This window comes from Pseudomonas sp. FW305-20, from assembly GCF_058788075.1.
Genome location: NZ_JBYTAJ010000023.1, coordinates 57,672 through 103,807, shown reverse-complemented (window position 1 = coordinate 103,807; position 46,136 = coordinate 57,672). Strand labels below are relative to the sequence as shown.

At 60.8% G+C, this 46,136-nt stretch carries 36 protein-coding genes and 2 pseudogenes; 27 read left to right on the top strand and 11 right to left on the bottom strand.

Features of this window, described 5'->3' with window-relative positions; genetic code table 11:
• The 4 genes from AC3WP4_RS19685 to putP all read right to left on the bottom strand — a co-directional run.
• A partial coding sequence (locus AC3WP4_RS19685; RefSeq protein WP_492606848.1) for a DUF6531 domain-containing protein occupies positions 1–2,643 on the bottom strand: 2,643 nt, incomplete at its 3' end.
• The gene (locus tag AC3WP4_RS19680; RefSeq protein ID WP_102615652.1) at positions 2,643–3,380 is read right to left on the bottom strand and encodes a DUF4123 domain-containing protein; all 738 of its coding nucleotides are present in this window, start codon (positions 3,378–3,380) and stop codon (positions 2,643–2,645) included. The genes AC3WP4_RS19685 and AC3WP4_RS19680, both read right to left, overlap by 1 nt.
• Positions 3,370–5,388 (bottom strand): type VI secretion system Vgr family protein, encoded by a 2,019-nt coding sequence (locus AC3WP4_RS19675; protein ID WP_102615653.1) that lies wholly within the window; start codon positions 5,386–5,388, stop codon positions 3,370–3,372. Before AC3WP4_RS19675 ends, AC3WP4_RS19680 begins: the two co-directional genes overlap by 11 nt.
• 366 nt (positions 5,389–5,754) lie before the next feature.
• Entirely contained in the window at positions 5,755–7,239 is a 1,485-nt protein-coding gene (gene putP / locus AC3WP4_RS19670; RefSeq protein ID WP_074873014.1) for a sodium/proline symporter PutP, read from the bottom strand.
• Positions 7,240–7,705: 466 nt separating this feature from the next.
• On the opposite strand from putP, the gene putA reads away from it, so the two are divergent.
• Positions 7,706–11,659, top strand: a complete 3,954-nt coding sequence (gene putA, locus AC3WP4_RS19665) for a trifunctional transcriptional regulator/proline dehydrogenase/L-glutamate gamma-semialdehyde dehydrogenase (protein ID WP_102615654.1) — start codon at positions 7,706–7,708, stop codon at positions 11,657–11,659.
• A 259-nt stretch (positions 11,660–11,918) separates the two neighbouring features.
• Positions 11,919–13,721: an acyl-CoA dehydrogenase gene (locus AC3WP4_RS19660; protein ID WP_102615655.1), complete on the top strand. Its 1,803-nt coding sequence runs from the start codon at positions 11,919–11,921 to the stop codon at positions 13,719–13,721.
• Between the two features lie 119 nt (positions 13,722–13,840).
• Here AC3WP4_RS19660 and AC3WP4_RS19655 read toward each other — a convergent pair whose 3' ends face one another.
• The 4 genes and pseudogenes from AC3WP4_RS19655 to AC3WP4_RS19640 all read right to left on the bottom strand — a co-directional run bounded on the left by AC3WP4_RS19655 (position 13,841) and on the right by AC3WP4_RS19640 (position 16,408).
• Positions 13,841–14,572, bottom strand: coding sequence for a methyl-accepting chemotaxis protein (locus AC3WP4_RS19655; RefSeq protein ID WP_404942673.1), 732 nt, complete (start codon positions 14,570–14,572; stop codon positions 13,841–13,843).
• Positions 14,573–14,707: 135 nt separating this feature from the next.
• Positions 14,708–15,733: pseudogene (locus AC3WP4_RS19650) on the bottom strand (HAMP domain-containing protein); the annotation flags it as partial.
• A gap of 145 nt (positions 15,734–15,878) precedes the next feature.
• Entirely contained in the window at positions 15,879–16,181 is a 303-nt protein-coding gene (locus AC3WP4_RS19645; RefSeq protein WP_074873001.1) for a cell division protein ZapA, read from the bottom strand.
• The gene (locus AC3WP4_RS19640; RefSeq protein WP_074872998.1) at positions 16,178–16,408 is read right to left on the bottom strand and encodes a hypothetical protein; all 231 of its coding nucleotides are present in this window, start codon (positions 16,406–16,408) and stop codon (positions 16,178–16,180) included. Before AC3WP4_RS19640 ends, AC3WP4_RS19645 begins: the two co-directional genes overlap by 4 nt.
• Before the next feature lie 275 nt (positions 16,409–16,683).
• Here AC3WP4_RS19640 and AC3WP4_RS19635 point away from each other — a divergent pair, with 275 nt between their 5' ends.
• From AC3WP4_RS19635 to selO, 4 genes are all read left to right on the top strand, one after another.
• Positions 16,684–18,309, top strand: a complete 1,626-nt coding sequence (locus AC3WP4_RS19635) for a methyl-accepting chemotaxis protein (RefSeq protein ID WP_102615657.1) — start codon at positions 16,684–16,686, stop codon at positions 18,307–18,309.
• Between the two features lie 257 nt (positions 18,310–18,566).
• Entirely contained in the window at positions 18,567–20,309 is a 1,743-nt protein-coding gene (locus AC3WP4_RS19630) for a potassium/proton antiporter (RefSeq protein WP_074872993.1), read from the top strand.
• Between the two features lie 34 nt (positions 20,310–20,343).
• The gene (mscK, locus tag AC3WP4_RS19625) at positions 20,344–23,694 is read left to right on the top strand and encodes a mechanosensitive channel MscK (protein ID WP_102615658.1); all 3,351 of its coding nucleotides are present in this window, start codon (positions 20,344–20,346) and stop codon (positions 23,692–23,694) included.
• Between the two features lie 48 nt (positions 23,695–23,742).
• On the top strand, positions 23,743–25,206 hold the full coding sequence (gene selO, locus AC3WP4_RS19620; protein ID WP_102615659.1) for a protein adenylyltransferase SelO: 1,464 nt from the start codon (positions 23,743–23,745) through the stop codon (positions 25,204–25,206).
• Positions 25,207–25,212: 6 nt separating this feature from the next.
• Here the strand turns inward: selO and AC3WP4_RS19615 are convergent.
• Positions 25,213–25,377, bottom strand: a pseudogene (locus AC3WP4_RS19615) (helix-turn-helix domain-containing protein); the annotation flags it as partial.
• Between the two features lie 176 nt (positions 25,378–25,553).
• Between AC3WP4_RS19615 and trxC the strand changes: the two are divergent.
• Positions 25,554–25,988: a thioredoxin TrxC gene (gene trxC / locus AC3WP4_RS19610; RefSeq protein ID WP_046045645.1), complete on the top strand. Its 435-nt coding sequence runs from the start codon at positions 25,554–25,556 to the stop codon at positions 25,986–25,988.
• Between the two features lie 69 nt (positions 25,989–26,057).
• On the opposite strand, the gene AC3WP4_RS19605 is transcribed toward trxC, so the two are convergent.
• On the bottom strand, positions 26,058–26,828 hold the full coding sequence (locus tag AC3WP4_RS19605; RefSeq protein ID WP_074872981.1) for a ParA family protein: 771 nt from the start codon (positions 26,826–26,828) through the stop codon (positions 26,058–26,060).
• A 355-nt stretch (positions 26,829–27,183) separates the two neighbouring features.
• Between AC3WP4_RS19605 and AC3WP4_RS19600 the strand changes: the two genes are divergently transcribed.
• The 20 genes from AC3WP4_RS19600 (at position 27,184) to AC3WP4_RS19505 (ending at position 45,565) form a co-directional block, all read left to right on the top strand.
• Positions 27,184–27,909, top strand: a complete 726-nt coding sequence (locus tag AC3WP4_RS19600; RefSeq protein WP_102615660.1) for a beta-ketoacyl synthase chain length factor — start codon at positions 27,184–27,186, stop codon at positions 27,907–27,909.
• A complete protein-coding gene (locus tag AC3WP4_RS19595; protein WP_102615661.1) occupies positions 27,885–28,694 on the top strand; it encodes a lysophospholipid acyltransferase family protein in 810 nt (269 codons plus the stop codon). Before AC3WP4_RS19600 ends, AC3WP4_RS19595 begins: the two co-directional genes overlap by 25 nt.
• Positions 28,675–28,935 (top strand): phosphopantetheine-binding protein, encoded by a 261-nt coding sequence (locus tag AC3WP4_RS19590; protein ID WP_008149626.1) that lies wholly within the window; start codon positions 28,675–28,677, stop codon positions 28,933–28,935. The genes AC3WP4_RS19595 and AC3WP4_RS19590 overlap by 20 nt, the downstream gene beginning before the upstream one ends.
• 9 nt (positions 28,936–28,944) lie before the next feature.
• Entirely contained in the window at positions 28,945–29,199 is a 255-nt protein-coding gene (locus AC3WP4_RS19585; protein ID WP_028622164.1) for an acyl carrier protein, read from the top strand.
• The gene (locus AC3WP4_RS19580; protein WP_074872973.1) at positions 29,196–29,741 is read left to right on the top strand and encodes a COG4648 family protein; all 546 of its coding nucleotides are present in this window, start codon (positions 29,196–29,198) and stop codon (positions 29,739–29,741) included. Before AC3WP4_RS19585 ends, AC3WP4_RS19580 begins: the two co-directional genes overlap by 4 nt.
• Complete coding sequence (locus tag AC3WP4_RS19575; RefSeq protein ID WP_102615662.1) at positions 29,738–31,420, top strand: acyl-CoA synthetase family protein; 1,683 nt, start codon at positions 29,738–29,740, stop codon at positions 31,418–31,420. Before AC3WP4_RS19580 ends, AC3WP4_RS19575 begins: the two co-directional genes overlap by 4 nt.
• A gap of 131 nt (positions 31,421–31,551) precedes the next feature.
• A complete protein-coding gene (locus AC3WP4_RS19570) occupies positions 31,552–32,286 on the top strand; it encodes a glycosyltransferase family 2 protein (RefSeq protein ID WP_102615663.1) in 735 nt (244 codons plus the stop codon).
• A complete protein-coding gene (locus AC3WP4_RS19565) occupies positions 32,283–33,230 on the top strand; it encodes a lysophospholipid acyltransferase family protein (RefSeq protein ID WP_102615664.1) in 948 nt (315 codons plus the stop codon). The genes AC3WP4_RS19570 and AC3WP4_RS19565 overlap by 4 nt, the downstream gene beginning before the upstream one ends.
• Positions 33,211–34,755 (top strand): HAL/PAL/TAL family ammonia-lyase, encoded by a 1,545-nt coding sequence (locus AC3WP4_RS19560; protein WP_076028922.1) that lies wholly within the window; start codon positions 33,211–33,213, stop codon positions 34,753–34,755. Before AC3WP4_RS19565 ends, AC3WP4_RS19560 begins: the two co-directional genes overlap by 20 nt.
• Positions 34,748–35,173, top strand: a complete 426-nt coding sequence (locus AC3WP4_RS19555) for an acyl-CoA thioesterase (RefSeq protein WP_074872960.1) — start codon at positions 34,748–34,750, stop codon at positions 35,171–35,173. Before AC3WP4_RS19560 ends, AC3WP4_RS19555 begins: the two co-directional genes overlap by 8 nt.
• Positions 35,170–35,922: an outer membrane lipoprotein carrier protein LolA gene (locus tag AC3WP4_RS19550; protein ID WP_235864988.1), complete on the top strand. Its 753-nt coding sequence runs from the start codon at positions 35,170–35,172 to the stop codon at positions 35,920–35,922. The genes AC3WP4_RS19555 and AC3WP4_RS19550 overlap by 4 nt, the downstream gene beginning before the upstream one ends.
• The gene (locus AC3WP4_RS19545) at positions 35,906–38,245 is read left to right on the top strand and encodes an MMPL family transporter (protein WP_102615665.1); all 2,340 of its coding nucleotides are present in this window, start codon (positions 35,906–35,908) and stop codon (positions 38,243–38,245) included. The genes AC3WP4_RS19550 and AC3WP4_RS19545 overlap by 17 nt, the downstream gene beginning before the upstream one ends.
• Positions 38,245–39,402, top strand: a complete 1,158-nt coding sequence (locus tag AC3WP4_RS19540; RefSeq protein ID WP_173860475.1) for a cation:proton antiporter — start codon at positions 38,245–38,247, stop codon at positions 39,400–39,402. Before AC3WP4_RS19545 ends, AC3WP4_RS19540 begins: the two co-directional genes overlap by 1 nt.
• Complete coding sequence (locus AC3WP4_RS19535) at positions 39,389–40,636, top strand: NAD(P)/FAD-dependent oxidoreductase (protein ID WP_102615667.1); 1,248 nt, start codon at positions 39,389–39,391, stop codon at positions 40,634–40,636. The genes AC3WP4_RS19540 and AC3WP4_RS19535 overlap by 14 nt, the downstream gene beginning before the upstream one ends.
• Positions 40,633–41,358, top strand: coding sequence for a class I SAM-dependent methyltransferase (locus AC3WP4_RS19530; RefSeq protein ID WP_102615668.1), 726 nt, complete (start codon positions 40,633–40,635; stop codon positions 41,356–41,358). Before AC3WP4_RS19535 ends, AC3WP4_RS19530 begins: the two co-directional genes overlap by 4 nt.
• On the top strand, positions 41,358–41,963 hold the full coding sequence (locus AC3WP4_RS19525; protein WP_102642461.1) for a hypothetical protein: 606 nt from the start codon (positions 41,358–41,360) through the stop codon (positions 41,961–41,963). The genes AC3WP4_RS19530 and AC3WP4_RS19525 overlap by 1 nt, the downstream gene beginning before the upstream one ends.
• A complete protein-coding gene (locus AC3WP4_RS19520) occupies positions 41,960–43,156 on the top strand; it encodes a beta-ketoacyl-[acyl-carrier-protein] synthase family protein (RefSeq protein ID WP_102615669.1) in 1,197 nt (398 codons plus the stop codon). The genes AC3WP4_RS19525 and AC3WP4_RS19520 overlap by 4 nt, the downstream gene beginning before the upstream one ends.
• Complete coding sequence (locus tag AC3WP4_RS19515) at positions 43,153–43,614, top strand: hotdog family protein (RefSeq protein WP_102615670.1); 462 nt, start codon at positions 43,153–43,155, stop codon at positions 43,612–43,614. The genes AC3WP4_RS19520 and AC3WP4_RS19515 overlap by 4 nt, the downstream gene beginning before the upstream one ends.
• Complete coding sequence (gene fabG, locus AC3WP4_RS19510; RefSeq protein WP_074872936.1) at positions 43,611–44,339, top strand: 3-oxoacyl-ACP reductase FabG; 729 nt, start codon at positions 43,611–43,613, stop codon at positions 44,337–44,339. Before AC3WP4_RS19515 ends, fabG begins: the two co-directional genes overlap by 4 nt.
• Entirely contained in the window at positions 44,339–45,565 is a 1,227-nt protein-coding gene (locus AC3WP4_RS19505) for a beta-ketoacyl-ACP synthase (RefSeq protein WP_102615671.1), read from the top strand. Before fabG ends, AC3WP4_RS19505 begins: the two co-directional genes overlap by 1 nt.
• Before the next feature lie 274 nt (positions 45,566–45,839).
• Here AC3WP4_RS19505 and AC3WP4_RS19500 read toward each other — a convergent pair whose 3' ends face one another.
• On the bottom strand, positions 45,840–46,097 hold the full coding sequence (locus tag AC3WP4_RS19500; protein WP_102615672.1) for a DUF6124 family protein: 258 nt from the start codon (positions 46,095–46,097) through the stop codon (positions 45,840–45,842).
• Positions 46,098–46,136: the final 39 nt, after the last annotated feature.

The following is a 46,136-nucleotide window of genomic DNA, read 5'->3' as shown; positions in this document are numbered from 1 at the left end:
GCGACCCAGTTCATCGCGTTCGGCGGTGACCTTGCCGTAGGCGTTGTAGCTGAACGCGCGGCTGGCGCCGGTAGGCAATATGGTCTGGAGCAGTCGGCCGACGGCATCCCACTGGTAGCGGGTGACGGCGCCATGTTCGTCCTGACGGGTAAGCTGCCGCCCCAGCGCATCGTAGGAAAAGCGCCGCCGACCGCCGTCCGGCAAGGTCTCTTCGAGCAGTTGGCCCAGGGCGTTCCAGACGAACACGTGCCGGCTGGTGTCCGGGTAGCGGATCGACAGCAGTTGCCCTTTGTCGTCGTAGTAATAGTGGCTGACCTGGCCGTCGGGGTCGCTCGCTTCGGTGATGTCGCCCTGGGCGTTGCGCTGGTATGTCCACACCGCTTGACCGCGGTACCGCGCCTGCAGGAAACCGTTGCGGTATTCGTAGGCCGTCGGCTCGTCTTCCGGCGGAATCAGCGCGATCAGCCGTCCGACTTCGTCGTAACGGTATTCGGTGACGGCGCCGAGCGGGTCCTGCTCGGCCAGCAGCCGACCGTGGTCGTCGTAGGCCTTGAGGTGTTCGCCGCCGTCCAGCCCGACCTTGCGCACCAGCCGCGCCCGGTCGTCGTGTTCGTAAACCTCTTCGCTGCCGTCGGCGTTTTTAACCCGCACACGGCCGTGGTCGTCCCAGACGTAACGCGCGTCCATCTGCGCAAACGACGCCCAATGCCGGACACATCGGGCCGCCTTACCGGACCTTTCCCACTCCCAGAAGAAACTCGCGCCACCGGCCAACTGCCGCTGCAGGATGACGTGCTGATCGTCGTAGTCGTAGCGCTCGCTTTCGCCAGCGGCATTGGTGGCTTCGATCAAGCGATGGCGAGCGTCGTAGCGGTAGGCAACCAGTGTTTGTTCGGTACGCCAGGCGTCTTCCAGGGTGTCGGCGGGCTGAAAACGCTGATAGTCGACGGCGAGCAAATGGCTGCGGTCATAGCGCAACAAAAGAGAGCGCCCGGCGCCGTTGTCGAGGCGTTTGATCCTGTCAGAAATGTCCCGTTGCACCGTCAGCCGATTGCCGTAGGCATCGCTGATCGCCGTCAGACGCCCGGCACGGAAATGGAAAAACCGCGATTTTTCCCCCGCCTGGGCGAGGATCAGTTCTTCCGGCTCGTCACCCAGATAAATCGCCGCCCGCGACAGACTGTTGTGAATCGCCGGGCGTTCACTGGTTGGCAGCGGGAAGGTGGTGCGGCGGTTTTCGTGGTCGATCCAGATAACGCTGTCGCCGTCGATTTCCAGTCGATGCGACAGCGAATGACTCCAGCCAAACCCCAGCCCGCAATCGATCTCCACTGCACTGGTGCGATAGAGCCGGGTGAACTCGAACGGCAAAATCCCGTCCAGCGCACCGTCGGTCAGGGTCAGCAGTTCTTCGCCGGTGACCATCGACACCGGGCATTTGTTGGTCGCGGTTTTATCGACGGAATCGACGCTGTCGCCGTTGGGGTTTTTCGCTTGATCCGGGGCGTCGTCGTGGTGTTCGTCTTTTTTCAGCGTGGTGTTCTTGCGGCCATTCCAGCGCAGTTGCATTCGACCTTGTTTGAGCCCCGCCGCCACACCCCGTGCGGCAACTGTTTTATAGCGATCAACGTAAGCCATGAAGTTGCTGATGATCGTGACCATCGACTTCACGAAGCCCATCGCGGCCTCATAAATCTGCGCGCTGTACTTCTTTAATCGCACCGCGAGCCAGGCAACTCCCACCCCGACCACGCTCAGCACCAGGCCAATCAACAAATCGATAACCAAGCCAACCACGACCTTGGAAATGGCTTCCGCCGAGGACCCGGCAAGTTGCGAAGGTGGCAATGCTTCAAGCCATAGCACTGCGGTACGCATCAACAAACACAGCGCCGCCTCGTCGCTGGCCAGCAACATGGCTTTTTCCATCAGGTCGGGGGCGGTTACGGCCAGACCGGCAAGTTGCCCAGCACTTTCGCCAAGCTTCTCGGCAAAAGCGTTGGGGTCTTTCAGGATGTCGGTAAGTTCACCGATGCCATCCCAAACAGCCTCGACCGCCGCCCAGCTCCCCGCGAGCATTCCATTGCCCACCGCCGCCAGTGAAGCTGATGCCGATTGCTGCGACCATTGCGGCTTAAACCCTTCCCACTCTTTGCGCAGCCAGACTTCCAGCTCTTGGGTCAGGCCGTCGTAAGAGGAGAAAAGCTCATCAATTTGTTTCGCAGTGACTTCGCTCCGAACATGAACGCGATAGAACTTGCCGGGAGTGCCTTCGAACTGCCCTTTACCGTTTTTATCGAGTGTTACAGGCGTCGACTTGCCGCCATCAGAAGCAATCACATCGACCTGAATATTCCCCAGCGGAATGTCGTAAACCGACTCGAACTTGCTCTCGATCTCCAGAATCCCGCTCTTGGGGCACTGCGCAAGACTGGAGAAAAAATCATCATCACGACTGCTCACCGCGGTGGTGGTATTACCCAGTTTTATGAGCCGCTCCATGTCCATCAGCGAGGGCATGTCCGTAGCTCGGCTGACTTTGTCCGCATTCCTGCTTAAGAAGCCACCAAGTTGTTGGCGATACAGACTCAAGGTGTCTTTAAAACCGTCGAGTTCCTGCTCGATCCGTACGATCTGATCCATCAGTTCAGCTCCGCCATCAGGTAGTCCACCAAGGCTGTTTTGGGTGCTTGAGGCAGGTCGGGCGTTTCAAGAAAGATCGCGACTTTGTGGCGCAAAACGCTTTCGGAGAACGCCTCGTAAAGGTCAGGGCGTTCCTCGCTCAGCCACTTCACCAAGTTGTTGATGCGGGTTGTTGCGGACTCTTCGGCGAGCTGTTTGAGCAATGATTCGGAAACTTCCCACCATGGAAAAACACGAGAAGCTTTCAGCGCATGACCACCAATTTCGAGCGGCTGGCCATTGATCAAACAGCGCCCGATCACAGGCATTAACTGCGTAGCGTTAACCTCGGCTGACCTAAGAATCGGCAGCAAATAACGCCCGTCCCAGAAACGGAAAAACACCGCATGACCGTTGGGCAAAAGGACTTGAGTGAGGCTGCAAAGATGCTCGACCAACACCTCCTGAGGGGCAGAAGAAACCACCAGCCAACCCCAATCGCGAAACTCGGTGTTGGCGACCCACTGCAGAAACTCACTACCCGCAGCGACGATTCCGACATAGGGCATTACCGGTTCCCACTCGGCGTAAGCGGTGCCGGCCCAGATCGGACTGGGTGCTTGAGCGGAGATCGAACGCTGCCAGGCTTTGAACGGTTCAGCGGCGCTCGCGCTGCTGAAAACCGCGAACAACTGCTCGGAAGGTTTGAGCGGTTGGCGATCCAACCAGGCGTGGGGTGACAAGGCATCAGGCTGCACAGACACCCTCCTTGCAACGCTCACATTCCTCACAGAACGGCGCGTCGCTTTTCAGGCTCAGAATCTGTGCGGCACTCAGCAGCGCGGCCGGTGCGGCGGCGAGTTTCAACGGCGTATCCGGCAAGGCAGGCGCAGCCGCCATGGCCGGCATCAGTGCACCACCCACCTGAATCGGCACGCTGCTGAAGATCCCGCCGGGACCGATGTTGATCCACTGCCCGCCTGCCTGAATCGTCGCGCTGGCGCCGCCGTCGATCACCACTTGCTGACCAGCGCTGACATGGAATTGCTGGCTGGCACTCAACGCCTGGCTGGTCACCCGAATGTGTCGGTCACCGACCACCACCAGGTGATCGTCCAGCTTCACTTCGGTCTGGCGCTGGCCATGGGTGATGCGTTGCTCGTCGGCCTTCAGCTCATGGCGAGCGGTGCCGGTGACGACGATGCTGCGGGCGTTATCGACCTGCACCTGTTGATCATTGAGTACGTGCTGAGTCCAGTTTCGCTGGGCGCGCAGGTAGATTTCCTCGGCGCCTTTGCGATCTTCGATGCGCAATTCGTTGTAACCGCCACCACCGGGACTGCTCTGGCTGCGGAAAATGCTGCGGGTTTTGTCGGCGGGCAGATCAAGCGGCACCGGGGTTGCGGCGTTGGGCAGGCAACCCATCACCAGCGGTTTGTCGGCATCGGCGTCGACGAACCCCACCAGCACTTCCATGCCGACTCGCGGGATCATCACGCTGCCATAACGGTCGTGCGCCCAGCCGGTGGCGACGCGCAGCCAGCAACTGGAGTGTTCATCGAGCTGACCGTCGCGGTCCCAGGCGAGCTGAACCTTGACCCGACCGAACTCGTCGCAATGGATTTCACTGTCGGTCGGGCCGGTGACCACGGCAGATTGATAGCCGAGCATGCGCGGCTTTTCCGGCCCGAGTGGAGGGCGAAACCAAACGTCCCACGGTGTGGCCAGGAAGGTATTGCGATAGCCCTGGAAATCATCCGGGCCGTCGCTGGTAACCGACTCTTCCAGCACTTGTGGTTGACGGCCATGGTGTTCAATTTCAGTGATCAACCACAGGTCATTCCATGCCTGATGCGGGTGTTCGGCCAGGTGTAGGAAATGCCCGCTGACCAAAGCCGATTCGTCGCCACGACCTTCGGCCTGACGGAAGTCGGCGTTGTGCCGTTCGAGTGCTCGTTGGGCCAGATGCTTGCCGTGTTCGCGGTCGGTGAATTGGCCAGGAAAGTGGTAATCCTCGAGCACCGGTCGCAGCTCACTGTCGAGGCGGCTTTCAAGTTGCAGGCGAGGTTTTTTGAAGTCGTAGTCGCGACGGGTGACGGCTGTCGTCCGGGTTTCCAGTCGCACGTTGAAACGTTTGATGGCCGGCGCATCCGCCGCCATGCCGCTGCCCGGCAGGTAGAGCGTCGGCTCGGGCAGCCGAGGGAAAACCGTCTGGTCATCGCCAAACACCAGCAGGTGCCCGTCGAGACTGTGCTGAAAGTGGTAATGAATGCCGATCTCGGCACACAGCCGCTGGATGAAAGCCAGATCGCTTTCCGCGTATTGCACGCAGTACTCACGCTCGGGGTAATCGCTGCCGAGTCGAAACTCGAAAGCATCGCGCTGGATGCCGTGGTCCTTGAAGATTTGCGCGATGATCGTCGGCACGCTTTTGTGCTGGAAAATCCGCTGATTGATGCGCTGGCCGAGGTAGGCCAGGCGCGGCACGAGGCTGATTTGGTAGCCCGTGAGGCGTTGGCCGGAATCGCTTTGGCCAACGCGAAAAATCTGACCATGAATGCCGGAACCCTGAGCATCAAAACTCAGGAATGCCTGCCGATGCAGGAGGCTTTCGAGTTCGATGTCGGGCCGTTCGCTGACCAGTTCCAGATCAAAACGGTAGGGCTGACTGATGGCTTCCGTGCCCGTGAACTCAAGGACCTTGAGCTCAGTCTGGACGCCGTCGATCGTCAACGTGAAACGCGGTTGATTGGCAGGAGCGAACATCCGATGTGTCTCTGCAGAATGAAGGCGGGCGATTCTGCATGAGCGACAAGGGGTATTGATGGAGGGGCGGGGAAATCAGATTTGCCCTACTAGTTCTGAAGACGTCCCCTTCAGAAAACAGTTGTTTTGGCTACAGACATTCCCTTCAAGACCACCACCCTCCCCTGTAGGAGTGAGCCTGCTCGCGATAGCGGTTAATCATTCAACATTGATATCGGCTTACCCGGCGCTATCGCGAGCAGACTCACTCCCACAGGGGTATGCGCAAGGATTCGAGATTTGCGTAGGCAAAAAAAAGGCCCGCATCCATAAGGAAACGGGCCGTTTTCATGTTCGGCGAAAGGTCAGAGCATCAGCTCATCCCCATCACTTGTTCAGGCGGAAATCTGCCTCGGCAGCGGCGAAGCGCTGAAGCATGCCTTTGGTAGGCTCGCCCAGTTTGCTGACGATGTAGATCGCCAGGCTGGCGAAGATGAAACCAGGGATGATTTCGTACAGGCCCAGCAGTTCGAAGTGTTTCCACACGATCACGGTGATCGCGCCGACCAGGATGCCGGCCAGTGCGCCGTTGCGGGTCATGTCTTTCCAGATCACGGAGATCAGGACAACCGGACCGAAAGCAGCACCGAAACCAGCCCAGGCGTAGCTGACCAGACCCAGCACACGGTTTTCCGGGTTAGCGGCCAATGCGATAGCGATCAAGGCAACCAGCAACACCATGGCACGACCAACCCAGACCAACTCGACCTGGGAAGCGGTTTTACGCAGGAAGGTTTTGTAGAAGTCTTCGGTCAGTGCGCTCGAGCACACCAGCAATTGGCAGCTCAGGGTGCTCATCACCGCAGCCAGAATGGCCGACAGCAGTACACCGGCAACCCATGGGTTGAACAGGATCTTGGCCAGTTCGATGAACACACGTTCGTGGTTTTCGCTCACTGGCATGGCCACGGCAGGGTTTGCCGAGAAGTAGGCAATACCGAAAAAGCCTACAGCCACGGTGCCGCCCAGGCACAGGATCATCCAGGTCATGGAGATGCGGCGAGCGTTAGCGATCGATTTGACCGAATCCGCCGCCATGAATCGCGCCAGGATGTGCGGCTGACCGAAGTAGCCCAGGCCCCAGCCCATCAACGAGATGATGCCGATGAAGGTGGTGTTTTTCAGCATGTCGAAGTTGCTTGGATCTTGCGCTTCGATGGCCAGGAACGTGGTGTCGATGCCGCCAGTGGCCAGCAGCACGATGATCGGCGTCAGCAACAGGGCGAAGATCATCAGGGTGGCTTGTACGGTGTCAGTCCAGCTCACTGCCAGGAAACCGCCAACGAAGGTGTAGGCAATAGTCGCCGCAGCACCGGCCCACAGCGCAGTCTCGTAGGACATGCCGAAGGTGCTTTCGAACAGACGGGCACCGGCCACGATGCCGGACGCGCAGTAGATAGTGAAGAACACCAGGATCACGACCGCAGAGATGATCCGCAGCAGGCCGCTTTTGTCTTCGAAACGGCTGGAGAAGTAATCCGGCAGGGTCAGCGCATCGCCGTTGTGCTCGGTCTGCACGCGCAGGCGGCCGGCGACGAACAGCCAGTTCAGGTAAGCACCGATGATCAGACCGATGGCGATCCAGCTTTCGGAAAGACCGGACATGTAGATAGCGCCCGGCAGGCCCATCAACAACCAGCCGCTCATGTCGGAGGCGCCGGCGGACAATGCAGTCACGACGCTGCCCAGGCTGCGACCGCCCAGAATGTAGTCAGAAAGGTTGTTGGTGGAGCGATAGGCCATGAAGCCGATCAGCACCATTGCTGCGATGTAGATCACGAACGTGATCAGTGTTGGATTGCTTACGCTCATTTGAGTGATGCCCTGGCTTTGTTTTTATGTAGCGGCAGAGTGTGAAAGCGCCGACAAACGACAATGTTCGTTCAGACGATTTCCGGGCCCGCGCATTTAATGACTGATGTTTCCCCAGGAAAGCCATCAGCCGGTACACCTGTCTTTTTTGACCGGTTGCACCTTGGGCGCGAATGCTATTCAACAAAGTAAATAAGGTGCAACCAGTTTCGAGCGAATAAGTTGCACCTAGTCGGATTTACTTGAAAAAAGCCTGTTTTTGCTCCCTTTTAGCGCAGTCCTGGCGGTTTACTAGAAGCAAAAGCACCAAGCAGGAGCAGTACGTTCGTACCGGAATTTATTTCCTGACGAGCTGCGTATTATTCCGACAAAAAAAGGGTTGCACCCGGTTGCACCTCGACGGTTGCGCGGCTAATCTTGCCGCCAGCTGATGCCACGCGGTCGTGGCAAACATGAGGATAAAAATATGGCTACCACCACCCTTGGGGTCAAACTTGACGACCCGACCCGCGAGCGCCTCAAGGCCGCCGCGACCTCGATTGATCGCACGCCACACTGGCTGATCAAGCAGGCAATTTTCAATTACCTGGAAAAACTCGAGGGTGGTGCAACCCTGTCCGAGCTGAACGGTTTGAATGGCAAGGAAGTTGACGATGCGGGCGAGATCCACGTCGATCACGCGCATCAGTGCTTCCTGGAGTTCGCCGAAAGCATCTTGCCGCAATCGGTGCTGCGCGCTTCGATCACCGCCGCTTACCGTCGCCCTGAGCCGGAAGTGGTGCCGATGCTGATCGAGCAGGCTCGCCTGCCAGCCTCGATGGCCGAAGCCACCAACAAGCTCGCCGCCTCGATTGCCGAAAAACTGCGCAATCAGAAAAGCGCCGGCGGCCGTGCCGGAATTGTTCAGGGCCTGTTGCAGGAATTTTCCCTGTCGTCCCAGGAAGGCGTGGCCCTGATGTGCCTGGCCGAAGCGCTGTTGCGTATCCCGGACAAAGGCACGCGTGATGCATTGATCCGCGACAAGATCAGCACCGGCAACTGGCACCCGCACTTGGGCAACAGCCCGTCGCTGTTCGTCAACGCCGCCACCTGGGGCTTGCTGCTGACCGGCAAACTGGTCGCCACCCACAACGAAGCCGGCCTGACATCGTCCTTGAGCCGCATCATCGGCAAGAGCGGCGAGCCGATGATCCGCAAGGGCGTCGACATGGCCATGCGCCTGATGGGCGAGCAGTTCGTCACCGGCGAAACCATCGCCGAAGCCCTGGCCAACGCCAGCAAGTTCGAAGCCAAAGGCTTCCGCTATTCCTACGACATGCTGGGTGAAGCCGCACTCACCGAGCACGACGCCCAGAAGTACCTGGCCTCGTACGAACAAGCCATCCACTCGATCGGCAAAGCGTCCCACGGTCGTGGGATTTATGAAGGTCCTGGCATTTCCATCAAGCTGTCGGCACTGCACCCGCGTTACAGCCGTGCGCAGTACGAGCGCGTGATGGACGAGTTGTACCCGCGCCTGCTGTCGCTGACCCTGCTGGCCAAGCAATACGACATCGGCCTGAACATCGACGCCGAAGAAGCCGACCGCCTCGAACTGTCGCTGGATCTGCTGGAGCGCTTGTGCTTCGAGCCGCAACTGACCGGCTGGAACGGCATCGGTTTCGTGATCCAGGCTTACCAAAAGCGTTGCCCGTACGTGATCGATTACGTGATCGACCTGGCTCGTCGCAGCCGTCATCGCCTGATGATCCGCCTGGTAAAAGGCGCGTACTGGGACAGCGAAATCAAGCGCGCCCAGGTCGAAGGCCTGGAAGGCTACCCGGTCTACACCCGCAAGGTGTACACCGACGTTTCCTACATCGCCTGCGCACGCAAACTGCTGTCGGTGCCGGAAGTCATCTACCCGCAATTCGCCACGCACAACGCCCACACCCTGTCGGCCATTTACCACATCGCCGGTCAGAACTATTACCCCGGCCAGTACGAGTTCCAGTGCCTGCACGGCATGGGTGAACCGCTGTACGAACAGGTTGTAGGCAAAGTTTCCGAAGGCAAGTTGAACCGTCCGTGCCGCGTGTATGCACCGGTTGGTACTCACGAAACACTATTGGCCTACCTGGTACGTCGTCTGCTGGAAAACGGTGCGAACACCTCGTTCGTCAACCGCATTGCCGACCAGTCTATTTCGATCCAGGAGCTGGTGGCCGATCCAGTGGCCAGCATCGAGCAGATGGCGACGCTGGAAGGCGGCTTCGGCCTGCCACACCCGCGTATCCCGCTGCCGCGTGATCTTTATGGTGCCGAGCGCGCCAACTCCAGCGGCATCGACATGGCCAACGAACATCGTCTGGCTTCGCTGTCCTGCGCCCTGCTGGCAACCGCTCATAACCACTGGAAAGCCGCGCCGATGCTCGGTTGCGCGTCCAGCAGCGAAACCCCTGCGCCAGTGCTGAACCCGTCGGATCTGCGTGACGTGGTTGGCCACGTACAGGAAGCGACCGTCGAAGACGTCGATAACGCGATCCAGTGCGCCCTGAACGCTGCACCGATCTGGCAGGCCACTCCGCCCGCCGAGCGCGCCGCGATTCTGGAACGTGCCGCTGATTTGATGGAAGGCGAAATCCAGCCGCTGATGGGCCTGCTGGCTCGCGAAGCGGGCAAGACCTTCGCCAACGCCATCGCCGAAGTGCGTGAAGCCGTGGACTTCCTGCGTTACTACGCGGTGCAGGCGCGCAACGATTTCACCAACGACGCCCACCGTCCATTGGGTCCGGTGGTGTGCATCAGCCCGTGGAACTTCCCGCTGGCCATCTTCAGCGGCCAAGTCGCTGCGGCACTGGCTGCCGGCAACCCGGTTTTGGCCAAACCTGCGGAACAAACTCCGCTGGTGGCTGCTCAAGCCGTACGTTTGCTGCTCGAAGCCGGGATTCCGGAAGGCGTGCTGCAACTGCTGCCGGGCCGTGGCGAAACCGTTGGCGCTCGTCTGGTCGGTGACGATCGGGTCAAAGGCGTGATGTTCACCGGTTCCACCGAAGTCGCTCGTTTGCTGCAACGCAACGTCGCCGGTCGCCTGGATGCTCAGGGTCGTCCGATTCCGTTGATCGCCGAAACCGGTGGCCAGAACGCGATGATCGTCGACTCTTCGGCACTGACCGAACAAGTCGTGATCGACGTCGTATCGTCGGCCTTCGACAGCGCCGGTCAACGTTGCTCGGCGCTGCGTGTGCTGTGCTTGCAGGAAGATTCCGCTGACCGTGTCATCGAAATGCTTAAAGGTGCCATGGCTGAATGCCGTCTCGGTAACCCGGAACGCCTGTCGGTGGACATCGGCCCGGTGATCGACGCCGAAGCCAAGGCCGGTATCGAGAAGCACATCCAGGGCATGCGCGATAAAGGTCGCAGCGTTTACCAGGTGGCAATCGCCAACACCGAAGAAGTCAAACGCGGCACCTTCGTGATGCCGACGTTGATCGAACTGGAAAGCTTCGACGAACTGCAACGGGAGATCTTCGGCCCGGTGCTGCACGTGGTTCGCTACAAGCGCAAAGACATCGATCAGCTGATCGGTCAGATCAACGCCTCCGGTTACGGCCTGACGCTGGGCGTACACACGCGCATCGACGAGACCATCGCCAAGGTGATCGACAACGTCAACGCCGGCAACGTCTACGTCAACCGCAACATCGTAGGTGCTGTGGTCGGCGTGCAACCGTTCGGTGGCGAAGGCCTGTCGGGTACAGGTCCGAAAGCCGGTGGTCCGTTGTACCTGTACCGTCTGTTGTCGACACGTCCTACCGATGCAATCGAACAATCCTTCGCTCGCGGTGATGCCATCGCAGCACCGGACGTTCGTCTGCGTGATGCCATGAGCAAGCCGCTGACAGCCCTGAAAGCCTGGGCCGACAGCAACAAGTTCACCGACCTGAGCACCCTTTGCGTGCAGTTCGCGGCGCAATCGCAAAGCGGGATCACTCGTCTTCTGGCGGGCCCGACCGGCGAGCGCAACAGCTACGCCATCCTGCCGCGCGAACATGTGCTGTGCCTGGCGGAAGTCGAAGGTGATCTGCTGACGCAACTGGCGGCGGTATTGGCCGTCGGTGGTTCGGCGGTATGGCCGGAAGCTGAATTGAGCAAGGCGTTGTTCGCACGTCTGCCGAAGGACATTCAGGCGAAGATCAAACTGGTTTCCGACTGGAGCAAGGACGAAGTGCTGTTTGATGCGGTTCTGCATCACGGCCATTCCGATCAGCTGCGTGCGGTCTGCCAGCAAGTGGCCAAGCGTGCCGGCGCGATTGTCGGGGTTCATGGTTTGTCGCAGGGCGAAACCAATATTGCGCTGGAGCGTCTGGTGATCGAGCGGGCGTTGAGCGTTAACACTGCTGCGGCGGGTGGTAATGCCAGCCTGATGACTATCGGTTAAACCGCAATAAGACCGGGCATCCGCAATGGGTGCCTGGTTTGCAAAACCCCTGTGGGAGCGGGCTTGCCCGCGATAGCGATGTATCAGTCACTGATGATGTTGGCTGGTCTGGCGCTATCGCGGGCAAGCCCGCTCCCACAGTTGCTTGTGTCGCCCGCTAAGTCGCTGCGCTGCTCCACCATCACGCTCATCAATCATCCTGTTCAGCCCGCCCTCCCCACGCCTAGACTCGGTCCATTCCAAAAAAAGGTAGGCCGCCATGTCCGAGACGTTGCTCAGTTCCCGCAATCTGGCTTTCGAGCTGTATGAAGTCCTCGATGCCGAGGGCCTGACCCAGCGTGAGCGTTTCGCCGAGCACAACCGCGAGACCTTCGACGCCGCCATCGGCACCGCCCGCACCATCGCCGAGAAGTTCTTCGCCCCGCACAACCGCAAGGGTGACGAGAACGAACCGCGCTACGAGGATGGTCAGGCGATTCTGATTCCGGAAGTGAAACCGGCGGTGGACGCCTTCCTTGAAGCCGGTTTCCTCAACGCAGCGCGCAGTTTCGATGCCGGCGGCATGCAACTTCCTACGCTGCTGTCCCAAGCGTGCTTTGCGCACTTTCAGTCAGCCAACGCGGCGTCGACTTCTTATCCGTTCCTGACCATGGGCGCGGCGAACCTGATCGAAAGTTTCGGCACCGAGGAGCAGAAACAGCGCTTCCTGCAACCGATGATCGACGGACGTTTCTTCGGCACCATGGCGCTGACCGAGCCGCATGCTGGCTCGTCGCTGTCGGATATTCGTACCCGCGCAGAGCCTGCGTCTGACGGCACCTATCGCCTCAAGGGCAACAAGATCTTTATCTCTGGCGGGGATCATCCGCTGTCGGAAAACATCGTGCACATGGTGTTGGCCAAGTTGCCGGACGCACCGGCCGGGGTGAAGGGCATTTCGCTGTTCATCGTGCCCAAGTTTCTGGTCAACGATGACGGCAGCCTGGGCAAACGCAACGATGTGTTGCTGGCCGGGTTGTTCCACAAGATGGGCTGGCGCGGCACCACCTCCACCGCGCTGAACTTCGGCGATAACGGCGAGTGTGTCGGCTACCTGGTGGGCAAGCCACATCACGGTTTGAGCTACATGTTCCAGATGATGAACGAGGCGCGGATCGGCGTCGGCATGGGCGCGGTGATGCTAGGTTACGCCGGGTATTTGTATTCCCTGGAATACGCCCGCGAACGTCCGCAAGGTCGCGTGCCGGATAGCAAGGACCCGAACACCGCACCGGTGGCGATCATTCAACACGCCGACGTCAAACGCATGTTGCTGACCCAGAAAGCCTACGTCGAAGGTTCGTTCGACCTGGGGTTGTACGCGGCGCGGCTGTTTGACGACACCACGACCCTTGAGACGGAAGCCGAGCGCAAACAGGCCCATGAACTGCTGGATTTGCTCACGCCGATCGTCAAATCCTGGCCGTCGGAGTTTTGCCTGAAGGCCAACGAACTGGCGATCCAGATACTCGGCGGCCATGGCTACACCCGCGAATACCCGGTGGAGCAGTATTACCGCGATAACCGCCTGAACCCGATCCACGAAGGGACCCACGGCATTCAATCGCTGGACCTGCTGGGCCGCAAACTGGCGCAGAACGGTGGTGCGGGGCTCAAGCAATTGATCCGCCTGATTGCCGACACCGCCGAACGCGCTCAAGCGCATGAATCGTTAACCGCGCTGCGTGAGCCGCTGGAGAAACTGGTGGCGCGCCTGCAAACGGTGACCATTGGCCTGCTGACGGATTTGGGGCAAGGCAAGGTTAATAGCAGCCTGGCGAACTCGGCGCTGTACCTGAAAGTGTTCGGGCACACGGTGATTGGCTGGCGCTGGCTGGAGCAGGCGATTCGCGCTGAGGAAGGGTTGGCCAAAGGGAATGCGGCGGATGTGAGCTTCTATAAAGGCAAGCTACAGGCGGCGCGGTATTTTCTGACGTGGGAAGTGCCGGGTTGTCAGCATGAACTGGCGATTCTTGAGGCGCGGGATGATGTGTGCCTGACGATGCAGGATGAATGGTTCTGACACCCTCTCACTGATCGTTCCCACGCTCTGCGTGGGAATGCCTCAGGGGACGCTCCGCGTTCCAATGGGACGCAGAGCGTCCCGGGCTGCATTCCCACGCGGAGCGTGGGAACGATCGGTCAGCTGAGTTTGAAGCTACCCATCTGCCGCGCCAGATCATCGGCCAAGCGCTGCAATGTCTGACAGTCCTCACGGCAAGCCCTGACCTCCCCGGCGGTGGCACGGGCCAGATCTGAAATCCCCTGCACGTTCCGGTTGATCTCTTCCGTTACCGCCGACTGCTCTTCCGTTGCCGCCGCCACTTGATGGTTCATGTCGCTGATGCGCTCCACCTGGCCGGTAATCGCCGTCAACGACACCCCGGTGCGCTGGCTCGACTCGACGCCCGTGCCGGTCGCCGCTTGCCCGGAATGCATCGACGACACTGCGTTCTCCGCGCCTTGCTTGAGGCTGCCAATCATCTGCTGAATCTCATCAGTGGACGACTGCGTGCGCCGCGCCAACGTGCGCACCTCATCCGCTACGACCGCAAACCCACGCCCCATGTCCCCGGCCCGCGCCGCTTCGATGGCCGCGTTGAGCGCGAGCAAATTGGTTTGCTCGGAAATCCCGCGAATCACTGCCAGCACCTGATCGATGGATGCCACCTGATTGGCCAACTCGCCCACCGCGCTGGCAGCGAGGCCGATTTCATCGGACATGCTTTCAATATGCCGGATCGACCCGCCCACCACTTCCCGCGCCTGCATCGCCTCATCCCGGGCAGTTTGTGAAGCCACCGCGGCGTTGCCGGCGTTCTGGGCGATTTCCTGCACGGTCAGGCCCATTTCGTGGACGGCGGTGGCGACCATGTCGGTCATTTCCTGTTGGCGGCCAGAGCGTTCGGCGGTGTTGTCCACCACCCGCGCCACTTGGCCGACGGCCGTGCGTAAACGCTCGCTGGTGGTCAGCACTTCGCCGATCATGTCGCGCTGGCTTTCCAGGAATCGATTGAAGCCGCGAGCCAGGTCACCCAGTTCATCGGCGCGGCTGGAATCTAACCAGTGGGTCAAATCTCCACCACCGCTACCAATGGCTACCAGCGCCGCTGTTACCTGACGAATCGGCCGCACCAAGCCACGGGCCAACAACACCACCAGCATCAGGCACACCAGCGCCACCGCCAGGCCGATGCCGCTGCTCATCCACATCGCGCGGCGGGCTTCAGCGTAGATCTGCGACTGCGGCACTTCGGCCACCAGCGTCCAGCCCAGGTCCCGCAACGGCAGGCTCAATGCCAGGAAATCTTCGCCCTCGCGTATAAAGCTGCTACTGGTGGCGGCTTTTTGAGCCATGACCGCTTGCGCTGCCGGGGCGCCAATCTGTTCGGCCAACGTGCGTTTGCCGCTGAACTGAGCCTCGGGGTGAACCTGGATCAAACCGTCGGAACGTACGAGATAGACCTTGCCGCGCTCACCGAAGTTGAAGTTGTGGATCAGCTCCGACAGCTCTTTCATGCTCAGGCCAAGCCCGGCAACGCCCACGACTTTGCCGGCCTGCTCGACCTTGAGGTCGATGAACAGCGCCAACTCTCCGGTCGCGGTGTCATTGTCGATATTGAGGGTGCGCGGCTGGTTGCTGTCGAGAAACGAATAGAACCAGGCGTCTTTGGGGTTGGAACGGCTGAGGGTCCGGTCCAGGCCTTTTTCATTGAAGTAGTGGTTTGAAGCCGTGCCGACGATCAGCGCGGTAAAGGCTTTGTGCTCGGCGCGGATGCCTTCCAGATACTCCACGAAGGTATCGGTCTGGGCGCTGTTTTCGCCCCCGGCCAGCCAGTCGCGCACCATGCTGTTACTGGCGATGTCCTTGGCGGCGGTGAGGGGTTGAACGAGGATTCGCTCGATGTCGTTGCGCATCGCTTCGATGCTCGACGGCAGCGCTTGTTCGACCAGATAGCGCTCGGCGAGACGGTTGACCACGAGGGTATAAATGCCAACCACGATCAGGATACTGACCAGCAGGGCGGTGCCCATGCTTAGGATCAACTGCCATTGAATACTGCGTCGCCAGAACTGCATGGAGCACCCCCAAAGAATAAGAGGCTGAAACACTGCAACAGCCGTGCCGATTGTATACAACGCAAGCGACAATTTATTCTTTGGTTGTGCGCAAAGCCGATCAGGCCTGATTGATCGTCTTGGAAATCACTTCAACCGTGGCGCTGACTTGCTCTTGGTAACGGTCGAGTTCCTGCTTGTGCTGTTTCTGCATTTCGATCTGCTGGGAGCACAGATTCATCGCGGCCAATACCAGCAAGCGGTCACCGATCAGCGTCGGGTACTTCCTTTTGGTGTCAGCCAGGGCAGCCTTCAGCATTAACGCGGCGTCCAGCAGGGTTTGCTCTTCCCCGGCCGGCGCCTTGATCGAATAGTCCTCCCCCAGGATCGAGACGACTTTTACCCCTGCGGAGCCGTGATTCATGCGCTGACCGGGCCGGCGCTGACGCGCTCAACCAGGGCCTGGATGCGTGCAGCGGTGGCACCTTGTTTCTCTTCCTGTTCCATCAGGCTCAGTTGCAGGCTTTCGTTTTCATCCTTGGCCTGGGCCAATTCTGCGCTCAGGGTCTGGTTGCTGCCGAGCAGGGTCTGGTTCTGTTGCACCAGGTCGCTGACCAGCTGTTCCAATTGGCTTAGGGATGCTTCCAACATTTTGATTTTCCGAGCATTTTCAAAGGGCGCGTACGATAAAGAAAAGTCACCACGGATGCCAGGGGTATTGGGGCGCAAAGCCTTGATTTTCCTGGCGGGCGACCGTCCTCGCGAACTTTAAAGACTGTGATTGGCGGATCTGGTTCCTGCACTTCGTCGCCGAAGCGTTTGTGCGACAAAAACGCGCAGGGCCTCAAGACTTTAGTCGTATGACCGATAAGTCATCCATACGTCAGTCTCAGCGCCGCACGAATGCGCTCTTTTCGGTAAACACCATGTCCCTTCGTAATATGAATATCGCGCCACGGGCGTTCCTCGGTTTTGCCCTGATTGGCGGCCTGATGCTGATTCTGGGTGTGTTTGCCTTGAACCAGATGAGCAAGATTCGCGGTGCGGGTGAAGACATCGCCTCCATGAGCGTGCCGAGCATCAAGAGCCTCGACGAGTTCACTCAGTTGACCCTGCGCCTGCGAGTGCTGTCCTATCGTTTGCTGGTTAACCGCGAACCTGATGTGCAGCAGAAAACTTTCGAGCTGTTTGAACTGCGTAATCAGCAGATCCGCGACGCTCAACGAGTCTACGAACCGCTGATCGACGGCCCGCAGGAACGCGCTGCTTACGATCAATACGTGCAGTTGCTGGCGCAGTATCGCCAACTCGAAGACCGGATGAAGACGCTCTCGCGCAACAACCAGGTCGACGAACTGCGCGCCATGCTCAACAGCGAATTACTCTCCAACTCCGAAGCAGTCAACTCAGCCCTCGCGAAGTTGCTTGAGATCAACACCCAACAGATAGAAGTAACCGACACGCGTGCCGGTGAGCAGTATACGACGTCCCTCAATCTGGTGATCACGTTGCTGGTCATCGCCAGTGGCCTGACCCTTCTTTTCGCCTGGTTGCTGACCAACAGCATCACCAAGCCGATCGCCAACGCCCTGAGCGCTGCCGAAGAAATTGCCGAGGGCAACCTGACCCGCCCGATCACCGTCGATGGTGAGGACGAAGCCGGCCGCTTGCTGCTGGCCATGTCGAAGATGCAGGACAAGCTGCGCGACACCCTGCAACGGATTTCCGGTTCCGCCACGCAACTGGCGTCCGCCGCTGAAGAGCTCAACAGCGTCACCGACGAAAGCGCTCGTGGCCTGACCCAGCAGAACAACGAAATCGAACAGGCTGCCACCGCGGTCAACGAAATGACCAGCGCCGTGGAAGAAGTCGCGCGCAATGCCGTCAGCACGTCCGAAGCCTCGAAAAATGCCACCACCTCTGCCGGTGATGGCCGTGACCTGGTGCAGGAAACCGTCAGCGCCATCGAACGCATGAGCGCCGACGTGCAGAGCACCGCTACCCTGATCGGCGACCTGGCCAACGAGTCCCGTGACATCGGCAAAGTGCTGGACGTGATTCGCGGCCTGGCTGACCAGACCAACCTGCTGGCATTGAACGCAGCCATCGAAGCGGCCCGTGCCGGTGAGGCCGGTCGTGGATTTGCCGTGGTCGCGGACGAGGTTCGTGCCTTGGCGCATCGCACCCAACAGTCGACCAGCGAAATCGAACGCATGATCGGCAGCATCCAGAGCGGTACCGAGCACGCGGTGGATTCGATGCGCAACAGCACCGAGCGCGCCGAGTCGACGTTGAACATCGCTCGTGGGGCTGGCATGTCGCTGGACACTATTAATAGTGCAATCGTCGAAATCAACGAACGCAACCTGGTGATCGCCAGCGCGGCCGAAGAGCAGGCGCAAGTGGCCCGTGAAGTGGACCGCAATCTGGTGAACATTCGCGATCTGTCGGTGCAGTCGGCGACCGGGGCCAACCAGACCAGTGCCGCGAGCAATGAGTTGTCGCGATTGGCGCTGGACCTGAACAACATGGTCGGGCGGTTTAGCCTCTAACAACCCTGTGGAGAGGGGATGTTGATCGTTCCCACGCTCCGCGTGGGAATGCAGCCCGGGACGCTCCGCGTCCCAAAAAGCGGACGCGGAGCGTCCGTTGAGGCATTCCCACGCAGAGCGAGGGAACGATCACTGTCCTTGCGCCCCCCCTCTGCAAAAAGCTTTTTGACAGCATCACATTTCAACAGGTTAGAATCGCTGGCACGCAGACTGCATGGTCAGTTTGCGCCCGCCTTTAGCTTTCTGGAGTACTGCCTTTGAATGCGACGACCATCAACAGCCTGTTCTTGATCGGCGCGTTGCTGGTAGGTGCAAGCATTCTGGTGAGCTCACTTTCATCGCGCCTTGGCATCCCGATTCTGGTGATCATCCTCGCGGTGGGCATGTCGGCCGGCGTCGATGGCGCCGGCATTATCTTCGATAACTACCCAACGGCTTATCTGGTCGGCAACCTCGCACTGGCAGTCATCCTGCTCGACGGTGGCTTGCGCACCCGGGTTTCCAGCTTCCGCGTGGCGTTATGGCCGGCGCTGTCGCTGGCGACGGTCGGGGTGTTGATCACCACCGGGCTGACCGGTATGGCCGCCGCGTGGCTGTTCGACCTGAACCTGATTCAAGGCCTGCTGATCGGCGCTATCGTCGGCTCCACCGACGCCGCGGCGGTATTCTCGCTGCTTGGCGGCAAAGGCTTGAACGAACGGGTGACCGCCAGCCTCGAAATCGAGTCCGGCAGCAACGACCCGATGGCGGTGTTCCTCACCGTGACCCTGATCGACATGCTCGCCAGCGGCCAGTCCGGTCTGCACTGGAGCCTGCTCGGGCACTTTTTGCGTGAGTTCGGTATCGGCGCTGTCATCGGTCTGGGCGGCGGCTGGGTCATGTTGCAACTGGTCAACCGTATCCACTTGGCCACCGGCCTGTACCCGATCCTGGTCATTGCTGGCGGATTGGTCGTGTTTGCCCTGACCAACGCCTTGCACGGCAGCGGCTTCCTGGCGGTTTACCTGTGCGGCCTGGTCATCGGCAATCGCCCTGTGCGCAGCCGCCACGGCATTTTGCACATGCTCGATGGCATGGCGTGGCTGGCACAAATCGGCATGTTCCTGGTGCTGGGGTTGCTGGTAACACCCCACGACCTGTTGCCGATTGCCCTGCCCGCCCTGGGCCTGGCGCTGTGGATGATTCTGTTTGCGCGGCCGTTGTCGGTGATCGTCGGCCTGCTGCCGTTCAAGGCATTCCATGGGCGCGAGAAGGCGTTCATTTCCTGGGTCGGGCTACGCGGCGCGGTCCCGATCATTCTGGCGGTGTTCCCGCTGATGGCCGGCCTGCCCAACGCGCAGCTCTATTTCAACCTCGCCTTCTTTATCGTGCTGGTGTCGTTGCTGGTGCAGGGCACGAGCCTGCCATGGGTGGCGAAGCTTTTGAAAGTCACCGTTCCGCCGGAGCCGGCACCGATCTCCCGCGCCGCCCTGGAAGTCCACGTCACCAGTGAGTGGGAGCTGTTCGTTTATCGCCTCGGTGCTGAGAAATGGTGCATCGGCTCACCCCTTCGCGAACTGAAAATGCCCGAAGGCACCCGCATTGCAGCCCTGTTTCGGGGCCAGCAACTCCTCCATCCGTCGGGTAGTACGGTGCTCGAAGTCGACGACTTGCTGTGCGTAATCGGCCATGAACACAACCTTCCGGCCCTCGGAAAACTCTTCAGCCAGGCACCGCAACGGGGCCTCGATTTGCGCTTCTTCGGCGACTTCGTACTCGAAGGAGACGCCCAACTGGCCGCGGTTGCGGCGCTGTACGGGTTGAAAGTGGAAGGCATCGATCCGGACATGTCGCTCGGCCACTTCATTGCCCAGAAAGTGGGCGGTGCCCCGGTAGTCGGTGACCAGGTGGAATGGAACAACACCATTTGGACCGTCGCTGTCATGGAAGGGAACAAGATCGGTAAAGTGGGCGTCAGATTCCCCGAAGGAAGTCGCCCCGGCCCGGGCTTGTTCCTCTAAACTCCACACTTCGTCTCGTTTTCGATCGGTCTCTATGTCAACCCTGCGCACGTTCATCATTACGGCCCTGCTGGGCTTGAGTCTTTCTGTCGGTACATTGCAAGCGGCCGAACCGCCGTCCAGCGAAGCCGTGCAGGCGAACCTGAACAAGATCGCCGAGCGCAAATTGCCGGAAGCCGATCAGAAAGCCCTGCAGAGCATCCTGCAAAACACGCTGACACAGCTCAACAACAAGCGTGATTACGAGCAGAAGCTGGCCGATCTCAAGCAACAACTGGCCAACGCCCCAAAGCAGAACATCGAGAATCAGCGCGAACTGACTAAGCTCAAAGCCAGCAAAGTGCAGCCAGTACCGCAGCGCTATGCCAAAGAGCCTATTCAGCAGCTGGAGCAAATGCTCACCGAGCGCTCCACTCAGCAAAGCGATCTGCAGAAGGCCCTCTCGGAAGCCAACAGTCTGGTGATTACCGCCCAGACTCGCCCCGAACGCGCCCAGGCGGAAATCTCCACCAGCCAGACGCGCATCCAGCAGATCAACAACATCCTCAAGATCGGCAAGGACGCCGGCAAGACCTTGACCCCAGAGCAACGCGACCTGCTCAACGCCGAGCTCGCGGCGCTGAATGCCCTGATCCCGTTGCGTCGCCAGGAACTGGCCGGCAACAATCAACTGCAGGACCTGGGCAACAGCCAGCATGACTTGCTCTCGGAAAAATCCGATCGCCTGGATCAGGAAATCCAGGAGCTACAAACCCTGATCAACCAGAAGCGCCTGGCCCAGTCCCAGGAGACAGTGACCCAGCAGTCCATCGAAGCGCAGAAATCCGGCGGCAGCGCCCTGTTGGCTACCGAAAGCGCAGCCAACCTCAAGCTTTCCGATTACCTGCTCAAAAGTACTGACCGACTAAACGAAGTCACCCAGCAAAACCTGCAGACCAAGCAGCAACTGGACAACGTGACCCAGAGCGACTCGGCGCTGGAAGAGCAGATCAACGTGCTCAAGGGCAGCCTGCTGCTCTCCAAGATTCTCTACAAACAGAAACAGGCCCTGCCACGCCTCAAGCTCGACCGTGACCTGGCCGACCAGATCGCCGACATTCGCCTCTATCAATTCGAAGTCAGCCAGCAACGGGAACTGCTCAGCAACCCGGCGACCTACGTCGACAACCTGCTGTCGACCCAGCCTCCCGAGCAAGTCACCCCGCAATTGCGCAAGAGCCTGCTGGACCTGGCCACGACCCGCGCCGACCTGCTGGAGCGGCTGAACCGCGAACTCAGCGCGGTGCTCAATGAATCCATCACGTTGCAACTCAACCAGAAGCAACTGCTCAGCACCGCGCAAAGTCTGCGGGCGACCCTCGATGAACAGATGTTCTGGATTCCCAGCAACAAGCCGCTGGACCTGGAATGGATGCGCGCCGTGCCGGAGCGCCTGGAACGTCAGGTCACCACGCTGCCGTGGGCTTCCAGCCTGAGCGAATTAAGTGATGGCCTGACCCAACGGCCGCTGCTGTTCCTGCCCCTGGCATTGTTGATCGGTGCCCTGCTGTGGCGGCGCAAAAGCCTGTATGCCCGACTGAGCAAGGTTCACCAGGACATCGGCCACTTCAAACGCGACAGCCAGTGGCACACGCCGCAGGCAATCCTGATCAACATTCTGCTGGCGATGCCAGTGTCCCTGGGCCTTGCCTTGTGTGGCCTGGCCTTGCAAATCGACGCCCGCGGACAAAACGCGAACATGGGCGCAGCGCTGCTGCAAATGGCCCAGGCCTGGCTAGTGTTCTACACCGCCTACCGGATACTCGCGCCGGGCGGCGTGGCCGAACTGCATTTCCGCTGGGAAAAACCGCAGGTCGAATTCCTGCAGGGCTGGGTCCGTCGACTCGGTCTGGTGGTCATGGCCCTGGTCGCGGTGGTGGCGGTCGCCGAGCTGCAACCCGCCACCCTGGCCGATGACGTACTCGGCATGCCGGTGGTGCTGACCTGCTACGCGCTGATGGCCTGGCTGCTCAGTCGCCTGCTGATCAGCAGCCCGACTCACCAGAACGCTTCGTTGTTCCGCAAGGCCGTGGGGGTCATATTCACCGTCCTGCCTGTGGCGCTGTTCGTGGCGGTGTGCTTTGGCTATTACTACACCGCGCTGAAGCTCAGTGACCGATTGATCAACACCCTTTACCTGCTGATGTTCTGGCTGGTGATCGAGGCCACCTTCGTGCGCGGCCTCAGCGTTGCCGCACGCCGCCTGGCCTACCAGCGCGCCCTGGCCAAACGCCAGGCCGCGAAAGAGGCCGGCGACGGCGAAGCGGTGATCGAAGAGCCAACGCTGGATATCGAGAAGGTCAACGAACAGTCCCTGCGCCTGATCCGCCTGGCACTGCTGGGCGGCTTCATCGCGGCGTTGTACTGGGTCTGGTCGGACCTGATCTCGGTGTTCTCGTACCTGGATAACGTCACCCTCTACGAATACACCAGCGGCACCGGCGCCAATATGAGCATGGTGCCGATCAGCATTGGCGACATGCTCGGCGCGTTGATCATCATCGGCATCACCTTCGCCCTCGCGCGCAACTTGCCGGGGTTGCTGGAAGTGTTGGTGCTGTCGAAGCTGAACCTGGCTCAGGGCAGCGCCTACGCCACCACCACCCTGCTGTCCTACGTGATCGCCGGTATCGGTTTCGTCTCGACCCTGTCGACACTCGGCGTGAGTTGGGACAAGTTGCAATGGCTGGTGGCGGCGCTGTCGGTGGGTCTCGGCTTCGGGATGCAGGAAATCTTCGCGAACTTCATCTCCGGGATCATGATCCTGTTCGAACGTCCGGTACGGATCGGCGACACCATCACCATTGGTAACCTGTCCGGTACGGTGAGCAAGATCCGCATCCGTGCCACAACCATCACCGACTTCGACCGCAAGGACATCATCGTCCCGAACAAGACGTTCATTACAGGGCAACTGATCAACTGGTCCCTGACCGACACCATCACTCGAGTGACCCTCAAGCTCGGTGTCGATTACGGCTCCGACCTGGACCTGGTCAAGGAATTGCTGCTCAAGGCTGCGCGCGATAACCCGCGAGTGCTGAAAGATCCGGAACCCCACGTGTACTTCCTGAATTTCGGCGAAAGCACCCTCGACCACGAGCTGCGTATGCATGTGCGCGACCTCGGTGACCGTAACCCGGTGCTCGACGAGGTCAACCGCTTCATCAATCGCGAGTTCAAGAAACAGCACATCAACATCTCGTTCCGGCAGATGGAGGTTTACCTCAAGAACATCCAGGGCCAGGAATACAGAATGGTGCCCGTCGATCCGGAAGCCAAAACCATCGTGCCCAAACCCGATGGCCAACCGCTGCAAGAGCCGCCAGCCGCCAAGCTCGACTAAGCGGCTTATCCCTAGCAGAATGCTCGGACATTCTGCTGGAGATGGCCCTTGAAAGCCCTCGACGAACTGACCTTCGATAATCGTTTCGCTCGCCTGGGCGATACGTTTTCCACCCACGTGCTGCCCGAGCCGATCGACAACCCGCGCCTGGTGGTGGCCAGCCCTGCCGCCATGGCGCTGCTCGATCTCGACCCTGCGGAAGCCGAAACCCCTGAGTTCGCCGAACTGTTCAGCGGCCATAAGCTCTGGGCCGACGCGGTCCCCAGGGCAATGGTCTATTCAGGACATCAGTTCGGGTCCTACAACCCACAGTTGGGCGATGGTCGCGGTCTGTTGCTGGGCGAGGTCTACAACGAGGCCGGCGAGCATTGGGACCTGCACCTCAAGGGTGCCGGCCAGACGCCCTTTTCGCGCATGGGTGACGGGCGGGCGGTGCTGCGGTCCTCGATTCGCGAATTTCTTGCCTCCGAAGCGCTGTACGCCCTGAACATCCCGACCACCCGCGCCCTCTGCGTGATCGGCTCCGACACGCCGGTGTGGCGCGAGAAGCAGGAACGCGCGGCCATGGTCCTGCGCATGGCGCCGAGCCATGTGCGCTTCGGGCATTTCGAATATTTCTACTACACCAAACGTCCCGAGAAGCAGAAAGAACTCGGCGACCACGTGCTGGCCATGCATTTCCCGGAATGCCTGGAACAGCCGGAACCGTACTTGGCGATGTTCCGCGAAATCGTCGAGCGCAACGCCGAGCTCATCGCCAAATGGCAGGCCTATGGTTTCTGCCACGGCGTGATGAACACCGACAACATGTCGATCCTCGGTATTACCTTCGACTACGGCCCGTTCGCCTTCCTAGACGACTTCGACGCTCATTTCATCTGCAACCACTCCGATGACCAGGGCCGTTACTCCTACAGCAACCAGGTACCGATCGGCCAGTGGAACCTCAGCGCCCTCGCCCAGGCCCTGACGCCGTTCATCAGCGTCGAAGCCCTGCGCGAAACCCTCGGCCTGTATTTCCCGCTGTACCAGGCCCATTACCTGGACCTGATGCGCCGCCGTCTCGGTTTCACCACGGCCGAAGACGATGACCAGAAACTGCTGGAGCACCTGCTGCAACTGATGCAGAACAGTGGCGTCGACTACAGCCTGTTTTTCCGCCGTTTGGGAGACGAATCTCCTGAACTGGCCGTCGCCCGTTTGCGCGATGACTTCGTCGATATCAAAGGCTTCGATGCCTGGGGTGAGCTCTATGTGGCCCGCGTTGCCCGCGAAGGTGAGGTTGACCAAGAGCAGCGCCGCCCCCGGATGCATGCGGTGAATCCGCTCTACATCCTGCGCAACTATCTGGCGCAGAAAGCCATCGATGCGGCAGAAAGCGGCGACTATGCAGAAGTTCGCCGCCTGCACGCGGTGCTGAGCAATCCGTTCGAGGAGCAACCGGGGATGGAGAGCTACGCCGAGCGGCCGCCGGAATGGGGCAAGCATCTGGAGATCAGTTGCTCTTCCTGAACCCGATCAGATGAAGGTCTCCACCGACACCCCGAAGCGCTCGGCCAACCAGCGGATCTGTCGCAGGTTGAGCTGACGCTTGCCGCTCAAGATCTCGGATACCACCGATTGAGTGCCAACCCCGGGCAGGTCACTCTGAGTCAGGCCGTGTTCGCGCATCATGTAGCCGAGTGCTATGGAAGAGTTAAACACAGACGACGAATATCACACGATGCGATATTCACGAGCAGACCAATGGTCCAACCGGCGCCACCTCAGCCTAGATAGGCCGTGTCCTTCTGCACGATTGAAAATGTGAGCAGACGTCTCCACATAGAGATGATCGGCTTCTTTACAGGATCATCCGCATGACCGACCCACTTCTCATCCCCTGCCCCCACTGCAACGGCCTCAACCGCATCCCCGCCGAACGCCTCAACGACCATCCAAAATGCGGCCGCTGCAAAGCCGAAGTCCTGCTGAACAAACCCTTTGAACTGAAGCAAAGCGATTACGCCAGCCAGATCAAAGGTGATCTGCCGTTGCTGGTGGACGTTTGGGCGGATTGGTGTGGGCCGTGCAAGTCGTTTGCGCCGGTGTTCGAGCAGGCGGCGGTGCAATTGGCGGGCAAGTGCCGATTGGCCAAGCTGGACAGCGAGGCTAACCAGCAGTTGTCGGCGCAACTGGGGATCCGTTCGATCCCGAGTCTGATCCTGTTCAAGAACGGCCGGGAAGTGGCGCGTCAAAGCGGGGCCTTCCCGTTACCGCAGTTGATGAGCTGGTTGCGTAGCCAGGGTATCTGAAAGCACTGCATATCCAATTGTGGCAGCGAGCAGGCTCACTCCCACAGTGATTGGGCGTCATCCACGCAATCAGGCATTTTCCAGCAAGTTGTGCAGATCGACGAATTGCTGCGTCAGCTTATGACGCGGATCGAGGTGAATCAGCGGCGTGTTGGCCTGGTGGGATTCACGCATGCGCACCGAACTGCCCAGGTACACCGGTAATACCGGCAAACCTTCGGCGATCAGTTCGTCGAGGATTTGCTGGGGCAGACTGGCGCGAGCCTGGAACTGGTTGACGACAATCCCTTCGACTTCCAGGCCTTCGTTGTGGTCATCCTTCAATTCTTCGATTTCCGCCAACAGGCCGTACAGCGCCTGACGCGAAAAGCTGTCGCAATCGAAGGGAATCAGTACGCGATCAGCGGCAATCAGTGCAGATACCGCGTAAAAATTCAACGCTGGCGGTGTATCGAGGTAGATCCGGTCGTAATCGCCGCTCAGCTCTTCGAGCAATTTGCGCAGCTTGTTGATCTTGTGCTTGGCCTCAAGCTTGGGCTGCAAGTCAGCCAGCTCGGCGGTGGCCGTGATGACGTGGAGGTTGTCGAACGGGGTTTCGTAGATATCGACCTGGTTTTTCTTGGAGAACGGTCCGGATGACAGGGTCTGCTTGAAAAAATCGGCAATACCCATAGGAATGTCATTACCGGTGAGGCCCGTCAGGTACTGAGTGGAGTTGGCCTGGGCATCGAGATCCACCAATAGGGTGCGATAACCCTCGCTGGCACTGACCGCCGCCAGATTGCAGGCAATGCTGGATTTGCCTACGCCACCTTTCTGATTGAACACCACGCGCCGCATGTCAAAACCTCCGTGTATCAAAGAATGACCGAGTGTAGTAGTCCACGGCGCTGCTTAGCTACCTCGCTGGCATCGGGACTACACAGTCATCGGCAATCTCTCAGTAAAAAAGCCGCTGACTCTGTCGTTGATCTCCGATTAGAGCCGACAGACAGGCTCACTACGATGTGGATAATGGCCAAGTGACAGCCGCGCACGAACCAACCGGTACATTTCATTGAGCAAAATGTAACCATCATTTGCTACACGCCCGCGGCAACGGGATAATGCGCACCACTCAGCGCTCAGCGCTCCGTAAGGTAGTTCGCGTTTTTTGCGACTCGCCGCGTCAAGGAAGCCCGCAGGGGCGGGATGAATGTCTGTGATCAATTTCAACATCGCCCAATGGCGCGCGTGGGCCACTGGGCTCGAAAGCGTGGACGATTGGCAAGCCTGGAGCCGACAACCGGTCGTGCTTGCGAGCAGCGATGCCGCACCCGACGTCTCGTTTCTGCCGGCCATGCAGCGCCGGCGACTCAGTCGTCTGGCGCGGATGGCGTTCAGCGTTGGCTGGCCATTGGCCGATGGCCACCAGGACCTACCGTTGGTCTTTATTTCGCGCCACGGCGAAACCCCGCGCACTTTCGAGATTCTCAGCGACCTGGCTACTGATCAGCCGCTGTCGCCGACTCAATTCAGCCTGTCCGTGCACAACGCGATCATCGGCCTGTGGTCGATCCTGCGCGGCGAAACCAGCGAAATGACAGCCCTCGCAGCAGCCGGCGACGGCCTTGAACACGGCATGCTAGAGGCAGCAGCCTTGCTCGCCGAGGGCGCTCCCGCGGTACTGCTGATCGTCACCGAAGAGCAACCGCCCAAGGCCTACTCGACATGGATCGACGACGTGCCGTTCCCTTATGCGGTCGGCCTGCTGATCACCCCCGGAAACGACTGGCAGTTGTCCCTGAACAGCGCCTCGGATGAGTTGTCCAAAGCCCAATGGCCCCATGCCTTGAACCTATTGCGTACCCTGCTCGGCCAGCAGACCACCTGCCAACATGCCTGGAAAAATCGTGTATGGACCTGGCAACGCAACCTGTAACCGAAAAAAACCGCGACGCCTATTACTGGCGCCTGCTGGCTACCGCCGCAAGCTTCGCCCTGTTCGGGTTGGGCGGCCTGTGCCTGCGGCTTGTGGTTTTCCCGCTGCTCAATTGCCTGCCCGGCGATGCCCGGACACACCGGCGGCGAGCACGGCACACCGTCGCCCGCCTGTTCTGGTTTTTTGTACGGTTCATGGCGCGTACCGGCGTGCTGACTTACGACATCCAGGGCGCCGAAAAACTCGGTCGGCCGGGGCAAATGATCATTGCCAATCACCCGTCGCTGATCGATGTGGTGTTCTTGATCGGCCTGGTGCGCCACGCCAACTGCGTGGTCAAGAAAAGCCTCTGGGAGAACCCTTTTACCCGCGGCCCGCTACGCTGCATCGAATACATCAGCAACGACGGCAGCATGGACATGCTCGATGCCGCTGCCGACGCGCTGAAAAGCGGCCAGACCCTGATCATCTTTCCCGAAGGCACCCGCACTCAGCCCGGCCAGGCACCCGCCTTTCATCGGGGTGCTGCGGCAATCGCTCTGCGCGGTGCGAAAATCCTCACCCCCGTGATCATCAAGGTCAACCCGACCACATTGACCAAGGCCGAGCCTTGGTATCGGATCCCCAAACGCCGTGTGCACTTCAGTTTCCGTGTCGGGGCCGATATAGATCCACAAGCCTTTGCCTCGCTGGGCCCTGCTCCTCAGGCCTCGCGCAAGCTCAATGACTATTTGCATCACTACTACATTAAGGAGCTCGCCGAAGATGAGCGATCTACACCGTGAAATCAAAGAACTGATCATCGACGCCCTGGGCCTTGAAGACATCAGCGCACAAGACATCGGCGACGACCAGACGCTGTTCGGCGAAGGCTTGGGCCTGGATTCGGTAGACGCTCTGGAACTCGGCCTGGCCATCCAGAAAAAATACGGCATCAAAATCGATGCCGACGCCAAGGACACTCGCAATCACTTCAGCAACGTGGCGAGCCTTGCGGCGTTCGTCACCGCAAAACAGGCAGCTTGAGACCGGACCATGCAAACTCGTGACGACATCTTCAACACCCTGCGCGATGCTCTGGTCGAACTCTTCGAGCTGGAGCCGGAGCGTGTAAGCCTCGAATCCAACCTGTATCAGGACCTGGAAATCGACAGCATTGACGCGGTCGACCTGATCGATCACATCAAGCGCCAGACCGGCAAGAAAATCGCTGCCGAAGAGTTCAAGTCGGTGCGTACCGTCAGCGACGTGGTCGAGGCGGTCTACCGTCTGGTTCAGCCAGCCGCATGAGCCGACTGATCGGCCTCGGCCTGCTGCTGGCGGGCCTGCTGTACCCCTTCGCGGTGTATTTCGGCATGGAACATTTCGCGCCGTGGCAGTTCGGCCTGCTGCTGGGCAGCCTGTGGCTGGCCCGGGCGCTGTTCGGTACGCGCAAGCCTGGCAGTCTGTGGATGGCGATCACCGCGATTGCCTTTTGCCTGTTGCTGGCGTTGTTCGACAGCCCGCTGTTGTTGCGCTGGTACCCGGTGCTGATCAGTGCGTTCATGCTCGGCCTGTTTGGCCTGAGCTTGATCGTTGGCCCGCCGATCATCGAACGCCTGGCGCGTTTGCGCGAGCCGCAACTGCCGGCCAAGGCGATTGTTTATACCCGCAAGGTGACGATCGTCTGGTGCGTGTTTTTCTTCTGTAACGGTTTGCTCGCTGCCGCCCTGACCCTTTGGGCGCCGCTAAGTTGGTGGATGTTGTACACCGGCCTGATTTCCTACGGATTGATGGGCCTGCTGTTTGCCATTGAATGGCTTATACGACAACGGGTACGAGGCCACCCATGAATTGGATAAAACTTGAGCACCTGTTGCTCAAGGCACAACCGGAACGTGCCGTGACGGCCGAACCGACCCTGAACCACGCTCAGCTGTGCGAACAGGCTTTAATCCTCGCCGCGGGCCTGCAAGCCCAGGGTGTGCGGCGTATTGCCGTGCACCTTGAAGACGCCGCTGACCTGGCGATTGCCCTGCTCGGTGCCTGGCGCGCCGGGGTCAGCGTGCTGCTGCCCGCAGACCTGCAAGCCCAGACTCGCCAGCGCTGGTCGACCGAAGTCGATCTGTGGCTGACCGATCAGGCCGATGACGCACACCTGAGCGACTACCGGCACCCGCCGTTGATCGCGGCTGCACTGGATCTGGATCGCTGTTCGCTGAGCCTGTGCACGTCCGGCTCCAGCGGCGAGCCCAAGCGCATCGACAAAACCCTGCGCCAACTGGCCAATGAAGTCGAAGCGCTGGAACAGCTCTGGGGTGCCGATCTTGGCGCGGCTTGCATCATTGGCAGCGTCGCCACTCAACATATCTACGGATTATTGTTTCGAGTGCTGTGGCCGCTGTGCGCCGGGCGCTCGTTTGTGCGCAAGCAACTGGCATTCCCTGAAGACCTGCAGCGCGCCAGCCGCGCACACCCGGCGTTTGCCTGGGTCGCCAGCCCGGCGCTGCTCAAGCGCATGGGCGACAACCTCGACTGGCCTGCATTAAGTGCGGTCCGCCGAGTATTTTCCTCCGGCGGTGCCTTGCCGGCCGAGGCCGCACACAGCCTTCAGCAACGCCTGCAGCAATGGCCGACGGAGATCCTCGGCAGCTCGGAAACCGGCGGTATCGCCTGGCGTCAGGGCCACGCGCTCTGGCAGGCCTTTGCTGGAATCGAGTTGAGCCAGGACAGCGACGGCGCCCTGCTCATTGCTTCGCCGTACTTGCCTCCCGGGCATATCGAACACACTGCGGATGCCGCACGATTCGCTGCCGACGGTCGATTCGAACTGCTCGGACGGCTGGACCGGATCGTCAAACTGGAAGAAAAACGTATCTCGCTACCGATGCTGGAACAGGCACTGATGGCCCACGACTGGGTCGCCGAAGCGCGTCTTGGCGTGGTTCAGGAAAACCGCGCCTCATTAGGTGCGCTGCTGGTGCTGACCGAATCAGGCCTGCATGCCTTGCGCAATCAGGGTCGACGCACCCTCACGCAAGAACTGCGTCAGCATCTGCACCAGCATTGCGAAGCCCTGGCCCTGCCACGACGCTGGCGCCTGCTGCGGCAACTGCCGCTGAACGCTCAGGGCAAACTGCCCCAAGCCACCGTTGAAACTCTGCTGCTGGCGCCGCGTCCAAAGGCGCCGGAAGTGCTGGATCAGCTCGAAATCGATGGCGAATGGAACCTGCAACTGGCGGTACCACCCGACCTCGCCTACTTCAGCGGCCACTTCCCCCAGACGCCGGTATTGCCCGGGGTGGTGCAAGTGGAATGGGCGTTGACGCTGGGTCAACAACTGATGAACCTGCCGGCAAAATTCGCTGGCATGGAAGTGCTGAAATTCCAGCAACTGGTACGCCCCGGCGATGAAGTCCAACTGCACCTGCGCTTCGATCCGACGCGCAGCAAGTTGTATTTCACCTATCGCAACGAGACCGCGACCTGCTCCAGTGGGCGGATCTTGCTGGAGGCGGCAGGCGATGCATAACCTCAGTGAGTGCTGCGCACTCAATCGCGAGCAGGCTCACTCCCACACTGGATCTGCGCCCTGCACGAATCCCCTGTGGGAGCGAGCCTGCTCGCGATGCAGGCACCTCGGTCTTTCAGGTGTGAGCCAACATGCATAACCCCTGCGCAATCGTCCCGGTCTACAACCACGAAACCGCCATCACCACGGTGGTTGAAGCGCTGCTCGCCAGCAACCTGCCATGCATTCTGGTGGACGATGCGAGCGATAAACCTTGTGCAAAAGTGCTCGATCAACTGGCCCTGCGCGACAAAGTGTTCCTGATCCGGCTCGGCGCCAACCAGGGCAAGGGTGGCGCTGTCATGACCGGCATGCGCGAAGCCTCGCGCCTGGGCTTCAGCCACGCCCTGCAGGTGGACGCCGACGGCCAGCATGACTTGCAAGACGTCCAGACCTTTATCGAACTGTCACGCGCCCATCCCGACGCGGTGATCTGCGGCTATCCGCGGTACGACGCCAGCGTGCCGAAAGGTCGCCTGTACGCCCGCTACCTGACTCACGTCATGGTCTGGATCAACACCCTGTCTTTGCAGATTCGCGATTCCATGTGCGGCTTCCGCGTCTATCCGTTACCACCGACCCTGGCGCTGATCGATTCGGCGAAGATCGGCAAGCGCATGGACTTCGACTCGGACATTCTGGTACGACTGGCCTGGCGCAATGTGCCCATGCAATGGCTGCAAACCAACGTCCGTTACCCGCTGGATGGCGTCTCGCATTTCCGCCTGTTCCACGACAACGTTTTGATAACGAGCATGCACACCCGGTTGTTCTTCGGCATGTTGCTGCGGGCGCCAGTGATTCTCTGGCGACGGTGGCGAGCATGAGCACTGACGCCGATAAAAAGCACTGGGCTGATCGCCAGGAGCGCGGCAGTTTCTGGCTGATGAAATTCACTGCACTCTGCGCCAAAGTGCTCGGTCGTCGACTGCTGAGCCCGCTGCTGTACGGCATCGTCCTGTATTTTTTCCTGTTCGGGCGCAGCGCCCGTCACAGCGCCTGGCAATACCAGCAGCGGCTCGCCGACTGGAGTGGTCGCAACGAATTGCGCCCGAGCCATTGGCGAGTCTTCAGCCAGTTCATGGCCTTCGCCGACTCAATGCTCGACAAGCTCGACGTCTGGAACGGCAAGTTGAGCATCGAACAGATCGAAATCATCGACCCGGCCTTGCTGCGCAATCAACTGCGCGGCACCCGCGGGCAGATGCTGGTAGGCGCGCATCTGGGCAATCTCGAGGTCTGCCGTGCGCTGGCCGAGATCGGCGAAAAAGTCACGATGAACGTGCTGGTGCACACCAAGCACGCCGAGCAATTCAACCGCTTGCTCGGTGAAGCCGGCGCGACCAATTTGCGCCTGATTCAGGTCAGCGAGCTGGACCCGCTGATCATGCTGCAACTCCATGAGCGCCTGGAACGCGGCGAATGGCTGGCGATTGCCGGCGATCGCGTGCCGCTGCACGGCGGGCGTAGCGTGACGGTGGATTTCCTCGGCCATCCAGCTGCGTTCCCGCAGGGGCCCTGGTTGCTGGCCGGTCTGCTGAAATGCCCGATCAACCTGATGCTGTGCCTGAAGAAGCCGACGGGCGACTATCGACTGACCCTCGAACCGTTCGCCGACGCCGTGGTGTGGAAGCGCAGCGACCGCGAGCAGGTCATTCATCAGTGGGCTTCCCGCTATGCCGAACGCTTGGGTCACTATTGCCTTGAAGCGCCCCGACAATGGTTCAACTTTTACCCTTTCTGGAAGACCGATGACGACGCCAACGCTTGAGCCGGTAACCTTCGGCGAACTCCCTTTGCGCATCGAAGACGTGCTGGCCCTGGCCAACCGTCAGGTGCCGACGCAGTTGCAAAGCGACCCTGCGTACCGTGAGCGTATCGCCAAGGGTGCGCGATTCCTGGACTCCCTGCTGGACAAGGAAGGCGTGATCTACGGCGTGACCACCGGTTACGGCGATTCCTGTGTGGTCGCGGTGCCGCTGCATCACGTCGAGGCATTGCCTCGTCATTTGTACACCTTCCACGGCTGCGGCCTGGGCAAACTGCTTGATGCGCAGGCCACTCGCGCGGTGCTGGCGGCGCGTTTGCAGTCGTTGTGCCACGGCGTGTCCGGGGTGCGCGTGGAACTGCTGGAACGCCTGCAAGCCTTCCTCGAACACGACATTCTGCCGCTGATCCCGGAAGAGGGCTCGGTGGGCGCCAGCGGTGATCTGACGCCGTTGTCTTACGTCGCCGCGACGTTGTCCGGCGAGCGTGAAGTGATGTTCCGTGGCGAGCGCTGGCAAGCGGCCGACGTACACCGCGAACTCGGCTGGGAGCCGCTGGTACTGCGCCCCAAAGAAGCCCTCGCCTTGATGAACGGCACCGCCGTCATGACCGGCCTCGCGTGCCTGGCCTATGCCCGCGCCGATTACCTGCTGCAACTGGCCACGCGCATCACCGCGTTGAACGTGGTCGCCCTGCAAGGCAACCCCGAGCACTTCGACGAGCGCCTGTTCGCGACCAAACCGCATCCGGGGCAAATGCAAGTCGCCGCGTGGCTGCGCAAGGATCTGGCGATCGACGCGCCGACCGCGCCGCTGCATCGTCTGCAAGACCGCTATTCCCTGCGTTGCGCACCCCACGTCCTCGGCGTATTGGCCGACAGCCTGAACTGGCTGCGCTCGTTCATCGAGATCGAGCTCAACAGCGCCAACGACAACCCGATCATCGACGCCGAAGCCGAGCGCGTGCTGCACGGCGGGCACTTCTACGGCGGCCACATTGCGTTCGCCATGGACAGCCTGAAAAACCTGGTGGCCAACGTCGCCGACCTGCTCGATCGTCAACTCGCCCTGCTGGTGGACGAGCGTTACAACCACGGTTTGCCGAGCAACCTGTCCGGCGCCAGCGCGGATCGGGCGATGCTCAACCATGGCTTCAAAGCCGTGCAGATCGGCACCAGTGCCTGGACCGCCGAAGCGCTGAAAAACACCATGCCGGCCAGCGTCTTCTCGCGCTCCACCGAATGCCACAACCAGGACAAAGTGAGCATGGGCACCATCGCCGCCCGCGATGCGATCCGTGTGCTGGAGCTGACCGAACAGGTCGCCGCCGCCACCCTGCTGGCCGCCAACCAAGGCGTCTGGCTGCGCAGCAAGGCCGAGGATGCACGACCATTGCCGCCAGCCCTGGCCGCCATGCACGAAGAGTTGGCCAAGGACTTCCCGCCAGTCATCGAAGACCGCGCGCTGGAAGGTGAACTGCGCCTGTGTCTGCACCGCATCGCCGAGCAACACTGGAGGCTGCATGCGTAGCAAGGGAGTGCTTCACACCGATACGGAAATCCTCGTGCCGTTCTTTGATGTCGACACGATGAACGTCGTCTGGCACGGCCATTACGTCAAATACCTGGAAGTCGCCCGCTGCGCACTGCTGGACAAGATCGGCCACAACTACACGGCCATGGTCGAGTCGGGTTACGCCTGGCCGGTGATCGATCTGCAATTGCGTTATGTGCGCGGCGCCGTGTTCGGCCAAAAGCTCAACGTGCGGGCCAATCTGGTGGAATGGGAGAACCGTCTGAAGATCAGCTACCTGATCAGCGATCTGCAAACCGGCGAACGCTTGACCCGCGCCAGTTCCGTGCAGGTCGCCGTGGACATGAGCAGCCGCGAAATGCAGTTGGCCTCACCCAGGGTCTTCACCGACGCCGTTGAAAGGGTGCTCGCATGAACCTGCTGAAAACCCTTTGTAGCAGCTGCCGAGCCCGCGAGGCTGCGTTCGGCGGCGAAGCCGTCGCAAAACCTGCACATGCGGTCTATCAGAAGAAACCCAGGGCGACTGCTGCGCCCGAGCGCGGACCGGCCGACGCAGGCTTCGCCAGCTGCTACAGGTTCGTGGTGGCGCTGGTATTGGCGTTGGGTTTTTCTTCGTTGGCGCAGGCTTTTGATTTGCAGCAGTTGAGCGATCAATTGGCAAAACCTGACGTGATCCACGGCAGCTTCATCCAGGAAAAGCACCTGCGTGCCCTGCCCCAGCCGCTGACCAGCAAGGGCACTTTCGTCCTCGCTAAAAACCACGGTTTGCTCTGGCTGCTGAAAAGCCCCCTGCAACAGGATTACCGCATCAGCGACAAAGGCATTGCCCGACGTGACGCCAGCGGTTGGCAGATGCTGCCGAGCAAGAGTGCCGGCGCCGAGCAGAACCGTTTGTTCCTCGCCGTGCTGCAAGGCGACAGCAGCGGGCTGCAACGGGATTTCGAGCTTTCACTGAGCGGCGATGCACAGAACTGGAAGCTGACGCTGACCCCGCGCTCCATGCTGCTCAAACAGGTGTTCACGCAGATCAACATTGCTGGCGGCGAACTGGTGCACAGCATCGAGCTGCTCGAAACCCAAGGCGACAGCACCCTCTTGCGCATGCAGGACGTCACCAGCGCCCAACCGTTGAGCGACGCGGAGCAACATGACTTTGCCGAGTGAACGGAGGCTTCCATGGCTGTTTCTGATCCTGCTGCTGGCGGTGCTTGCGCTCGCCGGCTGGCAATGGCGTGACGGCGCCCCGCTGTCGGCCAACCTGATGGAACTGGTGCCGGGCACGGCGCCAGACCCGCTGGAACTGCGCGCCGAACAGCGCATGCAAGAACCACTGAACCGCGAAATGCTGGTGCTGGTCGGTCACACCGATCGCCAGCAAGCGGTCGCGATGGCGCAGAAACTGGGTGAGCAATGGCAGGCGAGCGGCTTGTTCGAGAAGGTCCAGTGGAACCTGCAAGCCGACTTGCCGGCGCTGCGCACGCAGTTGCTCAATGGCCGACTCGCGATGTTGTCAGCGGCTGACCGACAGCAACTGATCGAGCATCCCGACGCCTTTATCCAGCAGCGAGTCCAAGCGCTGTTCGACCCCTTCACCGGTTTCAGTCTGGTGCCGAGCCAGGATGACTGGCTGGGCCTGACCGGACGCATCCAGAACAGCCAGCCGCAGCGCGGTTCGGTGCAATTGGACATCGGCAGCGGTGCGCTGGTGGCCGATGCCGACGGCAAGAGTTGGGTGCTGCTGCGCTCGCGCACCACGGGCAACGCCTTCGACATGAACCTGCCGCTGCAAGTGGCCGACCTGCTCCAGCACAGCCGTGAAGAAGCCGCCCAGGCCAACGTCCAATTGCTTGCCGCCAGCGGTTTGCTCTATGCGGCCAGTGGGCAAAAGCAAGCCGCCCGGGAAATGACCTGGGTCGGTGGCGGCGCCACGGCGGGCATTCTGTTGCTGTTGTTGCTGGCCTTCCGGCGCTGGCGGGTGTTGCTGGCCTTCGTCCCGGTGCTGGTCGGCATGCTCTTCGGCGCGGTGGCCTGTGTGGCGCTGTTCGGCCGGATGCATGTGATGACACTGGTGCTCGGTTCGAGCCTGATCGGCGTAGCGGTCGATTACCCGCTGCATTACCTGTCCAAGAGCTGGAGCCTGAAACCCTGGCACAGTTGGCCGGCCCTGCGCCTGACATTGCCGGGCCTGACGCTGAGCCTGATCACCAGTTGCATCGGTTACCTGGCCCTGGCCTGGACACCGTTCCCGGCGCTGACCCAAATCGCCGTGTTCTCTGCTGCGGGTCTGCTCGGCGCTTATTTGTCCGCGGTGTGCCTGCTGCCGGCGCTGCTCAAGGGCGCAGATTTGCGTCCAGCGCAGTGGCCGCTGCGGGTAGCCGAGTATTTGCTGGGGCGGCGTGAAGCGCTGCTCAAACTCGCGAGTACGCCGGTGCTGCTGGCGCTGCTGATCGCCTTTTGTGTGGCCGGCCTGTTGCAGCTCGAGACCAAAAACGACATTCGCCAATGGGTCGGTGCGCCGCAGCAACTGACTGACGAAGCACAAACCATTGCGCGCATCACCGGCTATCAACCCACCAGCCAGTTTTTCCTGGTGCGCGCGGCCAATCAGCAGCAACTGCTGGAACGCCAAACCGCGCTGAGCGAGCGGCTGGATCAGTTGGTCAACCTGGACAAACTCCAGGGTTATCTGTCGCTCAATCAATTGGTCAGCCAACCCACCGAACAGCGCAAAGTGCGTGAAGCGCTGAACAAGTTGCCGCAGTTCTGGCAACCGCTGCTCGATGTCGGCGTGCCCGCCGAGGCGCTGCAAGCTGAGCTTACGAAATTGCAGGCGCTGCCCACCGAAGACATCGACGCGGCGCTGGTCGGTCCGTTGGCCGAGCCCTATCGCCCGCTGTGGCTGGGACCGACCGAGGACGGCGTAGCGGCGATGGTCAGTCTGCAAGGCTTGAACAACCCCTCTCTGCTGCGCGTCCAGGCGCTGGATTTGCCGGGCGTGGAACTGGTGGATCGCCTCGGTGAGTTGAACAAGGTGTTCGCCGACACCCAGATCAGTGCCGCAGAGTTGAAACTCGCTTCCTGCGTGTTGATCGTGCTGGTGCTGATCCTGCCGTTCGGTTTCGGCGGCGCCCTGCGAATCGTCGCCCTGCCGCTGTTGGCCGCACTGTGCAGCCTGGCCAGTCTCGGCTGGATGGGCCAACCGCTGACGCTGTTCAGCCTGTTCGGCCTGCTGCTGGTGACGGCCATCAGCGTCGATTACGCGATCCTCATGCGTGAACAGGTCGGCGGCGCTGCCGTGAGCCTGCTGGGCACCTTGCTGGCGGCGCTGACCACCTGGCTGTCGTTCGGTTTGCTGGCGGTGTCCAGCACGCCGGCGGTGAGCAATTTCGGTCTGTCGGTGAGCCTGGGGCTGGCATTCAGCTTCATTCTTGCGCCGTGGGCCGGACGCCAGGTTCACGTTGCCCCGGTCACGGAGTCGGCGACATGATGATCGTCGTGTTCTGGATCATGGCCCTGGCGCTGTTCGCCGTGGCCACCCGTGTCGGGCGTCACTTCGGCGTGATCCCGATTGTCAGCCAGTTGCTGCTGGCGACCTTCGGCCTGCCGCTGCTGATGTACTTCTGGATCGAGCCCCAATGGCAATTGAGCGGCGCCGCGCTGGTCGCGCCGGTCTGGCTGAAAAACCTCTACAGCCTGGGTTTTGCCTTGTTGCTGGGGCACATTCTCAGTGACGTGATTGACCTGCGACTTGACCGTCAAAGCCTGAAAATCGCCCTGCCGAGTTTCTGCATTCCGTTTGCCTGCGGCCTCGCGACAGCGGTCTGGCTGTTGCCGCCGCAACCCTGGATCAGTTCCCTGGCGGTCGGCCTGCTGTTCGCCATCACCGCGATTCCGGTGTTGTATCTGTACCTGCGGCACATCAAGTACCCACCTGCCGCTACCCGGCGACTGGTGCAGACCGCGATCCTCATCGACCTCACTTGCTGGACCCTGTTTGCCATCGCCCAGGGCAGCCTGCACCTGAGCAGCCTGTTACTGCCGCTGGCCGGCGCCTGCCTGCCGTTGCTGCTGCGTCTGCTGCGCTTGCGCCAACCGTTGCTGCACAGCACGTGCTTCTTCGCACTGCTGGTCGTGGCGGAACACTTCAAGCTCAATGCGCTGATTTTCGGCATCGGTTACCTGCTGTGGATGGCCGCGCTCAAAGTGCCGCTGGTGTTGCCGCTGCCGGTGATCTGGATGAGTCACTTGCAGACGTATATCGCGATCCCGCTGATCCTCACGTTCGGCATCGTGCAAATCAATGTCCACGCGGCCATGGCCAGCCTCGGTTGGGTACAACTGGCGGCACTGCTGCTGTTCCCGATTGCCAGTAAGCTGCTGGGCAACTGGCTGGGCCTCGGCTGGGCCGGCGCCTCGTTTGAGGGCGCCAGCCGCTGGCGCGAAAGCGTCTTGCTGAATATTCGTGGCTTGAGCGAGATCGTCTTTCTCAACCTGCTGCTGCAACAACAGCTCATCAGCCCGGCGCTGTACTTCGCGCTGATGGTGATGGGCCTGATCGCGACACTGCTGCCGGCACTCGCCGGTATGCACCGAACCCCTCTGAACATCGCCGTCCCGGCAAGGAGCTCCCGTGCCAACAGTTGAAATGGAACATCGTCAGGTCGTGGTGATCGGTGCAGGTCCATCGGGCGCCATCGCCGCCGCGCTGCTCAAGCGCAAAGGCCATGACGTATTGATGATCGAACGCCAGCATTTCCCAAGGTTTTCCATCGGTGAAAGCCTGCTGTCCCACTGCCTGGATTTCGTCGAAGAAGCGGGCATGCTCGAGGCGGTGAATGCCGCCGGATTCCAGTTGAAAAACGGTGCGGCATTCGCTTGGGGCGAGCAATACAGCGCCTTTGATTTCGGCGAGACGTTCAGCAATGGCAAGCCGACCACCTTCCAGGTCCAGCGGGCCGATTTCGACAAGCTGCTGGCCGATCAGGCCGCGCTGCAAGGGGTGGACGTTCGTTACGGCGAAGCCATCGTCAGCGTCGATTTCACCCTGGCGAAACCGCAACTGGACGTGCTTCGCGAAGACGGCAGCCAGTACCGCGTCGAAGCCGATTTCGTGCTGGATGCCAGCGGCTACGGCCGTGTGCTGCCGCGCCTGCTCGACCTTGAAGCGCCGTCGGACTTCCCGGTGCGCCAGGCCGTGTTCACCCACGTCGAAGACCACATCGACAACCCGGCCTTCGAACGGGAAAAAATCCTCATCACCACCCATCCGATCCACCGCGACATCTGGTTCTGGACCATCCCGTTCAGCGACGGCCGTTGTTCGGTGGGCGTGGTCGCGGCAGCCGAACACTTCGAAGGCCGCATGGAGGACCTGGACGAGTGCCTGCGTGGGTTCATCGCTGAAACCCCAAGCCTGGCCGGCGTGCTGAACAACGCTGTGTGGGACACGCCTGCCCGAACCATCGGCGGCTACTCGGCCAACGTCAAAACCCTCCACGGGCCAGGCTTTGCCCTGCTCGGCAACGCGGCGGAATTCCTCGACCCGGTGTTCTCCTCCGGCGTGACCATAGCCATGCGCTCGGCGAGCATGGCCGCCGCGGTGCTGCATCGCCAACTGCAAGGCGAAAATGTCGACTGGCAGACTGAGTTCGCCATCCCGCTCAAGCGCGGCGTCGACACGTTCCGTTGCTACGTCGAAGGCTGGTACGCCGGGACGTTCCAGGATGTGATTTATTTCGAGGGCGGCTCGCCGGATATTCGCCGCATGATCAGTTCGATCCTTGCTGGTTATGCCTGGGACGAGCGTAATCCGTTCGTCACCGAACCCAAGCGTCGGCTGCGGATGCTCTCGGAGCTCTGTGCAAAGGACGCCACATGAGCTACTTGAGCGACACCTACGTCGAAGAGACCCGCTTCGGTTTCTGGTTCCTGCGCAGCCACACCTGGCAGCACCATGTTTTGCGAGTGGCAATCGCCGATTTGCGCAGCCTGTTCAGCGAAACACCGCCGAGCAACCCGGTGCTGCTGGATGCCGGTTGCGGTCAGGGCAAGTCGTTCCAGTACCTGCGCCAGACCTTCGCACCCAAGCGCCTGATCGGTCTGGACGCTGACCCGCACAGCCTGAACCTGGCCGGCGAAGAAGCCGTCCGCCAAGGCATGGTGGTGGAGTTGATCGGCAGCGACTGCGCGAGCATCAACGTCCCGGACGCCAGCGTCGATTTGCTGTTCTGCCACCAGACCTTCCATCATCTGGTGCAGCAACAACAGGCACTGGCCGAGTTCTACCGCGTGCTCAAACCCGGTGGCTATCTGCTGTTCGCCGAATCCACCGAGGCTTACATTGATACCTGGGTGATCCGCTGGTTGTTCCGTCATCCGATGCACGTGCAAAAGAGCGCAGCCGGGTACCTGGACATGATTCGCCAGCAGGGTTTCGAACTCGGCTCGCAGAATGTGTCTTATCCATACTTGTGGTGGAGCCGCGCCAAGGATTTCGGGCTGTTTGAACGCTTGGGTCTGCGCCGGCCAAAGCCCTTCGGCCAACGGGAAGAAACCCTGGTCAATGTGGTCGCGCGCAAACCTCTTGAGGGTGTTGTGTGATGTTCAGTGCAACTCAAACCTGTGGGAGCGAGCCTGCTCGCGATAGCGGTGGGTCAGCCAGCATAACTGTTGAATGTAGCGCCCTCATCGCGAGCAGGCTCGCTCCCACAGGGATAGCGAGCTTCCTGAGATTTTTGCTACTCGGCGCGGTCCTGTTGCTGAGCGCCTGCGCCAGCCGGGCGCCGCTGCCCGAGCAAACCCCGAACCTGTCGTTGCCGCTGCAATTGCACATCCAGCGTCTGGTGGCCGACCAACGGCAGGACTGGGTGCTGGTGATCCAGCGTGAAGGCCCTGGCATTCGCTGGTCGATGATGGACTTGCTGGGCATTCCCCAGGCACGCCAGAAACTGGTCGATGGCAAATGGCAGGCTGACGGTCTGCTGCCGCCCAATCCGGAAGCGCGAGAGTTGTTCGCGGCGCTGCTGTTTGCGCTGACCCCTAAAGATGAACTGTCGGGCAACTATCCCGCCGCGTGGCAGCATGGCTCGCAACGGTCCTTGCCAGCGCACTGGGAAGTTCGCTACTCACAACCCATGAGCTTTGAATTGAACCTGCCCAAAGGCCCGAAATATCAAGTCACGCCGCTCAGCGGGGAGACGCCATGACGGCCTACCTGAATGCCCTCGGGGTGATCTGCGCCCTGGGCCGTGACAAGTCCGAAGTCGCCCGCAACCTGTTTGCCGGTGATTGTTCGGGCATGCGTGATGAGGCTGGCTGGGTGGCAGAACGGTCGCTGCCCGTGGCCGCGGTCCAAGGCGAACTGGCGCCGATCCCGGCCGAGCTTGCGCCGCAAAACACCCGCAATAATCAATTGCTGCTGGAAGCCGCGCTGCAAATTCGCGAAGACATCGACCAGGCGATCCAGACCTACGGCCGCGACCGCATCGGTATCGTCCTGGGCACCAGCACCTCGGGCATCGACGAAGCCAGTCGCGGCCTGGCCCATTACATCCGCGAGCATCAGTTCCCGGCCGATTACGACTATCAGCAACAGGAACTCGGCGCCCCGGCGAACTTCCTCGCCGACTGGCTGCAACTGAGCGGCCCGGCCTATGTGATTTCCACGGCTTGCACCTCCAGCGCCCGAGCGCTGATGAGTGCTCAACGACTGCTGGACCTGGGCGTGTGCGACGCGGTGCTGTGCGGCGGTGTCGACAGCTTGTGCAAGTTGACCCTCAATGGGTTCTCGGCGCTGGAAGCGGTGTCCGGGCAACGCTGCAACCCGTTTTCGGTGAACCGTAACGGCATCAACATTGGCGAAGCGGCGGTGCTGTTTTTGATGAGCAAACAGGTCGGCGACAGCCAGCCGATTGCCCTGCTCGGCAGTGGCGCCAGCTCCGATGCCCACCACATTTCCGCACCGGAGCCGACCGGCCGCGGCGCCCTGCAAGCGATGCGCAAAGCCTTGAGCCGCGCCCAACTGCAACCGCAGCAGATCGATTACCTGAACCTGCACGGCACCGCCACCCAACACAACGACGCCATGGAAAGCCTGGCGGTGGCGACGTTGTTCCCGGCGGGGGTGCCGTGTTCGTCGACCAAACCCATAACCGGCCACACCCTCGGGGCGGCCGGCGCGCTGGAAGCGGCGTTCTGCTGGTTGAGCCTGAGTGCAGGCAACCGCGAGCACGCCCTGCCGCCCCACATCTGGGACGGCCAACCGGACCCCGATTTGCCAGCCCTGAAATGGGTGACCCCGGCCGATCGCCTGACGTCCATTGCACCTCGCTATCTGATGAGCAATTCCTTTGCCTTCGGTGGTAACAACGTCAGCCTGATTATCGGAGACGCCCCATGATTGACTGGCCGATCGCCGAGCTGCTGCCGCACGCTGGCGACATGATCTTCATCGAACAGATCCTGTCGTTCGATGACGAGCAGATTTACACCCGTCTCACGGTCAGACCCGATGGCCTGTTCAACCGCCCGGACGGCAGCCTGCCGGCCTGGGTCGGCATCGAACTGATGGCCCAGAGCGTCGCCGCCTACGCCGGTTGCCACGCGCGCCAGCGAGGCGATGCGGTGGAGCTGGGGTTTCTGCTCGGCACCCGCAAATTCGAATGCAACGTCGAACACTTCCCCGTCGGCACCGAGCTGACTATCCACGGCATCCGCTCGCTGGAGGACGACAACGGCATGGGCGTGTTCGAATGCCACATCACCGCCCCCGGCATTCACGCTACCGCTCGTCTGAACGTGTTCCGTCCGCCTCAGGCCGCCCAATACCTTCATGAAACCCAAGGAACCCAGCCATGACTGAATCCGTACTGATCACCGGTTCCAGCCGTGGCATCGGCCGTGCTATCGCTTTGCGCCTGGCCCAGGCCGGGCATGACATCGTGCTGCATTGCCGCAGCGGCCTGGCGGACGCTGAAGCGGTGAAGGCGGAAATCGAAGCCTTGGGGCGCAACGTGCGCATAGTGCAATTCGACGTGTCCGATCGCGCCAACTGCAAAGCCATTCTCGAAGCCGACGTGGAAACCCACGGCGCCTATTACGGCGTGGTGCTGAACGCCGGCCTGACGCGCGACGGCGCTTTTCCAGCCCTTTCCGAGGATGATTGGGATGTGGTGATGCGCACCAACCTCGACGGTTTCTACAACGTGCTGCACCCGGTGATGATGCCGATGATTCGCCGTCGCGCGGCCGGACGGATTGTTTGCATCACCTCGGTGTCCGGGTTGATCGGCAACCGTGGCCAGGTCAACTACAGCGCCTCCAAGGCTGGTTTGATCGGCGCGGCAAAGGCGTTGGCGATTGAATTGGGCAAGCGCAAAATTACCGTTAACTGTGTCGCACCCGGCTTGATCGACACCGCGATGCTCGATGAAAACGTGCCGGTGGAAGAAATGATGAAAATGATCCCCGCACAACGCATGGGTACACCGGAAGAGGTGGCCAGCGCGGTGAATTTCCTGATGTCGGCGGAAGCGTCGTACATCACCCGGCAGGTTCTGGCCGTCAACGGAGGCCTGTGCTGATGAAGCGCGTCGTCGTCACCGGCATGGCCGGCATCACCTCACTGGGCAGCGATTGGGCCACCATCGTCGCCAACTTCGCGGCCAACCGCAGTGGCATTCGCCGGATGGACGAGTGGGATCGCTTCACCGAACTCAACACGCGCCTGGCGGGGCCGATCGACGACTTCAAAGTGCCGAGCCACTGGACCCGCAAGCAATTGCGCAGCATGGGCCGGGTCTCGCGCCTGGCGGTCGGTGCAGCGGAACAGGCATTGGCCGATGCCGGTCTGCTGGGTGACGAATCGATCAAGGACGGGCGCATGGGCGTTTCCTGCGGCTCCTCCACCGGCAGCACCGACGAGATCAAGGCGTTCGGCAACATGCTGCTCAACTCGGTGGCCGAGGGCCTGAACGCTAACTCCTACGTGCGCATGATGCCGCACACCACGGCGGCGAACATCAGCATCTTCTTTGGCCTCACCGGCCGACTGATCCCCACCTCCAGCGCTTGCACCAGCGGCAGCCAGGGCATCGGTTACGCCTACGAGTCAGTCAAGTTCGGCCGCTTGCCATTGATGCTCGCCGGCGGTGCCGAAGAACTGTGCCCCACCGAAGCGATGGTCTTCGATGCGCTCTACGCCACCAGCCTGAAAAACGATGCCCCGCAGACGTCCCCGCGCCCCTACGACAGTGGCCGCGATGGCCTGGTGATCGGTGAAGGCAGCGGCATGCTGGTGCTCGAAGAACTCGAACACGCCTTGGCTCGCGGTGCGCACATCCACGCCGAACTCGTCGGTTTCGGCAGCAACGCCGACGGCCAGCACGCCACCCGCCCAGAGCAGGTCACCATGCGCCGGGCCATGGAACTGGCCCTGGAAGACGCCGGGCTGCAGCCTTCCGACATCGGCTATGTGAATGGTCACGGCACCGCCACTGAACAGGGCGACATTGCCGAAACCCTGGCAACGAGCGCGTTGTTCGGCGAGCACATGCCGATCAGCTCGCAAAAGAGTTTCCTCGGTCACACCCTCGGAGCCTGCGGTGCGCTGGAGTCCTGGTTCAGCATCGAAATGATGAACCGCGACCTGTACATCCACACCCTCAACCTCGACGACGTCGACCCGCACTGCGGCAAACTCGATTACCTGCGCGGCGAGTTCCGGCAGATGAGCAACCAGTACGTGATGAACAACAACTTTGCGTTTGGCGGGGTTAATACGTCGCTGATCTTTCGGCGCTGGTCGTAACGAGGCAATGCCCGGCAGATAAATAAACGCTGCGAACAATGAATAACCTGTGGCGAGGGAGCTTGCTCCCGCTGGACTGCGTAGCAGTCCTTTCTTTTGGGGCCGCTTCGCGACCCAGCGGGAGCAAGCTCCCTCGCCACAATAGCGCCGTCTCAAACAGGTCGGTTCGACATAGCCCCGGCCCTGTCTGGCTCTGCGATGGCTGGTTACCCAGGATCCTCAGAGTCTCACAAGCCCCTCTCGGGAAAGCAGGCAGTGTTAGCGCCCTGACGCACTAGGATGGATCGAGGTTATCCAGCACCCGATTCACCGCCAGCTCCCCCAGCATGATCGACTGCTGAATCCCCAGCAGTGTGTTGCTTTGCGACCCTTGCAGAGACCTCGCGAAATCGCTCGCCATGACGTTGGCTGATGCCAGGGATTCACAGGCGTATGCCAGCAGGGTGTGATTGTCGATATTGGGGGCGATGAGGAAGATTTTGCTTGGTGTGCGTGTTTCGGAATCCGGCGGGTTCGGAGTTGGCTTGAACATTGGGAAGGTCTTCCTGTTAGTAGTGCCGCAACCTGTCTC

Excerpts from the sequence above, each read along its gene's own strand:
- AC3WP4_RS19675 (WP_102615653.1), bottom strand. The coding sequence starts at position 5,388 with ATGTTCGCTCCTGCCAATCAACCGCGTTTCACGTTGACGATCGACGGC.
- putP (WP_074873014.1), bottom strand. The coding sequence starts at position 7,239 with ATGAGCGTAAGCAATCCAACACTGATCACGTTCGTGATCTACATCGCA.
- putA (WP_102615654.1), top strand. The coding sequence starts at position 7,706 with ATGGCTACCACCACCCTTGGGGTCAAACTTGACGACCCGACCCGCGAG.
- AC3WP4_RS19660 (WP_102615655.1), top strand. The coding sequence starts at position 11,919 with ATGTCCGAGACGTTGCTCAGTTCCCGCAATCTGGCTTTCGAGCTGTAT.
- AC3WP4_RS19655 (WP_404942673.1), bottom strand. The coding sequence starts at position 14,572 with ATGGTCGCCACCGCCGTCCACGAAATGGGCCTGACCGTGCAGGAAATC.
- AC3WP4_RS19645 (WP_074873001.1), bottom strand. The coding sequence starts at position 16,181 with ATGAATCACGGCTCCGCAGGGGTAAAAGTCGTCTCGATCCTGGGGGAG.
- AC3WP4_RS19640 (WP_074872998.1), bottom strand. The coding sequence starts at position 16,408 with ATGTTGGAAGCATCCCTAAGCCAATTGGAACAGCTGGTCAGCGACCTG.
- AC3WP4_RS19635 (WP_102615657.1), top strand. The coding sequence starts at position 16,684 with ATGTCCCTTCGTAATATGAATATCGCGCCACGGGCGTTCCTCGGTTTT.
- mscK (WP_102615658.1), top strand. The coding sequence starts at position 20,344 with ATGTCAACCCTGCGCACGTTCATCATTACGGCCCTGCTGGGCTTGAGT.
- trxC (WP_046045645.1), top strand. The coding sequence starts at position 25,554 with ATGACCGACCCACTTCTCATCCCCTGCCCCCACTGCAACGGCCTCAAC.
- AC3WP4_RS19605 (WP_074872981.1), bottom strand. The coding sequence starts at position 26,828 with ATGCGGCGCGTGGTGTTCAATCAGAAAGGTGGCGTAGGCAAATCCAGC.
- AC3WP4_RS19600 (WP_102615660.1), top strand. The coding sequence starts at position 27,184 with ATGTCTGTGATCAATTTCAACATCGCCCAATGGCGCGCGTGGGCCACT.
- AC3WP4_RS19595 (WP_102615661.1), top strand. The coding sequence starts at position 27,885 with ATGGACCTGGCAACGCAACCTGTAACCGAAAAAAACCGCGACGCCTAT.
- AC3WP4_RS19590 (WP_008149626.1), top strand. The coding sequence starts at position 28,675 with ATGAGCGATCTACACCGTGAAATCAAAGAACTGATCATCGACGCCCTG.
- AC3WP4_RS19585 (WP_028622164.1), top strand. The coding sequence starts at position 28,945 with ATGCAAACTCGTGACGACATCTTCAACACCCTGCGCGATGCTCTGGTC.
- AC3WP4_RS19580 (WP_074872973.1), top strand. The coding sequence starts at position 29,196 with ATGAGCCGACTGATCGGCCTCGGCCTGCTGCTGGCGGGCCTGCTGTAC.
- AC3WP4_RS19575 (WP_102615662.1), top strand. The coding sequence starts at position 29,738 with ATGAATTGGATAAAACTTGAGCACCTGTTGCTCAAGGCACAACCGGAA.
- AC3WP4_RS19570 (WP_102615663.1), top strand. The coding sequence starts at position 31,552 with ATGCATAACCCCTGCGCAATCGTCCCGGTCTACAACCACGAAACCGCC.
- AC3WP4_RS19565 (WP_102615664.1), top strand. The coding sequence starts at position 32,283 with ATGAGCACTGACGCCGATAAAAAGCACTGGGCTGATCGCCAGGAGCGC.
- AC3WP4_RS19560 (WP_076028922.1), top strand. The coding sequence starts at position 33,211 with ATGACGACGCCAACGCTTGAGCCGGTAACCTTCGGCGAACTCCCTTTG.
- AC3WP4_RS19555 (WP_074872960.1), top strand. The coding sequence starts at position 34,748 with ATGCGTAGCAAGGGAGTGCTTCACACCGATACGGAAATCCTCGTGCCG.
- AC3WP4_RS19550 (WP_235864988.1), top strand. The coding sequence starts at position 35,170 with ATGAACCTGCTGAAAACCCTTTGTAGCAGCTGCCGAGCCCGCGAGGCT.
- AC3WP4_RS19545 (WP_102615665.1), top strand. The coding sequence starts at position 35,906 with ATGACTTTGCCGAGTGAACGGAGGCTTCCATGGCTGTTTCTGATCCTG.
- AC3WP4_RS19540 (WP_173860475.1), top strand. The coding sequence starts at position 38,245 with ATGATCGTCGTGTTCTGGATCATGGCCCTGGCGCTGTTCGCCGTGGCC.
- AC3WP4_RS19530 (WP_102615668.1), top strand. The coding sequence starts at position 40,633 with ATGAGCTACTTGAGCGACACCTACGTCGAAGAGACCCGCTTCGGTTTC.
- AC3WP4_RS19525 (WP_102642461.1), top strand. The coding sequence starts at position 41,358 with ATGTTCAGTGCAACTCAAACCTGTGGGAGCGAGCCTGCTCGCGATAGC.
- AC3WP4_RS19520 (WP_102615669.1), top strand. The coding sequence starts at position 41,960 with ATGACGGCCTACCTGAATGCCCTCGGGGTGATCTGCGCCCTGGGCCGT.
- AC3WP4_RS19515 (WP_102615670.1), top strand. The coding sequence starts at position 43,153 with ATGATTGACTGGCCGATCGCCGAGCTGCTGCCGCACGCTGGCGACATG.
- fabG (WP_074872936.1), top strand. The coding sequence starts at position 43,611 with ATGACTGAATCCGTACTGATCACCGGTTCCAGCCGTGGCATCGGCCGT.
- AC3WP4_RS19505 (WP_102615671.1), top strand. The coding sequence starts at position 44,339 with ATGAAGCGCGTCGTCGTCACCGGCATGGCCGGCATCACCTCACTGGGC.
- AC3WP4_RS19500 (WP_102615672.1), bottom strand. The coding sequence starts at position 46,097 with ATGTTCAAGCCAACTCCGAACCCGCCGGATTCCGAAACACGCACACCA.